The following is a 54,150-nucleotide window of genomic DNA, read 5'->3' as shown; positions in this document are numbered from 1 at the left end:
GGTGCCCGTGTAGTCGTGCCAGCGCTGGTTGTACCAGGCTATGGTGCCGTCGAAACTGGCGATCCAGGCCAGTTGCGGGATGGAATTGGCCAGCGCGCGCAAGTCTTCCTCGCTGTGGCGCAAGCCTTCCTCGGCCGCCTTGCGCTGGCTGATGTCCTGGATATACGTGGTCAAGCCTTCGCTGGACGGGAAGATGCGCACTTCCAGCCAGCGCCCCAGTGGCCGATACAGCAGCTCGAAACTGCAGCTGTGCTGCTGCGCCATGGCGCGCCGGTACTGTACTTCCAGTTCCGTGCCCTGCAACTCGGGGCAGGCTTGCCACAGGCTGTTGCCTGTCAGCTGGCTGCCGGGCGGACGCTGCGGCGCGAGCATGTCGGCGCCGCGCGTATTGATGTAGCGGATGGTCCAGTCATGGTCGAGCAGGCAGAAGCCGTCGGTAATGCTCTCCAGCAAGTTGGCCAGGCGCTCGCCTGACAGGCTCAGCGGCGCTGATGGGGGTAGCAGATCTTGCTTGCGGTCATGCTTAGCCATCGGAAATCCTGCAACGGTGAGTTTGCCGCACAGGCTGCTGCCCCGCCGGGCCGCCATCGCTAAGCTCAGTGAGTGGGGCATGATGGAGCTGCCTGCCGTCATGCATGAGAGGAGGCACAAGCACCCCTGTCTGGCCGGTATTGTAGCCCCAAGCGGCGCACCGCCACCGCACGCTTGCGTGCCGCCTGCAGATAGGACTGGACAGGCGGGAAGGCAGTCCCTATAATCCCGCTTCTTTCGAGACAGCAACTTCTCGATGCGCTGGATGCCACTGTGCAAGCACGTGTGTCCATCGATGAAAGGCGTAGGCTTTTCGGCAGTGAAAAGAGGCTTGATGGTGCGGGGCGGTATTCTGCAAAATCAGCTAAGCGATTGAAAAATCGAACTTTTCAAAGCGAAATGAATACGCTATAATGTTTGCCTGCGCGGCTGTAGCTCAGCTGGATAGAGTACTTGGCTACGAACCAAGGGGTCGTGGGTTCAATTCCTGCCAGCCGCACCAGAATACTGAAAATCAGGTTTTGCCTGGTTTTGTTGTAAGAAGTTTGACCTCCATGTTGTTGATGGATTGTTGTAGAAGTTTTGCGGCTGTAGCTCAGCTGGATAGAGTACTTGGCTACGAACCAAGGGGTCGTGGGTTCAATTCCTGCCAGCCGCACCAGTATTGCCATAACGGAGTTCGCTGCGTTTTGATAAAAGTTTCAAGCTTCGCGCCGTCCGGCGAAGTGTGTCAGAGTTTGCGGCTGTAGCTCAGCTGGATAGAGTACTTGGCTACGAACCAAGGGGTCGTGGGTTCAATTCCTGCCAGCCGCACCAGTATAAGCAGTAAAGAAAAAACCCGGAAAGGTAACTTTCCGGGTTTTTTTTCGTGCATCCAAACGGTCGCTTGAAACACGCCGCCAGCAGCGCGGCGCGCTTCAATGCGCTAACGGGGCATCAATTCGGATAAGGCTGGCCCGAGGACGCCTGGTTGCCCAGGACGATGGTGGTCACCCACAGTCCGCCACTCGTCACCGGGCCGGTGAACTTGAACAGCGAGACGCCCGACTGCGCCGGGTCTGTCACATTCGACGCCAGGGTATTCAAGCCCGAGGTCGTGAAGGTGCACGAGGTTTCTTGCCCAACGGCATTTTGCTCCGCGTTCAGCACCGGCGTGGTGCCATTGAACAAATACAGGCCGCAGTTATCCATTTTCGAACCGTAGGTGGCAGACTGCGTGTAATGAAAGGTCACCGTGCCGTCCAGCAGGGTCGCGGCCGGGATGGACGACAGTTTCGCCGGCGTGATGCCGGTGATCGTGGCGAACAGGCTGGCCTGGTTGGCCCTGGCAAAGGCTTTCGACAGCGGCACGGCATTGATCTGGAACGGGAAGGCGCTGACGGGGCCGTTCGGCGTTTTCAGGGTCCACACATACACCTTGCCAGGCGCCACTTTCGTCTCGTCGATGCACGCCGTGCCGGCGCCCAGGCCCGGCGTGTTGGCGGGCAGGCTGGCCAGGTCCTGGCAGCTTTGGATCGCTTCGGCGTTAGTGTAGAAAGCGCTGGCGGCGCCATTGCTGTCGGCAATCCGCATCTGGGTGTAGCCCGTGGCTGGCAAGATCAGCTGCAATTTGCTGCCGGTCGTGCCGGGCGTCTGGAAGTCGCCGAACGTCGTCAGGCCCGGTCCCCGTACATCGATCTTGTTGATGGCCGGATTTTCCTGCAGCACGGTGTCAAGCTCGACGTGCGCAGCCCATTCGCGCGCAAAGCTGGCCGTGCCCGCGCCATCGAGGCTGCGCTGGATGCGTGCATTCATGTGCATGTCCAGATGGCCGCTGCCGGCCAGTTTCCAGCCGCCGGCACAGGCACTGGTGTCGCTGGTCTTGACCAGTTTCCAGTTGAGCATGCCCGCGTCGCCTCCTATGCGCAACTGCACCCATGCGCTGCTTGGCTTGCCTGCGGTGAAGGTGATGGCCGTCGCCCCGGCGCCAAGGCGATTGGCGATGAAGTCCGCGACGCGCGTCGTCGAGGTGCTGCTCGAGGAAGTCAGCGTGGCAATTTCATCCGTGCTCAAGGGCTGCATGCTGACACTGGCCAGACCCAGTGCTTCGATCGTCAGGCCGGCATGGGCGGCCTGGTCCTGACTGGTCAGGGCGGACAGGATTTCCGCCTTGCCCACCGCTGCCCCCATGCTGAACGTGCTGTCGATAAACGGCGACACTGCCGCCGTCGACGGTATGACGAAACCGGTCTTCGGATACAGCGCGCTGAGCGAGGCCATGCAGGCCCGGATTTCCGGCAAGACACTGGCTGCGGCGTTCGCCTTGGTCAGGTCGGCATCCGATGGCGGCGTCGCTGCGGGTATCGTCGCAGCGCCGCCGGCGGCGGCAGGCAAGGTCACGCTTCCCAGGGTACTGTTGGTGGCAATCAGCGTGACCGTCGCCATGGCGCCTTGCGCTTCCGCAGGCGCGACGAGGATCTGGTCCAGCACCGCGTCCATGCCCGTGCCGTTGGCAATAAAAGCGCCTGTCAGCGGATTGGTATTGCTGGTATTGATGGGTTTGATCATGGCGACGACGGCGGCAACGGCCGCATCGAGCCGTTGCTGGGTCGCCGCATTGGCCAGCGCCGCCGTGCAGGCGGCCGGGACTGCATTGGCAACGGGCGCGCAGACGGTGGCAAGGGCCGCGCCGCCGGGCTGGCCCGACGCCGTAGAGACGATCAGGTCGGTCAGCGGCGTGATATTGACGGTTTGTCCCGCTGCGGTGGCGATGGAATTCATGGTCACTTGCTTGCCGCCGGCCGTGCCGGTGATGCTGAGGAAAAATGGCGCCGTCATGCCGGCCACGTCGACCGTGAATGCCCCGCCGGCGCCGGTGCTGACCGCCACGGACACTTTGCCCTTGCTATCGATGGCAATCACGCTGCCCGAGACGGGCGCGCCGACGGCGGCGGTGCCGCTGAGCGTCGTTGCTGGCGCCGGCACGACGGGCACAACGGGCACGACGGGAGGAACGGGTGGCGCCGGGTCGGCGGGGCTGCTGCTGCTGCTGCTGCTGCTGCCGCCACCACAGGCGGCAAGCATGAAACTGGCTGCGCAGGCGGCAGCCAGTGGCAATAATTTGTGCAAATTCTTTTTCATGACATCCCCTTAGTATTTTTTTTAAAATTACCGCCAGTAAACATTCTCAAAGTTTTCCATGAATAGCAATTTATTTTTCATAGATGCATTGATAATGGCCAAGAAGCAATAAACGTGTCGGTTTTGCGCCGCAGTCAGAAAATAAATGTGATGATAAATGCAAGTTTTAGGGTGTGGCGGCCGGTGGAAAGCAGGGGCGGCCGTCAATTGTGAAATAGTGCCGCCACGCCCTTTGCCATTCTGCAAAGCCCTGCTATAATCTTGTCTTAGGCGGCTGTAGCTCAGCTGGATAGAGTACTTGGCTACGAACCAAGGGGTCGTGGGTTCAATTCCTGCCAGCCGCACCAGAATATCGGGGATCAGATTGTAAAATCTGATCCCCTTTTTCGTTGGTGCGCCCAGCATGGGCGCACTCTTGCGATTCTGCTTTATCCAATGCGCTTGCCCGCGAACCGGTACTGCAGGCGAAACGTGCGCGGCGTGACTTGCTTGGCGGCGCGGAACTGGCGGTTGAAATGGGCCAGGTTGCGGTAACCCGCCTCTTGCGCTATGACGGCGATGCGCAATTCGCTCTCGATCAATTGTTGGCAGGCGCGGCCGATGCGCAGCCGCGCCAGGTACTCGCCCGGCGTGCAATGCGCGTGGCGTTTGAAACAGCGGTGAAAGGCGCCCAGCGACAGGGCCGCCCGCTGCGCCAGGGTTTCCAGTGCGATATCTTCCCGAAAATGCGCGTGCATGAAATCAAACACGCCTGCCATGCGCTTTTGCTGGCCATCGGGCATCGGCGCCTGCGCTGTTGAGGCCAGCGGCCGCGCGCCCCCATCGCCCGCCAGTTCCAGCAGCACGCCGAGCAGCAGCGGCAGGCGCTGCGGCACGGGCAGGGCATGCAATTGCAGCAGTTTGGCCGCGCTGCGCGCGCTCGTTGCCGGCGAAAAGTGCAGGGCGGGCCCGGCGCGGACCGCCAGTTGCCGCAAGCTGTGCAATTCGGGAAAACAGGCCGCCAGCTGCTCCAGCCACTCCAGCGAAAACCAGACGACGACGGCCAGCATGGGCTGCGCGCTGTCGATGCGCTCGCTGGCTGACCACGTGTGCGGCAAATTTGGTCCCAGCAGCACCAGGTCGCCGGGTTCGAAATCGCCCAGGTGGTCGCCGATGTAGCGTTGCCCCCGGGCATTCACCGTCAGGGTCAGCTCGAACTGCGGGTGGTAGTGCCAGATGAAGGGAATGGTGTCGAGTTCGCGCCACAGCAAGCCCCAGGAGTGGCCGGCGGGTATCGTGACTTGTTCGAATAGAGGCGTCATTGTGACGTTTTGTGGGAGTGAGTAGTCAGGATAGTATCAGTATTGGCCGCTCGGCGCGCATTTCAGCTGGCCCTGCCGGCGCACAATCTGTCTCACACCAACACAGGAGACAGCGATGCAAGAAGATCGATATCAATACGGCGAAGACCGTCCCGGCAACCCGTCCGTGGCCTACACGGAGCAGACCCAATTACGCGACATCCAGAAACAGCTGCCCCTGCGCGTGCTGTCCGCCAGCGACTTCTTGCACTGGCAAACCTATGGCTACGTGATCGTCAAGGATGCGGTGTCGCCCGAGCAGGTGCGCCGCACGACAGATTTCCTGTGGCAATTCCAGGGACTCGACCAGAACGACCCCGCCACCTGGAACCGGGACCAACTGCGCGACCACGCGATGAAAGAGCTCAACGGTTCCGGCATGGTCGAGGCGTATCACAACCAGACCCTGTGGGATAACCGCCAGACGCGGCGCGTGGTCGACGCTTTTGTCGATATCTGGGACCGTGAGGACCTGTGGGTGACCATCGACCGCGCCAACCTGAACACACCGAACAATGGCAAGCGCAAGTTTGGCGGTTTCATCCACTGGGATGCCGATACCACGCTCGACCCGCTGCCCGTCAACGTGCAGGGCGTGCTGGCCCTGTCCGATACCTCGCCCGAGAGCGGCGGTTTTCAGTGCTATCCAGAACTGTTCAACAACTTGCTGGCATGGCGCGCACAAGCGCCCAAGGACCGCAACCCATGGCAGCCGGACCTGGCGACGGTGCCGTATCCGATGGAATTCATCGCCATGAAGAAAGGCGAATTGTTGATCTTTAACAGCTTGCTGGCGCACGGCATCCGTCCGAACACCTCGACCGACCAGGTGCGCCTGGCGCAATACATCTCCTTCACGCCAGCCCAGGAAGACAAGCTAGCCTTGCGCGACTGGCGCGTGCAAAGCTGGCGCGAGCGTAGCGCGCCGCAAGGCTATGCGTTTCCCGGTGACCCCGAGGAAAAGGAAAAGCTGCGCTACCCGCAAGCGCGTTTGACTGAGCTGGGCGAGAAGATCCTCGGCGCGCGCAACTGGTAAGTGTGGCGCTAGGTCCGGTGGCATTGCCTGCCGGATAGACAATTGCGGGTAAATGCCCGATCATGGTCCGACTTGCCATCGACCGAGGAAACGCATGAGTATCATCACCTGCATCGAAGACTTGCGCGTGCTGGCCCAGAAACGGGTGCCGCGCATGTTTTACGACTACGCCGATTCCGGTTCCTGGACGGAATCGACGTACCGCGCCAACAACAGCGATTTTGCCAAAATCAAATTCCGCCAGCGCGTAGCCGTCAACCTGGAAAATCGCAGCCTGGCCTCGACCATGGTGGGTCAGCACGCATCGATGCCGGTGGCACTGGCGCCCACGGGTTTGACGGGCATGCAGCATGCGGATGGCGAAATTCTCGCGGCCCAGGCGGCCGAGCGCTTCGGCGTGCCGTTCACCCTGTCGACCATGAGCATTTGCTCGATCGAGGACGTGGCGGCGAACACGACCAAACCGTTCTGGTTCCAGCTGTATGTGATGAAGGATCGCGAATTCATCAACCGCCTGATTGACCGCGCCAAGGCGGCCAAATGCGGCGCGCTGGTGCTGACCCTGGACTTGCAGGTGCTGGGCCAGCGCCACAAGGATTTGCGCAACGGCCTGTCGGCGCCGCCGAAATTGACGATTCCCAACATCATCAACATGGCCACCAAGCCGCGCTGGGTAGCGGGCATGCTGAGCACGAAGCGGCGGGGATTCGGCAACATCGTCGGCCACGCCACGTCCGTTTCCGACATGTCGTCTTTGTCGGCCTGGACGCAGCAGCAGTTCGACCTGAGCCTGTCGTGGGCGGACGTGGAATGGATCAAGCAGCGCTGGGGCGGCAAGCTGATCATCAAGGGCATCATGGACCCGGAAGACGCGCGCCTGGCCGTCAACAGCGGCGCCGATGCGCTGATCGTTTCCAACCATGGCGGGCGCCAGCTCGATGGCGCGCAATCGTCGATCGAAGCCTTGCCCGCCATCGTCGACGCCGTCGGCAGCCAGATCGAAGTGCACATGGATGGCGGCATCCGCTCGGGCCAGGACGTGCTCAAGGCCGTGGCCCTGGGCGCAAAAGGCGTGTACATCGGCCGCCCATTTTTATACGGCCTGGGCGCCATGGGCGGCCCGGGCGTCACCAAATGCCTGGACATCATCCGCAACGAACTCGACTTGACGATGGCCTTTTGCGGCTTGCGCGACCTGCAGCACGTGGACAAGAAAATCCTGCTGCCGGGAACGTTTTAAGCTTCTATCCGCACAATATCAAAGCTTTCCGACGCGTCGGGCGGCACGAAGTGGCGCGTGATGTCATCAAATTGCGCATCGCTGGTGGAGAACGGGTGCAATCCGCTGGCATTGCGCTGGCGCAAGCGCGCCTTGCATTCGTCGTCCGGCACGTCGAGGTAATGCAGCACGTGCGGCGTGCCCGCCTGCTGGAACAGTGTGCGCATCCAGGCGCGGCTGGCCGGCGTATTCGCGGGGAAATCGAGCACGACGGACACGCCCGCCTGCAGCAGCTGCAGGGCCAAAGGGGCGATGGCCGCGCGCAGCCGCGCCGCGCAGGCCACGTAGTCGGCCAGACTGGCGATCTGGCCCGGATACAGCTGCGCCAGCAAGCTGTCTTCGCTGATGAGCACGGTCTGCGGCGCGCTGGCCAGCCGGGCCGTCAGGGTGGATTTGCCCGAAGCAATCTTGCCGCACACGAGGTGCAGGGTGGGGGAAGCGTTGGTGCTGGAAGTAGGGGACATGGTCGCTCGCTAAAAAGAAATAAAACCTGCGAGACGTCTTGATCAGTTGCTGCAAATCAAAGCCGCCTCCCGGGCGGCTTTGGCAATCACTGTCCTGCTAAGCCACCATCGTTGGAATGGCGGCAATAATCGATGGCAGGGGAGGAAATGGTGATTGCATGGGATAAGGATGCCATGCGACGGATGGCGTTGTCAATTGCCCTTCGGAATGGAAAATCTTGGTGCAATATTATAGTTGCAGTTGCGACATGGCGGCGCGCTGGCTGGGGCGCAGCAGGTAGACGCCATACAGGCACAAGGGCAGCACGGCCAGCAGGGCGACATATGGCAGGATCGACGCGCCGTCTTCGGCCGGGTTCGGCAAGGTGGCCGTTACCAGCGCGTAGTCCCACAGGCCGTGCACGAGTACCATGGGCCATACCGAGCGGGTGCGCAGGCGGATGGCTGCATAGCCGACGCCCTGCAAGGTGGCGGCGACGGCTTGCCACAGGGCGCCGCTGACGTCGCCCGTGGCCAGGCCGTTAGCCGTGTGGGCCAGGCCGAACAGCGCCGATGACATCAACACGGCGGGCCAGACGGCATACCGGTCCAGCATGCCCTGCAGCAAGATGGCGCGGAACATCAGTTCTTCCGAAATGGCCACCAGCGCCGCATTGCAGGCCACGATCAGCAGTACGCGCGGCTGCGGCCAGCCGCCCGCCCAGGCCAGCAACAGCATCAGCAAGGCATACAGCAACGGTGGCCAGACCAGCCATGTGGTTTTCCATGGTTGTGGCGCGCACAGGCCGGTCGCGCGGCGCCGGTCGGACGCCAGCAGCAGCGCCAGCGCGAACAGTGCGGCCAGCGCCCACGACAGGCCGATACGGCCGGTGACGGCTGCGCCCGGCAAGGCGTAGCCGGCCGACTCCAGCCAGCGGCCGCCCATTGTCAAGGCCAGCCAGACGGCCAGTGCGACGATGGCGAGCGGCATGGTGAGGTGGATTCTAGGGATGGACATGGTCGGCTTCGGTGTGTGCTGCGTTCTTTACTGCGTGCATAAGCGGATCATGAAGTTGCATCAATGATATGGTCAAAACATTGCCATAGTACATTAAAAGCACGGCCACAAAATTGCCACATCGTTATAGTTGCATGGAATAATAAGCATTCGTCCGTTTGCCGTCAGACTGGAGCGCCATGACCTATAGCAAGACCATCACCACTGAACGATTGATCCTGCGCAAGCCGCAGCCATCCGATGACGCGGCGCAATTCGCCATGCATGCGGACCCCGAAGTGATGCGCTATTTCAGCGAACCGCCGTGGACTGATGCCGGCCGCGCGGCGCGCCAGATTGCCGAAGACATTGCCGCTTTCGAGAAAGAAGAATTCTTCCGCTTCGCCGTCGAGCTGAAGGCGACGGGCGAATACCTGGGCAGCTGCAGCCTGTTTTCCGAGCACCGCCAGAACCGCCGCGCCGAAATCGGCTATGCGCTGGGCCGTCCATATTGGGGCAAGGGCTATATGCACGAAGCCTTGTCCGCGCTGCTGGAATTCGCCTTCGTCGAGCGCGACTTGAACCGCCTGGAAGCCGATATCGACCCGCTCAATGCCGGTTCGGCCAGCGCCCTCGAGCGCCAGGGTTTTAACAAGGAAGGCTTTTTGCCCGAACGCTGGATCGTGGGCGGCCAGGTCAGCGATTCGGCCCTGTACGGTTTGCTGCGGCGCACGTGGGAAGTGCGGCGCAAGGGCGCCGCGTGAATCATTGCAGGAGCGAATGATGAAACCGGCTGGCTTGCCCTGTCCCACCCATCCACTGGTGACTTTGCGCCACCTGGAGCGTAGCGATGCGCCCGCCTGGTACGCGTATCTGGCCGACCCTGTTGTCGTGGAGCACACGAGCTGGGACTTGCGTTGCGTTGACGATCTGCAGGCCAATTTCGATGACTACGCATCGGCAGAGCCGTCTTCGCCGATACGGCTGGCTGTGGTGCTGCGCGAGGGCGGCCAGCTGGTCGGTACGATCGGCTTGAATGCCATTTCCCCGCAGCACCGCACGGCGGAGATCGCCTACGATCTGGCGCCTGCCGTGTGGGGCCAGGGTGTGGCCACCTCCGTCGTGAACGCTGTCGTGGACTGGGGCTTCCAGCACATGGGCCTCCTGCGCATCCAGGCGACCGTGCTGGAGGGCAATGAACGTTCGATCCGCGTGCTGGAACGCTGCGCTTTCGAGCGGGAAGGTTATCTGCGCTGCTACCGACAGGTTCGCGGAAAATCCGGCAACTTCTGGCTGTATGCGCGCATCGCCGGGGTTCCATGCATCGCTTGTGCTTGAGCATTCTGCTGGTGGAAGACCACCTGGCCATCGCGCGCCAGGTGCTCGACTTTCTCGACGGCTTGGGCTGGCAGACGGACCATGCTGGCACGGGTGCGCTGGGCGTCGAGTTGGCCACGCGCAACAGCTATGACGTGGTGCTGCTGGACCTGAACCTGCCCGACATCGATGGCTTGCAAGTGTGCCGCGCCATCAAGGCGGGGGCGCCCAGCAATGTGCCGATTCTGATGCTGACGGCACGCGATGCCTATGAAGACAAGGCGCGGGGTTTTCGCGATGGCGCCGACGATTATTTGACCAAGCCCTTCGACTTGCGCGAACTGGTCTTGCGCTGCGAAGCGTTGGCGCGCCGCCACCAGCTGCACGTGCACCAGGAAATGCGCGTAGGGCCATTCACCTTGCAGACGCGCGCAGGGCGCGCCCTGGTCGGTGACGCTCCCCTGCCGCTGACGCAGACGGGTTTCAAGATCTTGCTGCTGCTGTGCCGCGAACATCCGCACGCCGTATCGCGCTCGGCCTTGCTGCAACAGTTGTGGGGCAGCCAGCCGCCCGACAGCGACGTCCTGAAATCGCACATCTACGCGCTGCGCAAGCAACTGGAACTGGCTGGCGCGGCGGGCGTGCTGGTGACCATCCCGCAGCTGGGCTACCGGCTTGCCTTTGACTCTGCGGCCCCATGAGCAAGTCGATTAGCCGCCGCCTGTTCGCCGCCCTGGCCGGCTTCACCGTCCTGCTATGCCTGTGTTACACGGGCCTGGCGCTGGTGATCGCCTACGTGACGGAAGACATGCTGGTGCAGCGCCTGCTCGAACGCGAAGCGGTGGCCGTCAGCATGCGCTGGCAGCAGCACGGCAAGCTTACGCCGTCTGGTAGCGACCTCATCACGGTTTATGGCAGCTACCTTGACTTGCCTCAAGGGGTGCGAGACCAGGTGCCGCCTTCGGCCCCGCGCGCCGAAGTGTTTACCACGACGGGCCAGCATTATCACGTGCTGGCGCTGGACCTCGTTGCTGCGGGCCAACCGCAGCGAGCGTATTTGCTGGCCGACGTGGCGCCCGTGCTGGTGGTGTCGCGCCTGGTGCCGGAAGTCGGCAGTGTCGTGGCGGGCGTGGCGCTGGCGCTGATCGGCCTGGCTCTGCTGCTGGCCTACTGGCTGGCACGGCGTCTCGTGCAGCCCTTGCAGCGCCTGGCGCAGGAGGCGCGCCAGCTGGCGCCCGGCAGCGCCATGCATTTCAGCGAGCGCGACCGTCCAGACGAGATCGGTTTCCTGGCGCGCCGCCTGGAAACCACCTTTGCCGACCTGCAAACGGCCCTGCAGCGCGAACACGCTTTCGCGCGCGACGTCAGCCACGAACTGCGCACGCCGCTGACCTTGATGCACAACACCCTGGCGCTGGCCGATGCGCAGCCCTTGACGGTAGAAGGGCAAGCGCAGCTGCAGCAATCCACGGACGAGATGCGCGCCACCATCGACGTGCTGTTCGCGCTGGCGCGGGCCGAGCAGCTGCCCGGCGAGCCAGTGGAGTTACGCGGCTGCATAGAGCATTGCCTGCTGCGCCTGCTTGAAGATTTTTCATGGGATGCCGGCTTGCTGACCCTGGAGCTGCCCGAGCGGCTGGACGTGGCCGGCAACGGGCAGCTGGTGATGTTGCTCATCAATAATTGCCTGGCCAATGCCCTGTTCCATGGCGGCCGCGATTGCCGCATCAGCATGACGTTTGCGCAAGGCCGCCTGAGCATCGTCAATACGCTGCAGGCGGGGCAGCCGCGGCGCATCCAAGGCTTCGCGCATGGACAGAACCTGCTGCTGCGCCTGGCCCAGGCCATGCGCTGGGAAATTGCTTTCCACCCCGGCGCGACGCAGTACCGTGTCGTCATGGTGCCGGCCCAGGTGCAATAGAGGGGCGGATTTCACCGCGATTTCACCTGGCTCTGCTTATGCTGGCGGCTCTTTTACATGAAGGGAAGCCCATGAAAATCGCCATCAGCCTGTTGATCCTGTGCAGCCTGTCCACGCCCGTGCTGGCCCAGGTGCAATCGCTGCAGCACAAGGAGGAAAAACGCCGCTATATCGTCTACACGCCCGCCGCCTACGACAAGGCGCCGCAGCAAGCGTTTCCCGTCGTCTTCAATTTTCATGGAGGCGGCATGAGCATGGCGGAACAAATGCTGTACACGCAGATGAACAAGACGGCCGAGCGGCACCAGTTCATCGTTGTGTATCCGCAAGGCATCAAGCAGGACTGGAACGTGGGCTTCGGCATGGATTACCTGGCGGGCACGGACGATATCGGTTTCACGCAATCCATGTTGAGTAAACTCAAGCAGGATTACCGCGTCGATGAGAAACGCGTGTATGCGACGGGCTTGTCGCGCGGCGGTTTCTTTGCCCTGCGCCTGGCGGCCGAGCTGCCACAGCAGTTCGCTGCCGTCGCCTCAGTGGGCGCACCCATGCCGGAACCGGTGCTCCAGCATCACCAGAAGAAGGACAAGGTTGGCATGCTGCTGATACACGGCACGGCCGACAAGGTGGTGCAGTTTGAGGGCAAGGCTGCCAGCTACTTGTCGGCTGAAGACACCCTTGGCTACTGGCGCAGGCACAACGGCATCGACGGCGCCACGCCGCAGCAGCGCCTGATCGCTGGCGCGGCTGGCGACGCCACGCAGGTCAGTTGGCTGGAGCAGGGCAGTGGTGCAGGCGGCGCCAGCGTGGCCTTGATCAGCGTCAAGGAAGGCGGCCACACGTGGCCCGGCGCCGATGCCTTCAATATCGGCCTGCCCATCGGCAAGACCACGCGCGCCATCGATGCGAATGACGTCATTTGGGAGTTTTTCAGCCGCCATCGGCGTTGACGCCATGCTAGGATGGCGGCCATCGCTGTAGTGCTATGCGGCAAATGAGGAGAGCATGGTGGCAATCTCAGAAGCAGGTATCGCGGCCATGGCCGAGGCAATCTTCGCCAAGCCCGGCGCGGCCGTGGCGCAAGTCTATTCGGAGGCGGAACAGGAAACGCTGCATTTTCATTCGCCTGCCGAGCTGTGCGCGTATGCGGCCAGGCTGGAGGCCGAAGGCGCCAGCGAGGTGCTCCTGGCCGTCCATTACCCGGACATGGGCGGGCACTTTGCCCCGCGCCGTATCGCCCTTGACCCGGCCAAGTGCGGCGGCCTCACTTACCGCTACGTATGCGAAGGCTGGGGCGTCATCCGCGTGTATCTGCGCCTGTCCAGCGGCAAGGGCCTGGCGTCGAACGTGGGCGCCAATTCGCAGAAGCGTGCGGAAAAATGGCAGCGCCATTACCCGGCATTCGGCCCGACCGATGCCTGGCACTGGGATGCCGTGGGCCGCCATGAACGCCGGCTGATCCGCGTGCTGAAGAAGATTGCCGCGCAGGAGGGCGTGGCATGAAGGACGCGATGTCCATCCACCCCGCAGCCATCTTTTGCCGCTCGCTGACGCAGCTTTCCTCCATGCTCGACAAGACGGGCACGGCGACGCAGCTGCTGGCGGCGCGTTTGCAACCGGACATGCTGCCCTTCGCCCAGCAAGTGCGCGCGGCCGTGAGCTTTTCCCTGCGCGGCTGCTGCCCGCTGGCAGGGCTGGCAGTGGCCGATTTCAGCGCCGCCGCCAGCCTGCAGGAACAGATTGCGCAGACCATGCGCTACCTCAAGGCCATCCCCATGGAGCGCTTTGACGGGCCGCCCGGGCGCATCTGCCGCGACCGCGCCGGTTTCGCCGACATCGCGCTGCCGGCCGATGCCTATTTGAATTTGTATATTTTGCCGAATTTCTACTTTCACTTCAGCATGGCGTATGCGATCGCGCGCAGCGGCGGCGCGGCCATCGGCAAGGGCGATTTCGACGGTTATCACTCTTACGCGCCGGGTTTCAGCTTTGAGCATCCCGCCGCGCCATAGTTCCTACAAGCCCGCTTCTTTCCATGAGGACAAACCGAGCCGCTTCAGCAGCCGGCCCGACAGCCCGCAGCTCCAGCAACTGATCTGGATTTGCCGCTGCCGCTCTTGGTGCGCATGCCAAGCTTGCTCGGCGTAATCGAGCAGGGCATCGCTGAGCGGAGAGTTGTCGGCCACGGGCGGCAGGCGCGACATCAGTTCGAACACGCCGTGGGTGGTCTCCTTGATCTGCAGCAAACCGGTCAGCAGGGCGCGCAGCACGGCGCCGTCGATGTTGCTGCTCGCTTGCGTGTAGCGCTGCTGCCAAGATAGATCGCGCGCCTGCCACAGAGCCAGCAGCGGGGCCACGTCGGCCGTCCGCAGTTGCCCGATCAGCTCAGCCGCTTCGAGGAACAGGTCGAGGCGCTCGTATTCATCGTCGGCCAGTCCCAGCAGTTCATCCAGTTCGTGCAATACGTTCATGCCACCACGTTCGTGGGCGCACCCCGCTCAAACGCTTCCACGTTGTCGATCAAGATGTCGGCCAGTTTCTGCATGGCCTCGCCGCTGGCCCAGGCCGTGTGCGGCGTGAGGATGAAGTTGGGCAGGCGCAAATTCAACAGCGGGTTGTCGGGCAGCGGCGGCTCCTTGGATAACACGTCGAAACCGGCGCCGGCGATCACGCCGTTTTTCAAGGCATCGGCCAAGGCCGCTTCATCGACGAGGCCGCCCCGCGCCGTGTTAATCAGCAGGGACGTGGGCTGCATGCGCGCCAGTTCCTTGGCGCCTATGATATTGCGCGTCTTGTCCGTCAGCGGCAGGTGCAGGCTCAGCACGTCGGAAGTGGCCAGCAATTCGTCGAACGTCACTTGCGTCACGCCTGCTTCATCGATGGGCGAGCGGTTGTGGACTTGCACCTGCATGCCGAAGGCGCGCCCCAGCTGCGCCACGGACTTGCCCAGCGTGCCGTAACCGAGCAAACCCAGACGGCTGCCGGCCAGGTCGCGGATCGGGTGGCCGAACAGGCAGAAGCGCTCCGATGCCTGCCACAGGCCCGCTTCCACGTCCGCGCGGTAGGCGACCAGCTGGCGTCGCAGGGCCAGCATCAGGGCCAGCGTATGTTCGGGCACGGTGGCGCGCGCATAGTCGCGGATATTCGCGACGACAATGCCCCGTTCGCGGCAGGCGGCCAGGTCGAGGATATCCGTGCCGGTGGCGGCCACGGCGATCATTTTCAAGTCCGGCAGCTGGGCTAGCTCGGCCGCGCGCAGCGGCACTTTATTCGTGATGGCGATGCTGGCACCTTGCAGTCGGGAAACTATCTGTTCGCTGCCCTTGCTGTGCGGATACTCTTTCCAGCTGTGCGCGAAGGCGGGCGGACGCACAGTGGCGATCAGGCTGTCGCGGTCGAGAAAGACGATGCGCTGCGGCGATATGCTTGTTGCGGTCATGGCTGGGCCTCGGTCTGGGGGGCGCGCGCACTGGGAAGACTGCTCTTGCCCTTCAGCTGCGTGGCCGGGTGGTTGATAAACATGTCGGCGACCCATTCGACAAATACGCGCACCTTGGCGGACAGATGGCGGTTGGGCGGATAGATCACGTGGATGGGCAGCGGGTCGGATTCCCATTCATCGAGCAATTCCACCATTTTGCCCTGTTCTATCAGCGGCGCAAGCATGAAATGCGTCATTTGCACGATGCCCAGGCCCGCCAGGCCGGCGGCCGCGTAGGCGTTCGAGTCGTTCAGGGCGATATGGCTGGGCATGGACATCTGGATGCGTTCGCCGGCGCGCGTGAAATCCCATTCAAATGTTTTACCTGTCTTGGCAGAGAAAAAATTCACGCCCCGGTGCTGCGCCAGGTCGTTCGGGTGCAGCGGCGTGCCATAGCGCGCCAGGTAGCCGGGCGCGGCGCAGGTGATGAAATGCAGCACGCCGACCCGGCGCGCGATCAGGTTCAGGTCGCCCAGCTCGCCGCCGCGCACGGCGCAGTCGACGCCTTCCTCGATCAGGTCGACGGGACGGTCGCTGCAACCGAGTTCCAGTGAGATGTCGGGGTAGCGGGCGAAAAAATCGGGCAGGGCGGGGATGATCAGTTCGCTGGCCAGGGCCGTGGGCGCATCCACGCGCAGCCGTCCGCTGGGGCTCAATCGCGTGCGTGACAGCGATTCCTCCGCCTCGCGCACGTCCGACAGGATGCGCACGCAGCGTTCGTAATAGGCGGCGCCGTCGGAGGTGATGCTGACGTGGCGCGTGGTGCGGTTGAGCAACTTAACCGACAGGCTCGCTTCCAGCGACTGGATCAGGGTCGACACGGTGGCCTTCGGCAGCTGCATGTTTTCCGCCGCGCGCGTAAAGCCGCCCGCATCGACGACTTGGATGAAAACTTCCATGGCTTGCAGCTTGTTCACTTGATTCCTTATCACTTTATCCGTGATTGTTCGTAATCCTGAACAATCAATTCGTCATTGCACTCTTTATCAGATTGTAGATCAAGTCTATAGTTGTTGTACTGCAGCATAAATTGATTGCCGCAGGAAGTTCACAGGAGAAAAATCATGGGTCATCGGAATGGAATCTTTGCAGTGCTTGCTCTCGCTATGAGCTCGCTCGCTCTGGCCGCGATGGTATCGACGGACGTATACTCGTTGGCGGCGCAAAGCGAAGCCAGTGCTTATAGCGCCCTGACCCATGAGATGGGCGGCGTCGCCCTGTTGTGCCTGAACGACACGGTACTCGATGTTGCGGTGCATCCGGTGGTAGCGCAATGAGCTTTGCCGAGACTGCAGCCGAGCTGGCACCTGGCCAGGCGCTGAAGATACGCGACATCCAGGTGCAGGGCGCGCAGGATGCGCTTGCCGCGCGCGTCTACACGGCCGGCGTGCCGGGCGCCAAGCAGTCCAGCCTGATCGTCTTCTTCCATGGCGGCGGCTTTGTCGACGGCGATCTGGACGATGCGGACGACTTCCTGCGCTGCCTCGTGCTGAGCAACCCGGACCACGTGGTGCTGGCCGCGAACTACACGCTGGCGAAGGTGCGGCCATTCCCCGCCGCCGTGGAAGACGCGCATGCCGTGCTGCTGTGGGCGAAAAAGAACAAGTCCAAGCTGGGCTGGACGGGCAAGCAGATGGTGGTGTCGGGCATCGAAGCGGGCGCCAACCTGGCCGCCGTGTGCGCCATGATGTCGCGCGACCGGGGCGGACCGCCCCTCGCGGGCCAGGTGCTGATCATGCCCATGCTCGACCCAGGCCTGTCGACCTGCTCGATGCGTAGTTTGCCCAGTTGTCCTGACCTGGCGGAAGTGGCCGACCAGTGCGCCGCCGCCTATCGCGGCTACCTGCCGAATGCCGCTGACCGTACCCATCCGTACGCGTCGCCATTGCAGTCGAGCCGCCTGAAGAACCTGCCGCCGGCGCTCATCCTGTCCAGCGAAGATGACCCATTGCGAGACGAGGCTGAACAATACGGCAGCAAACTGATCGCCTGCGGCATCAAGACCACCGTGCGGCGCATGGCCGCCGCGCCGCTGCAAGACGCGACCGCCCGCAATGAATGTGCCTGCAAGGTGCAGGTATTGGGTGAAATCGCCAGCTTTGTCGCTGGACTGGGGCAAGAGCCCGAGTCATAAAGCCGCCATCTGCGGTACTGAAAAAACCTACACTAATCAGTTTACTTTTTGAGTTTCGGTTGCTACACTATGCAGTGTAGTTCCCATCTTGCCTGAGTTGTGCGCTCGCACAGCCAGCTTTGTCGTCCCCGTCCGCTTTTAAGCAGCTGGCGGCCTGTTTACCTTTGATCGAGCGCCGTCGGGCGCCATGGCACCACCATACGCTGCAGTTTCCATTTTTAGCTGGGTTGCTTCCTGCCGCCCATACCATTAGAAATTTTCATAAAACAGGGAAATAAAATGAAAAACGTTCAACAATTTTCCACTCTGCTGAAGCCCCTGGCTGCCTCGCTCGCGCTGGCAGGACTGGTGGCCGTGAGCCTGGCCGGTTGCGATTCTGCCAACAGCAAAGTGCCCGACGCGCCAGCGGCCGGCGGCCCGCCCATCTCGGCCGCCGCCGTGGTGGAAAAACAGATCACGGAAACGCAGGAATTCTCGGGCCGCCTGGAAGCGATCGAGCGCGTGGAAATCCGCTCCCGCGTCGGCGGCTTCATCACGGCCGTCAACTTCAAGCCGGGCAGCGAAGTGAAAAAGGGCGAGGTGCTGTTCGTCATCGATCCACGTCCATTCCAGGCCGAAGTGTCGCGCGCCGAAGGCACGGCAGCTTCCGCCCGCGCCAAGGCGGAACTGGCCAAGCTGGAACTGTCGCGCGCTGAAAAGCTGCTGGCTGAAAAAGCCATCGCGCAGCGCGAATTCGATGAAAAGGCGTCGGGCTTGAAAGAGCTGGACGCGAACGCCCGCTCGGCGCAAGCCGCGTATGAAGCGGCCAAGCTGAACCTGTCGTACACGCAGGTGCAGGCACCGATCAGCGGCCGTGTCAGCAAGGCTGAAATCACCGTCGGCAACCTGATCGACGCTTCCGCCATCCTGACGTCGGTGGTCTCGACGGACCGCATCTACGCCAGCTTCGATGGCGATGAAGATACGTATCTGCGCGTGGCCGGCACAGCGCAAAAGGGCACGCCCGTCACCGTCAAGGTGGGCCTGGCCAACGAAACGGGCTTCCCGCATGAAGGCAAGCTGGAATTCGTCGACAACCAACTCGACCCGGCCACGGGCAGCGTGCGCATGCGCGCCACCTTTGCCAATGCCGAGCGCCAGCTGGTGCCGGGCCTGTTCGCGCGCATCCAGCTCGACGGCGGCAATGGCCCTAAGGCGCAAAGCACGGCGCTGTTGATCAGCGACCGCGCCGTGGGCACGGATCAAAGCCGCAAGTACGTCTACGTGGTGGGCGCCGACAACAAGGCCGAATACCGCGCCGTCAAGCTGGGCCCGAACTCGGACGGCTTGCGCGTGGTGCGCGAAGGCTTGAAAGCGGGCGAAAAGATCGTCGTCAACGGTTTGCAGCGCGTGCGCCCCGGCGCGCCGGTGACGCCGCAGATGGTGGCCATGGATTTCGACCCGACCGCGCCGGTCGCCCCCGCGAAACCTGAAGTAAAAGACGCCAAGATCGCCGCCAAAGCGGCATCGACTTCCAAGGAATAAACATGAATTTTTCCCGCTTTTTCATCGACAAGCCGATTTTCGCGGCGGTGCTGTCGATAGTCATATTCGTGGCCGGGCTGCTGTCGATATTCGGCCTGCCCATCTCCGAATATCCCGACGTCGTGCCGCCATCCGTGGTGGTGCGCGCGCAGTATCCGGGCGCCAACCCGAAAGTGATCGCCGAAACCGTCGCCGCACCGCTCGAAGAGCAGATCAACGGCGTCGAGAACATGCTCTACATGTCCTCGCAAAACACGTCCGATGGTTCGATGATGCTGACCGTGACCTTCAAGATCGGCACCAACGTCGAGCAGGCCGAGACGCAGGTGCAGAACCGCGTGCAGCGCGCCTTGCCGCGCCTGCCCGAAGAAGTGCGCCAGATCGGCGTGACGACCGTGAAATCATCGCCTAACCTGACCATGGTGGTGCATCTGGTCTCGCCGAACAAGCGCTATGACGACATGTATCTGCGTAACTACGCGGTGCTGAACGTCAAGGACCAGCTGGCCCGTTTGCCCGGCATGGGCGACATCCAGATCTTCGGTGCCGGCGACTACGCCATGCGCATCTGGCTCGACCCGCAAAAGGTAGCGGCGCGCGGCATGACGGCCAATGACATCGTCGACGCCATCCGTGAGCAGAACGTGCAGGTGGCAGCCGGCGTGATCGGCGCCTCGCCAGCGAAGAACTCGGACTTCCAGTTGACCGTCAATACCCAGGGCCGTCTGCAAACGCCCGAGGAATTCGGCGCCATCATCGTGCGCACGAATGCCGACGGCGCCGTGACGCTCCTGAAGGATGTGGCGCGCGTGGAAATGGGCGCCAACAGCTACTCGCTGCGTTCGCTGCTGAATAATAATCCGGCCGTCGGCATGGGTATTTTCGAAGCGCCGAATGCCAACGCGCTGCAATTGTCTTCCGACGTGCGCGCCAAGATGGAGGAGCTGAAAAAAGACTTCCCGCAAGGCGTGGAATACCGCATCGAATACGACCCCACGCAGTTCGTGCGTTCGTCCATCGAAGCGGTGATCCATACCCTGCTCGAAGCCATCGCCCTGGTGGTGCTGGTGGTGATCATCTTCCTGCAAACCTGGCGCGCCTCCATCATTCCGCTGCTGGCCGTCCCCGTCTCCATCGTCGGTACCTTTGCCGTGATGCTGGGCTTTGGCTTCTCGATCAACACGCTGTCGCTGTTCGGCCTCGTTCTGGCCATCGGTATCGTCGTCGATGATGCCATCGTGGTGGTGGAAAACGTCGAGCGCAACATCGAGGAAGGCTTGTCGCCGCGCGACGCCACCATCCAGGCTATGAAAGAAGTCAGCGGTCCTATCGTCGCCATCGCCCTGGTGCTGTGCGCCGTATTCGTGCCGATCGCCTTCGTGCCTGGCCTGTCGGGCGAGTTCTATCGTCAGTTCGCGCTGACCATCGCCATTTCGACCGTGATCTCCGCTTTCAGCTCACTGACCCTGGCGCCAGCCCTGTCGGCCGCGCTGCTGAAACCGCACGATGCGCCGAAAGACGCGCTGACGCGCGGCATGGACATGGTCTTCGGCCGCTTCTTCGCCTGGTTCAACCGCTTCTTCGGCCGCGCTTCGCACCGCTATGAAGCAGGCGTGAAAGGTGTATTGGGCCGCAAGAGCGCCTCGCTGGGCGTGTATGCGCTGCTGGTCGTTGCCGCCATCTTCACCTTCAAGTCCGTGCCGGCCGGCTTCGTGCCAGCACAGGACAAGCAATACCTGGTGGGCTTTGCGCAATTGCCCGACGCTGCTTCGCTGGACCGCACGGAAGATGTCGTGCGCCGCATGTCCGATGTCATCAAGTCGGTGCCTGGCGTCGAATCGACCATCGCCTTCCCCGGCCTGTCGATCAACGACTTTACCAATGCGCCGAACGCCGGTATCGTGTTCGCCACCCTGAAGCCGTTCGACGAACGCACCACCAAGGAGCTGTCCGGCGGCGCCATCGCGGCCGAGATCAACAAGCGCCTGGGCGGCATCCAGGACGCCTTCATCATGGTCTTCCCGCCGCCACCGGTCAACGGCCTCGGTACCATCGGCGGCTTCAAGATGATGATCGAAGACCGCGGCAACCTCGGTTACGACGCGCTGTACAACGCTACCCAGGCACTGGCCGCCAAGGCGTACCAGACGCCGGAACTGGCGGGCGTGTTCTCGGGCTACCAGATCAACGTGCCGCAGCTGTTTGCCGACGTCGACCGCGTGAAAGCCAAGCAGATGGGCGTGCAGCTGCAAACGATTTACCAGACCTTGCAGATCAATCTGGGTTCGCTGTACGTGAACGACTTCAACCAGTTTGGCCGCACCTACCAGGTGCGCGTGCAAGCCGATGCCGCGTTCCGTTCGCATGCGCAGGATATCGCGCAGCTGAAAGTCCGTAATAACAAGGGTGAAATGATCCCGCTGTCGTCGTTGATGCGCGTCAAGGATAGCTATGGTCCTGACCGCGTGCAGCGCTACAACGCCTACGCCGCAGCCGATTTCAACGGCGGCGCCGCGCCTGGCGTGTCGAGTGGTCAGGCGCAAGTCGCGCTGGAACGCATCGCCAAGGAAGTGCTGCCGCAAGGGATTTCGTATGAATGGACGGAGCTGACCTACCAGGACATCTTGTCCGGCAATACGATGATCTATGTCTTCCCGCTGTGCGTGCTGCTGGTGTTCCTGGTGCTCGCTGCCCAGTACGAAAGCTGGACCTTGCCGCTGGCCGTGATCCTGATCGTGCCGATGTCGATCCTTTGCGCCTTGTTGGGCGTCAAATTGACCGGTGGCGACAACAACGTGTTTACCCAGATCGCGCTGTTCGTGCTGGTGGGGCTGGCGTCGAAGAATGCGATTCTGATCGTGGAATTTGCCCGCGAACTGGAAGAGCATGGCCGCAGTGTCGTGCAAGCGGCGCTGGAAGCGTGCCGTCTGCGTTTGCGTCCGATCCTGATGACGTCGATCGCCTTCATCATGGGCGTGGTGCCCCTGGTGTTCTCGCACGGCGCCGGTTCGGAAATGCGCCATGCCATGGGCGTGGCGGTGTTTGCCGGCATGCTGGGCGTGACCTTCTTCGGCCTGTTCCTGACGCCCGTGTTCTACGTACTGCTGCGCACCCTGGCGCAGCGTTTTGAGAAAAAACCAGCCGCCGCTGCCGCCAAGCCTGTCGCCGCGCCAGCGCTGGACCTGGAAGGAGATATATATTGAAAACCAAGGAAATCATCTGGCGTGTCAAGCCCGTGTTGACCGCCATGGCCGCCGCCGTGCTGCTGGCCGCCTGCGCGGCGCCGGAGTTCAAGCAGCCGCAGATCGAGACGCCGACGGCGTTCAAGGAAGCGCAAACCTTGCCGGCCGTGCAGACGGCGGCCGACGGCACGCGCTGGAAGCAGGGCGTGCCAGCCGAGCGCCAGGCGCGCGGCGAATGGTGGCTGGCCTTCAATGATCCGGCTTTGACTAGCCTGATCAACGAAGCCACGCAAGCGAATGCCAACCTGGCTGTCGCCGCCGCCCGCGTCAAGCAGGCGAGGGCGATTGCCGGCATCGCCGAAGCGGACCGCATCCCGCAAGTGGGCGTGAACGTGGGCGGCCAGCGCAACCGCGCCTCCGCCGTGTCGCTCGGCTTGCCGAACGGCGCGCCGGTGGCGGCCACGAATGTCTACCAGGCCAACCTGACGGCCAGCTACGAAGTCGACCTGTTCGGCCGCGTGGCCTCGAACGTCAACGCCTCGCGCAGCGACGCGCTGGCCGTGGAGGCGACTTACCGCTCGGTGCTGCTGTCCTTGCAGGCCGACGTGGCGCAGACCTACTTCCAGCTGCGCGCCACGGACGCCGAACTGGCGACACTGGAGCAGACGGTGCGCCTGCGCGAGGAAAGCGTGCATGTGAACCAGCGCCGCTATGACCTGGGCGATATTGGCGAATTCGATTTGTCGCGTGCCCGCACGGAGCTGTCGACGGTGCGCGCCGAAGCCATCGGCCTGCAGCGCCAGCGCGCCACCGGCGAACATGCGCTGGCCGTGCTGCTGGGCAAGCCGGCCGCCAGCTTCACGGCGACCGTCAACCCGCTGCAGGACAGCGGCTTCCTGCCCGTGATCCCGGCCGGCATGCCGTCGTCCCTGCTGGAGCGCCGTCCCGACATCGCGTCGGCGCAGCGCACCATGGAAGCGTCGAATGCGCGCATCGGCGTGGCCAAATCGGCCATGTTCCCCGCCTTGAGCCTGAACGCCTCCGGCGGCGGCGCATCCGATACCTTCGCGGATATCTTCAAGTGGAGCAGCCGTTCCTGGCTGCTGGGCGCCCTGATGTCGATGCCCATCATCGACGGCGGCCGTAACAAGGCAGCCGTGAGCCGTAGCGAAGCGCAGCTGGAAGAATCGGTGGCGACGTATCGCCAGAGCGTGCTGGTGGCGTTCGCCGAGGTGGAAGACAATCTGGCCGGCTTGCGCATCCTGTCGGGCCAGACGCAGCAGATCGACGAAGCCGTTGTTTCGGCGCGCCGTTCGGCCGACCTGGCGCAAAAGCTGTACGACGCGGGCCGTTCCAGCTACCTGGACTTGCTCGACGCGCAGCGCAACCTGGCGTCCATCGAGCGCAACGCCGTGCAACTGCGCGGCAACCGCGCCGTTACCACGGTGGCGCTGATCCGCGCCCTGGGCGGCGGCTGGGGAGATGTCGAGCCGCAGGTGGCTGCCAACTAGTTTCCCGGTACCGCGGGCTGGCATTCCCGGCCCGCGGCAAGGAAAGCATCGTGAAAACGGCGTCGTGCAAAGCACGGCGCCGTTTTTTTGTTTTCTGCAAGTTGAATCCGTTTGCGGAAAGGCCGCGTAAGTACTCCTGCAATCATGCAAACGCAGTCATCCAGGAGATATCATCATGCGCACCTTCCTTCCCGCAGCATTACTCGTCACCTCCATCACTTCCATGCTGGCCGCCAGCGCCCCGTTTGCCGCCGACATGAGCACCATGGTGGGTGGCCAGAGCATGTATCCGTCCAAGGACATCGTCGATAACGCCGTCAATTCGGCCGACCACACGACCCTGGTGGCTGCCGTCAAGGCTGCAGGCCTGGTCGATACCTTGAAAGGCAAGGGGCCATTTACCGTGTTCGCGCCGACGAATGCGGCGTTTGGCAAGCTGCCGGCCGGCACCGTCGAGACCCTGGTCCAACCGGAAAACAAGGCGACGCTGACGAAAATCCTCACCTATCACGTGGTGCCCGGCAAATATGACTTCAAGGCGCTGGCCAGGGAAATCAAGATGCACGACGGTAAAGCGATTCTGCCCACGGCCAGCGGGGGAAAGCTGATGTTCGCCATGAACGGCATGCACAACATCGTGGTGATGGACGAGGGCGGCAACAGCGCCAACATCAGTACCTATGATGTGTATCAATCGAATGGCGTGATCAATGTTATTGACACGGTGCTGATGCCGAAATAAGTAGAGGAAAAAGCGGACGAAAAAACGGACGAAAAAAAAGACAGGGAAACCCCTGTCTTTTTGGCTGCTGCGGTCGCGATTACTTGGCTGGCGCTGCTGCCGGTGCGGAAGCTGCCGCTGCGGCCGGAGCTGGCGTTGCCGATGCTGCTTTCTTCGCCTTGTGATGCTTGGCTTTCTTGTGCGTCGCAGGCTTGACGGCGGCTGCCGGTGCTTCTGCCTTGGCGACAGGGGCGACGACAGGAATCGGTGCTACTGGAGCGACTGGCGCGACGGCTGGCGTCTGGGCGAAAGCGGCGGTGGCGAACAGGCTGGCTATCAGGGTGGCGATGACTTTTTTCATGATGAGATCCTTGGTGTATTTTCGGGTGAATGCAGTGAGAATGAATTACTTCGCTGGAGCCGCTTCAGCGGTGGCCGAGGCCAGTTTTGCATCTGCCTTGGCCTTGGTTTTTTTCGCAGTGTGGTGCGCCTTGGCTTTCGTGGTGGCGGCTTCTGCTTTGGCGCTGGCGACTTCCGTTTTGGCGGCGACAACTGCTTTTGCTTCTTTCGCATCGGCTTTTACGGTCGTTTGCGCTTCCTTGGCGTCCGCTTTCACGACGGCCTTGGTGTGGGCCGCTTCCACTTTGGCGGGTACCGAGGCTGCGGGGGCTGCTGGCGTTTGAGCAAAGGCAGCAGTAGCGAACAGGCCGGCGATCAGGGTGGCGATTACGTTTTTCATGGTGCAGTCCTCAGTGGTGGTTTGTCTGGTATGTCTGTTGGTGCCGGGATGATTCCCGTGTCACTGAGCATAAAACGCGCCCCCGGATGCTTGCGTTGACGGTCATTACAAACGCTTACATCTGCGTTGCATCCGCCTTCAGGATGGCCTGCAGGATGTCTTCAGAACGGCGCTGTCCATAGCCCTTGCCGTAGGCGCTCGAGGCGATGCTGACCACCATGCGGCGCGCGGGAATCACATAGATCTTGTTGCCGCCATTGCCCGAGGCGAAATGCACGGCGATCTTTTGGCCCCCGATGTCCTGCGTCTTCGCGTACCAGAAATAGCCATAGCTGTCCGCGTAGCGGTCCACGGCGCCGATGGCCACGTGTGGCGCCAGCGCGGCTTGCAGCCAGGCGGCGTCGATCACCCTCTTGCCGTCAAATACGCCGTCGTCGAGCACCATCTGGCCAATTTTTGCCGTGTCGCGCGCGCGCAGCGACAGATTGCCCTGGCCTTTCGGGTGCTTGGCCACGTCGCGGCCCCAGCTCCAGCGGGTGATGCCCAATGGCGCGAACAACACCCTGGCGGCATAGTCTTCCAGGTCGGCGCCGCTGGCGTTCTCCACCACGCGCCCCGCGATGTAGGAACCCAGCGAGTTGTAGCGGTAGGTGCTGCCCGGCGCCGTGGCTGCCGGCACGCCGCGCACGAAGGCGGCGGGGTCGGACGCCTCATCGAGCTTGTCTTCATTGCCCGGCGAGTATTCGTCTTCGTCAAAGGCTGCCAGGCCCGACCGCATGGTCAGCAAGTCGTCGAGCACCACCTTGCCGGCGGGGCTGTTCGCCGCTTCGGGCCAGTAGTCGCCCACCGTTTTGCTGGTGGCCAGCTGTCCCCGCGCCACGGCCATGCCCACCAGCAGCGCAGTGATGCTCTTGCCGGCCGAACGGATGTCGTGCAGGGTATCGGCCGTCTCGCCGTTGTAATAGCGTTCGGCGACGATAGCGCCCTCGCGCAGCACGACGACGGCGCGCAAGTCGCCATGGCTGTCGCGGTCCTGGGCTTGCAGGACTTGCTCCAGGGTGGCAGGGGTGTCTTGCGCGTTGGCGCTCCAAGGCAGGCACAGGGCGGCAATCAGGAGCAAGGGCAGGTGGCGCATGGGATGGGCTTCGTGGCAATGGTCGGAGTGACAGTGTCCCTCATGTGCGCCGTTTTGTCGCGCACAAGCTGGCCTGTTCGATAAAGGTTGCATGAAGGTGCGGCGCAGCATGCGCCATTTTGCGTCGCGCCATGCAAAAAGGACAGCCGAAGCTGTCCCTGGTATTGCAGGCGAAGTGATCACGCTAGCGCAGACCCGGCGGATGCGCTCCCGTGACGACGTTCAGGCTTACTTTGCCGGCGTGGCAGCAACTGCTGCATCTGCTTTGGCTGCGTCCGCTTTTACCTTGGCCTTGTTTGCCTTGTGATGGGCCTTGGCCTTGGTGGCTTTGGCATCGGCTTTGGCGCTGGCGACATCGGCTTTCGCGTCGGCGGATGCAGCAGCCACTTTGGCATCGGCTTTCACGACAGCCTTGGTTTCCTTGGCTTCTGCCTTGACCACGGCTTTCGTGTGGGCCGCTTCCGCCTTGGCCGGAGCCGAGGCTGCCGGGGCGGCAGGGGTTTGGGCGAAGGCTGCGGTAGCGAACAGGCTGGCGACGAGGGTGGCGATAACTTTTTTCATTTTATTTTCCTGGCGAGTGGTGAGCGATGGGGTGTCGATGATTACTTGGCTGCTGCTGGTGCTGCTTCAGCGGTGGCCGAAGCCAGTTTTGCATCGGCCTTGGCCTTGGTGTGCTTGGCCTTGTGATGCGCCTTGGCTTTGGTGGTCGTTGCTTCCGTTTTCGCGTCGACGACGGCTTTCGCTTCTTTTGCATCCGCTTTCACGACGGCTTGCGCTTCCTTGGCATCTGCTTTTACGACAGCCTTGGTGTGGGCCGCTTCCACTTTTGCGGGAACCGAGGCTGCTGGCGCTGCGGGCGTTTGAGCAAAGGCAGCGGTAGCGAACAGGCCGGCGATCAGGGTAGCGCTCAGGTTGAAAATGCGTTTTTTCATGGTGCAGTCCTCAGTGGTGGTTTGTCTGGTACGTCTGTTGGTGCCGGGATGATTCCCATGTCACTGAGCATAAAACGCGTCCCGGAAGGTTACCGTTGACCTTGTTTACACTTTCTTACAATCAGGTGTTTTATCGGCTGTTGCTGCGTGATGTAGACATGAAAACGCAAAAAGACAGCCGAAGCTGTCTTTTTGCGTGGCGCAGAAAACGCGCGGAACTGATTATTTGGCTGCTGCTGCGGTCGCTTCAGTTTTGGCTTCGTCAGCTTTGGCCTTGGCTTTTTTCGCTTTGTGATGGGCTTTGGCCTTGGTGGCGCTGGCGTCAGCCTTGGCGCTGGCCACATCGGCTTTCGCATCGGCTGCAACGGCGGCTTCTTTTGCATCGGCTTTCACGACGGCCTTGGTTTCTTTCGCTTCTGCTTTGGCCACTTCCTTGGTGTGCTTGGCTTCGGCCTTGGCAGGCGCGGCTGGCGTTTGAGCAAAGGCTGCGGTAGCGAACAAGCCGGCGATCAGAGTAGCGATTACTTTTTTCATGGTGCAGTTCCTCGAGAAGTGGGTTGTAGTTCAGGAGATGCATTTCCCCTGTCACTGAGCCAAAAACGCGCCGTGTGGCAATACCGTTGACAGGTAATTACAAATACTTACACTTGCCGCGTAAGCGCCTTGCCGGACGGCCGCGCGCGTCGAGGCACTCTGTTAGCTGGCGTACCGCGCCCAAGCCCCTGGCGGCCTAGACTCGATACCATCGTCAACGCATGGGTTCGCCATGAAAGCCGCCCTGAAAACCTATCAAGCCAAGCGCAATTTCGCCGTCACGCCCGAGCCTGCAGGTGGCGGCGAGGACGCCAGCGACGTGCTCACCTTCGTGATCCAGAAGCACTGGGCCAGCCGTTTGCACTATGATTTTCGCCTGGAACTCGATGGCACGCTGAAAAGCTGGGCCGTGCCAAAAGGGCCCAGCTACGACCCGCGCGACAAGCGCATGGCCGTGCAGGTGGAAGACCATCCTCTGGCCTACGCCAGCTTTGAAGGCACGATCCCCGAAAAACAGTATGGCGCTGGCAAGGTCATCATCTGGGACCAGGGGACATGGCAGGCGCAGGCGGCCACGCCGGACGCGTGCGCGGCCCTGGCGGCCGGCGAGCTGAAATTCACCCTGTACGGCCACAAGATGCAGGGTAACTGGGTGCTGGTGCGCATGAAAGGCAAGGGAGATAAGCGCAGCGAAAAGCAGCCAGCCTGGCTGCTGATCAAGGAAAAAGACGAATATGCCCGGCCGGCACTGGAATTTTCTGTCGTGGACGAGCAACCCGACAGCGTCAAGAACAAGGCCATGCCCAGGCGCAAGAAGAGCACGGACCAGGCGGCAGCGCCAGCCGCCAGGCTGCCCGCCAGCCTGTCGCCGCAGCTGGCCACCCTGGTCGATACGCCGCCGTCAGACGCGCAAGACTGGATTTTCGAGGTGAAATTCGACGGTTACCGCTTGCTCGCGCGTTGCGATGGCGAACAGGTCAGCTTGATGACGCGCAATGGCAATGACTGGACGGCCAAACTGCCGAAGCTGCGGCAGGCGCTGGAAAAGCTGGGCTTGCCGCCAGGCTGGTATGACGGTGAAATCGTCGTCAACGACGCCAGCGGCCAGCCGGATTTCGGCGCCTTGCAGCGCGCGTTCGATGCGGAAAACACTAGCGAGATCGTGTATTACCTGTTCGACGTGGCGTATTTCGATGGCCACGACCTACGGGGACAGCCGGTCGAGGCGCGCAGGGCACTGCTGCAGGGGCTGTTGGAACAATTGCCCGCCTCGCCGCTGCTGCGCTTCAGCGCTGCGCTCGATGCTGCGCCGCAGCAGCTGCTGGACCACGCTTGCCGCCTGGGACTGGAAGGGGTGATCGGCAAGCGGCGCGGTTCACCCTACGTCACGCGGCGCTCCGGCGACTGGATCAAGCTCAAATGCGGCTTGCGCCAGGAATTCGTCGTCGGCGGCTATACGGCGCCGCAGGGCGCGCGCGAAGGGCTCGGTTCGCTGTTGCTGGGCGTGCATGATGAGCAGGGCAAGCTGTGCTACGCGGGCAATGTGGGCAGCGGCTTTGACGATGCCACCTTGCGCGACTTGCGGCGCCGCCTCGACGCGCTGGCCATCGGGACAAGCCCGTTTGCGGGCAGGGCGGGCGGCGTGCGCCAGCCCATCTGGGTCAAGCCGCAGCTGGTGGCCGAAGTGAGTTTTGCGCAATGGACCAGTGGCGGTGCCGTTCGTCATGCCGTGTTTCATGGCTTGCGCCAGGACAAAAAACCGGCCGCCATCGTGCGCGAGCAGGCGCAGCAGATCGACAAGGAGACGACGATGCAACATAAAGCCATGCCGGACAGCGTCTTGCCGGCCAGTTTCAAGGTCAGCCATGCGGACAGGGTGATCGACAAGGACAGCGGCGCCAGGAAGATCGACCTGGTGCGCTACTACGCGCTGGTGGGTAAGCTGATGCTCGTGCATTTACGGGGCCGGCCCGTGTCGCTGGTGCGCGCGCCGGCCGGCGTGGGCGGCGAGCTGTTTTTCCAGAAACATGCCGATACCTCGACCATGCCCGGTGTCAAACAGCTCGATCCCGGCCTCGATCCCGAGCATGCCGCCATGCTGGAAGTGGCCAGCGTACAGGGCTTGTTGTCGGCCGCGCAATGGAATGTGGTGGAATTTCACACGCAAAACGCGCTGGCCAGCGCCTACTATACACCGAACCGCCTGGTGTTCGACCTGGACCCGGGCAAGGGAGTGGCCTGGGCCGCGATCCGCGAAGCGGCCGTGCTGCTGCGCGCCTTCCTGACGGAACTGGGCTTGCCCGCCTGGCTGAAAACCAGCGGCGGCAAGGGCTTGCATGTGGTCGTGCCGATCCGCCCGAAATACGACTGGGATACGGTGAAAGCGTTTTCGCAAGCCATCGTAGCGCACATGGCGCAGCACATACCGGGGCGTTTTGTCGTCAAGAGCGGTCCCGCCAACCGCGTCGGCAAGATCTTCATCGATTATTTGCGCAACGGACGGGGCGCCACCACCGTGTGCGCGTGGTCGGCCCGCACGCGCTCGGGGCTGGGCATTTCCGTGCCGCTGGCCTGGGATGAGCTCGACAAGCTGAAGGCGGGTGATCAATGGACCGTGAGCAACGTCCACAGCCGCCTCGACGTGGGCAATGCACCGTGGGATGGCTATGCGCGCAGCGCGAAAGGCCTCGATGCGGCGATGAAAAAGCTGGCCTTTACTCCTCCCGCTTGAACGGCAGGACTGCGCGCGCCAGTTGGGTTGTTCATGCCGCCTTGCGCCTGGCCGGCGGTGGCTTGCGAGTTGCGGACGAGGCCGCGCGCTTGCGGACTGGCGCGGCGGGCATTTTCTTGCCCAGGCTTTGCTGCAGCAAGGCGACCAGGTCGATCACATTGCTGCCGTGTTCTTCTTCCGCCTCGGGCGCGGGCGGCGTGATGGTCTTGGTCTGCCTGGCCTTGATTTTCTTCTTGACCAGCGCCAGCACGTCTTCGCGGTAGCTGTCGTGGTATTGCGCCGGTTCCCACGTTTCGCTCATGCCCTCCACCAGCGACAGGGCCATCTTGAGTTCCTTGTCGGTAATGCCCGCCGCCTTCAGGGTACTGCCGGGCAAGTCCAGGTCCTCCGTGGGGCGGATTTCATCAGCGTAGCGCAGGGTGTTGAGCACGATGGCCTTGTCGACGCAGACCAGCGCGCATAAATGCTGCTTGGTGCGCATGACCACGCTGGCGATACCCACTTTATTGGCCTTGCGCAAGGTTTCGCGCAGCAGCGCATAGACTTTCTCGCCGCCCTTGGCGGGCAGCAAATAATACGGATGCTCGTAAAAGGTCAGCGCTACCTCGGCCGCATCGACAAAGGTGAGGATATCGATGGTTTGCGTGGCCTTCACATTCGCCTGTTTCAAGTCTTCTTCGGACAGCACCACGTACGCATCCGTCTTGTATTCATAGCCCTTGATGATGTCGTCCCATTCGACTTCCTTGCCCGTCTTCTTGTTGTAGCGCTTGTAGCCGATGGGCGCGAAGTCGCGGCGGTCCAGCATGGATAAATCCAGTTCATGGTCGAGACTGGCTGAAATCAGCTCGACGGGGATATGCACTAGGCCGAAGCTGATGGCGCCTTTCCACAATGCACGCGCCATGGCCTAGTTCCCCACGCTGCCGGTGACGGGCAGGATGATGCCCGTGATGTAGCTGGAACAGGCGGGCGAGGCCAAAAAGACGTAGGCGGGCGACAATTCTTCGGGCTGAGCCGGGCGGCGCATGTCGGTGTCCGCGCCGAATTTCTGGATTTCCTCGGGCGTCTTGTCGGCCGGGTTGAGGGGCGTCCAGACGGGACCGGGCGCAATGGCGTTGACGCGGATACCCTTGTCGAGCAGGTTGCCGGCCAGCGCCATGGTGAAGGCATGGATGGCGCCCTTGGTGGTGGAATAATCGAGCAAGTGCTTGGACCCTTGCAATCCCGTCACGGACCCCGTGTTGATGATGGAGGCGCCCCGCTGCAAATGGGGCAGCACGGCCTTGGCCATGTGAAAGTAGCCGTAGACATTGGTTTTCATGGTGAGGTCGAAGCGTTCCTCGCTCAGGTCCAGCAAGGACTCCGCGTGCTCCTGGAAGGCGGCGTTATTGACCAGTATGTCGATATGCGTGAACTTGTCCAGCACCTGGCTGACGGCTTGCTGGCAAAAACCCTGCTCGCGCACGTCGCCGGGAATCAGGAGGCAGCTTTGGCCCTCCGCTTCCACGTAGCGGCGGGTTTCGTTGGCGTCGGCGTGCTCGTTCAAATAAATGATGGCGACATCGGCCCCTTCGCGCGCGTACAGCACGGCCACGGCGCGGCCGATGCCCGAATCGCCGCCCGTGATGATGGCCACCATGCCGGCCAGCTTGCCGCTGCCGCAATAATCAGGGGCCAGGAAACGCGGCTTGAGCTCCATCTGCGCTTCGATGCCCGGTTTGGCCAGGTGCTGGGAGGGCAGGGGCGCCCCTGGCTGGCTGCGGCTGCTCGTCTGCACGGGCTGCCTGTCCTGCTGTTTTCCCGTCTTGCCGGCATCGCGCTGGTCCTGTTCCTGCTGGATGCTGCGCTGCAAGTTACCGGCGGACTGGTCCTTGTTCTCGTTCATGCTGGCCTCCGTGGAAACGAAGATCCAGTATCGGCGCGGCACCAGCGTCCAACGGTGCGCTTGCTAACAGAGTGGCGAAAACAGGCGTAAAGTTATATGATGATTGACATAATTACGGGAGGGCAGCATGAAAGTGAGCAGGGAACAGGCGGCGCTGAACCGCGAGCGCATCGTCGACGTGGCGGCCAGATTGTTCCGCGAAAAGGGCTACGACGGCATCGGCGTGGCCGACCTGATGAAAAATGCAGGCCTCACGCATGGCGGCTTCTATGGCCATTTCGCTTCCAAGGAAGATTTGATGATCGAGGCCTGCCAGCATGCCTTGAATCAGTCGCTGGAAGGGTGGCGGGCGAAGATCGCCAGCGACCCGCAGCATGCGTTGCCGGCCATCATCGACAACTATCTGACCGCCAGGCACCGCGACCAACCCGGCAGCGGCTGCCCGGCGGCGGCCATGGGCGTCGATGCGGCGCGCATGTCGCCCGGCGCGCGTCCCGCGTTTACGCAAGCCACGCAGCAGCAGTTCGCGCTGCTGCAGGATTTGCTGCCCGACGGCGCGCCGGAGCGGCGGCGCCAGCAGGCGATCGCCACGTTTGCCGCCATGGTGGGCGCCATGGTGCTGGCCCGTTCCGTCGATGACGAGGTCCTGTCGGCGGAAATCCTCGATGCCGTGAAGGCGCAATTGTTGCCAGACTGAGCACGGCAGCCAAGTACCCCCTGTCAGCCGGCCTCGTCGCATGATAGGCTTCGGTTTTCAGATTTTGGGATTTCATCATGCTGCTCTGGCTCAGGCAATACCGGCGTCCTCTGTTGGCCGGGGACATCACTGCCGGTATCGTTGTCGCCATGATGATGGTGCCGCAAGGCATGGCCTACGCGCTGGTGGCCGGCTTGCCGCCCGTGGTGGGCATCTATGCCAGCATCTTGCCGCCCGTGCTGTACGCCTTGTTCGGCAGCAGCATGACCCAATCGGTGGGCCCCATGGCCATCGTCTCGCTGATGACGGCCGCCGCGCTGGCGCCGCTGGCCGACCCCGGTTCCTCTTTATATATCGTCCTGGCCGCCCAGCTGGCTTTCATCAGCGGCCTGGTCCTGCTGCTGTGCGGCGTGTTGCGCCTGGGCTTCATGGCCAGTTTCCTGTCGCGCCCCGTGATTAGCGGGTTCAGCAATGGCGCCGCGATCCTGATTATCTGGGGGCAGATCACGCCCTTGCTCGGAGCCAGCATTCCCCACTGGCATGCGCCCAGCCTGGTCCTCGGGCTGTCCGGCTTGCTGTTCCTGTGGCTGGCCAAGCGCTACGCGTCGCGCCTGCTGCAGCGCTGCGGCTTGAACCCGGTGGCGGCCGATGTGGGCGCGCGCCTGGCGCCGATGGCGCTGGTGCTGGCCGGCATCGCGCTCGTCGCCTATGGCGGCCTGGAAGCGATGGGCGTGCAGACGACGGGCCACGTGCCCAGCGGCTTGCCCGGCCTGAACCTGGCCACCTCCGGCGCCCATTGGCGCACCCTGCTGTCGCCGGCGCTGCTGATCGCCTTCATCATCTTTTTAATGAGCATGTCCGCCGCCCAGACCCTGGCGCAAAAACGCGGTGAAAAACTGCACACGAACCGTGAACTGCTGGGCCTGGGCGCGGCCAACGTGGCCAGCGCGCTGTCGGGCGGCTTTCCCGTCACCGGTTCCATCTCGCGCTCGGCCGTCAATTTCCAGGCGGGCGCCAACACGCCGTTGGCCAGCATCATCACGGCGGGCTTGCTGGCGCTGGCGCTGGTGGCGCCCACGGGCTGGCTGGCCCTGCTGCCGCTGCCCGTGCTGGCCGCCACCATCATCTTTGCCGTCAGCAGCCTGCTGGACTGGGATACCTTGAAACTGTCGTGGCGCTACGACCGCAGCGATGCGCTGGCCCTGCTGGCGACCACGGCCGGCGTGCTGGTGCTGGGCGTGGAAGCGGGCGTGGTGATCGGCGTGCTGCTGTCGATGGGCACCCTGATCTGGCGCGCCAGCCGCCCGCACATCGCCGTGCTGGGGCGTATCCCGAATAGCGAGCACTTCCGCAACGTGGAGCGCTACGAGGCGCAAACCTTGCCCGACGTCTTGCTGCTGCGCATCGATGCGGGCCTGTTCTTCGGCAATGTGGAAGCCGTCACCGAGCGCGTGGAAGACGAATTGCGCGGCCATCCGACGGCGCGCCACCTGGTGCTGGTGCTGTCGGCCGTCAACCAGATCGACAGTACGGCCTTGCTGGGCTTGATCGAGCTCAACAGCGCGCTGATCAAGCGCGGCATCAGCCTGAACCTGGCCGAAGTGAAGGGGCCCGTGATGGACCGCTTGCGCCAGAGCAGCCTGTTGCAAGACCTGAGCGGCAAGCTGTACCTGAGCACGGCGCTGGCGACAGCCGACTTGAGTGGAGGAAACACATGAGCATGGAACTGCATCTGCACGGCGAGCCGCGTGTGATCGATAGCATCCTTGCGCTGGAACAAGCGCTGCAGGAAGCGCGTGCGCTGGCGCAATGCGAATTGTGGCTGACCAGGGCGACGGAAGCGGAACAGGGCCCGGCCCTGTGCATGCTGCGCAATGGCGGTAATGCCTGGCTGATGTATCTGTCGGGGCAGGATGACTTGAGTTTTCATACACTGGGCGACGAAGAGGCAGACGGCGCCTGCAGCTATCTGCTGGCCAATGGCCAGGTGGACGAGTATCCCGAAGCATGGTGCGTGGAGGTGGAACACTGCCAGCGTGCCTTTGTCGCGTTTTTCAGGACGGGCGGCGCGCAGCCGGCCGCTATCGCGTGGGAGGCGGATTGAGATGCTGCAAACCACGCAAACCATCATCGCCGACATCGACCGGGACTTGCTGGCCGCGCTGGACGCCAGGGCAGGTTTGCTCACGCTGCGTGCCATCTTGCTGCGCTACCAGGCCAGCGGCGTGACGGCGGCGCAGGTGGCCGGCTTGCTGCACGAACTGCGTCCCGCCACGCAGGAAGGCCCGCTGGAAGACGTGATACTGGATGCCCTCGACATGGTGACGGGCTGGTGCACGCCGCAGCTGCGGGTATGGGACGGGGTAGGGGAAAACCGTGCATCCTGAAAAGTTCAAGCAGGTGGCAGAGCTGCCGACCGCCGACCGCCATGCCTATTTTGTGCGCAAGGTGGCTGATACGCAAGAAGTGTGGGGCTTGTACCATGCAGGCTGGGCCACGGCGCAAGTTGACGGCAAGGTGGCTATTTCCCTCTGGCCGGACGCGGCCTTTGCGCAAGCATGTGCCAGCGGCGACTGGATGGATTTCCAGCCGCGCGCCATCGCGCTCGACGATGTTCTGACCAAGTGGCTGCCCGGCATGGCGGGCAATGATCAACTGGCTTTCGTGTTTGCCGTGCCGCAAGGCAGCGCCAGCGTCGTGGCGCCGGCTGATCTGCTTGCAGACCTGCGAGAGGAAGCCAGACAATATGAATAATCAAGCAGAACGCCTGGACGCCTGGTACGACGGCTCGGCCATCTGCCTGATCGCCGTCGGCCCGCAGGGTGACCCGCTGGACCTGGGCGACGATGAAGTGCGTGCCCTGATCGCGAAGCTGCAGCAATGCCTGGCGCAGTCCGAAGCTGCAGCTACGCAAGACTGAAGCCTCAGGCGGCCGCCAGCGCCTTTTCCATCGCCACGCTGGCCAGGCTGATGCCGCTGGGGTGCGCATACACTTCCTCGCGCAAGGCAACAAAACCGGCGGCCCGGTAAAACGGCTCGGCGTTCAGCGACGCGGACAGGTGCAGGTGCGCAATGCCGCGCTGGCGCGCCAATTGCTCCAGCGCCGCCAGCAGTCGCTTGCCGATGCCCAGGCCCGCGCAGGCCGGATCGACAAACACGGCATCGACTTCCTGCTTGTCCAGGTCCAGCATGGCGTAGCCGGCAATGGACTCGCCCTGCATCGCCACGATACCGCCACCTGCGGCCAGCATGGCGGCATAGCCATCCGGCACGGGCGAAGCCGTCCACGCGGCGATCTGTTCCGGCGCATAGTGCGTGGCACAACTGACGCGCACGGCCACCGTGCGCAAGGCCCACAGAGCGGAGATATCGGCGGGCAGGGCGGGGCGCAGGGTGATGGGCATGGACGCTTCCAGGCAAAAGGATCATGCTAGCGCAATGGCTTGCATCGCGCCAGCATGAGCTGCTGCCACATTATCCAGCCATCACTGCGCTGGCTTGTCCGGATCGATATAGTACGAACCCGGCGGCGCCCCCGGCACTTTCACCCGGAACTTCAGGCCGGACAGCAACTTGTCCCACAAGGCAATGGCCTCCTCGTCGGTCAGCGACGCGGCTTCGGCGGCGCCGACCATGTTGTGGGCGACCTTGGTGTACATGGATGCTTCCAATACCGCTGGATAGGCGATATCGCGCGGCGTACCCACCAGCGTCCATTCAAAATCATGCACGCCATCGGTACGCCGTATCAACGATTCCTCGCCATGCCAGTGCTGCACGTCACGCTTGCCCTCGCGTAGCAGAGTACGAGGAGGGTAGTTCTTGCCTTGCTGGTCTTTTGCTTCCTGGATACGAGCAAGTAATGATAATTTCCCACGTACTTTTGCATCATATTCTGCAGGAGGATAATCGCCGTAGGCGTCTTTGTTAGAACTGATCGAAAAAGTTACATCGGGAAGACTTGGCAGGTAAATACCTGTCCTCTTATTAGTTGTGCGTCGATGGGGACTTCCAATGCATAGCGCCCAAAACAAACCAGTTTTGTTTTCTGGAACAAGACTTCCAGGCGTTTGCTCAGTTTGATGGATTTATCCTTGCCAGGATCTTTTTCGGCGCAAGCCGACGACAGTGCCAGCACGAACATGGCCATGCAAAAAAGTAGCGTTTTACGGGCTAGACAGAACATATCCGGACTCCCCTGTGCATTGCGCGCCGCTGACATGGGATTTCCCGTTTCCTTCATGCCAGTTTTCGCGGAAGTCCCAGTATTAAAGCTTTTCCTTCACAAAAAATTGCGTTTGCGCAAAAAGATGACTTGCGGCGCTTGGGCAACACAGAAACGGCATGGCAATCACCGAAAGATTGCCCTAGGGAATAGACTTGCCCCTGCAGTTGACGTTATCATGTTTTTGTAAGTGTCGGTGGCTGAGCAGTCAGCGCATAGTTGAAACATGGTGACAGGCGGGAGTGAGCATGGGCATGGCGAATGATGCGTGATGTGCCGGGCGGCTTGCGGCCTGGCGGTGCGATGGGCAGGGCAGCGGTGCGCCGCTGCTGCCGCGCATGGCTGCTGGCGTTCTGTGTCGCCGCGGCCCCTGCCGCCTTGCCGGCATCGGCGCCCGCGGCTGCGCCGCCGCACCAGGGCCAGCGCGTATTGTTCCTTAACGCCTACGACTATGGCCGCGCCGGCGTGGAATCGTACACGCGCACCTATGTGGCCGCCATGATCGCTGCGGGCCTGGCCAGCGAAGACATCATGGTCGAGCACCTGAACATGAATACCCAGGGCGACCCGGCGCTGCGCAACGAAATGCGTGATTTGTTGCTTTTAAGATACACACAGATGATGGGGCGCAAGGCCGACCTGATCATCGCCATGCAGCAGCCGGCGCTCGATTTCCTGTTGTCGGACCTGGCGCCGCTGGCGCGCGGCGTGCCCGTGCTGGCGATTAACACCTCGGGCATGGCCTTGCCGGCCGGCAGCCCGGCTGCCATCTGGCAGCAAAAGGCAAATGTCGATTTTCCCGGTACCCTGGCGCAAGCCATGGCGCTGTTTCCGGAGACCAAAACCATCGTCCTGGCCGTCGGCGTCAGCGAGGCCGATCAGGTCTTGAAGCGCAGCATGCAGCAGGCGGCGCTGGCGTGGCAGGGCAAGGTGGCCATGCGCTACCTCGATAAGCTGACCCTGGACCAGATGCGCTCTGCGGTGGCGCACTTGCCCCCTGATAGCGTGCTGGTGGCGGGCAATGTCAACCGTGACGTGGATGGCGCCATCGCCACGCCCGTGCAGTTTTCCGTGCAGCTGGCGCGGCTGGCCAATGTGCCCACATTTGGCATGTACAACGCGACGGTCGGCAAGGGCATCCTGGGCGGCTCCATGCTGCACATCGAACAGGCCGCGCAGCAGGTGGCGCAGATGTCGCTGACCGTGCTGGCGGGCAAGGCGCCTGCCGCGCCGGGCGCCTTGCTGCCGCCGGCCCGCCCGCTGCCCATGTATGACTGGGAACAACTGCAGCGCTGGGATGCGGACATCAGCCGCCTGCCGCCGCACACGCTGTTCTTCAACCGGCCGCCGCAACTGTGGCATGAACACCGCGTCGCCGTGCTGTTGGTGGGCGGCGTCTTCATCGTGATGGCCGGCTTGCTGAGCGCCTTGCTGCTGCAGCGGCGGCGCCTGCGGCGCGCCGAGAGCGAGGCGCGCGAGAGCGAGCAGCGCTTCCGCATCCTGGTCGAGCATGCGCCGGAAGCCATTCTGGTGTACGACCTGGACCTGGACCGCTTCGTCGACGCCAACAGCAGCGCGCAGCGCATGCTGGGCCTGTCGCGCGAGGCGCTGCTGGCCTGCGGGCCGTTCGACCTGTATAGCGGCAAGCAGCCCGATGGCCTGCCGCTGGGGCTGATGATGGAAGAGCATCTGCGCCGCGCCATGCAGGGCGAGCCTGTGCTGGTGGAACGCAATGTGCGACGTGCCGACGGCAGCATTTTTCCCTGCGAAGTACGGCTGGTCAGATTGCCCATGGAAGGGCGGCGCCTGGTGCGTAGCGGCATCGTCGACATTTCCGAGCGCAAGCACAGCGAGCAGGAATTGCTCGGCTACCGCGACCACCTGGAGGAACTGGTGCAGCAGCGCACGGCCGCCCTGTCGGTGGCTGTCACCGAGGCCGAATCGGCGAATCGCGCGAAAAGCGTCTTCCTGGCCAACATGAGCCACGAATTGCGCACGCCCTTGAATTCCGTGATCGGTTTTTCGCAGATGATGGCCGATTCGAGCAGCATGTTCGAGGAAGAAAAGCATAACCTGGCCATCATCAACCGCGCCGGTCACCACTTGTTGACCTTGATCAACGACATCCTCGAATTGTCGAAAATCGAGGCGGGCCGCATGCAGTTGCAAACGGGCCCCGTCGACTTGAATGGCTTGCTCGACGAGGTGCTCGAGATGGTGCGCATGCGATTGAGCGACCAGGGCATCGCGCTGCAGCTCGAACGTTCCGGCGTGCCGCCGCTGGTGCGCCTCGATGGCGCCAAGCTGCGCCAGGTGCTCCTGAATCTGCTGTCGAACGCGCTCAAGTTCATCGAGCAGGGCAGCGTGACCTTGTCGCTCGCGTGCCAGGCGGCAGAAGATGGGCAAATGGCGCTGGCGTTTGCCGTGCGCGATACGGGCAGCGGCATCGCGCAAGCGGACCTGGAGCGCATCTTTGAGCCGTTCGTGCAGGCCGACAGCGCGGTGGCGCAGGCCGGCACGGGACTGGGGCTGACCATTTCGCGCGAATTCGTGCGCCTGATGGGCGGCGAGCTGCGCGTCGATTCCACGCTGGGAGCCGGCTCCGTATTCCGTTTCGACCTGCGCGCGCCGGTGCAGCAGCAGCCGGCCATCGCGGCGCCGGCGCCGGGCCGCGTGGCACGCCTGCCGCCGGGCCAGCGCGGGCGCATGGTGCTGCTGGTCGATGATGATGATAACTGCCGCAAGCTGCTGGCCGGCTTGCTGGCGCCGCTGGGTTTCCAGCTGCAGGAAGCGGCGGGCGGCGCGCAGGCGCAAGCCATGCTGGCGGCGCAGCGCTACGACATGGTGCTGAGCGATTGGCGCATGCCGGGCATGGATGGCCTGGCGCTGACGCGCTGGCTGCGCGCGCAAACGACGCTGGTGCAGCCGCGACTGGTGATCATGACCGCCTCCGCCTTCGAGGAAGAAAAACAGGAGGCGCTGGCGGCCGGCGCCGACGGCTTCCTGCGCAAACCGATCGAGCAGGAACACCTGTTCGCCATGCTGGAGCAGCAACTGGGTGTGCGCTTCCAGCGCAGCGCCGCCGCGTTGCCGCGCGTGCCGGCGGCGGCCTTTGACTTGCAGCAGGCGCTGGGCCAGCTGGGCGCAGCCGAACGGCAGGCGCTGCTCGAATCCGTGCAAGCCCTCGATTTGCGGCGCAGCGCCATCGTGCTGGCCGGCGTCTCCACCAGCCTGCCGCAGCTGTCCGCGCACATCGCCGCCATGCTGGAACAGCACCAGTACCAGACGCTGTGCGCCTTGCTGGCGCAGCTGGCCAGCGAGCCGCAGGGCGAAGACGCATGACTTTTCACGCACCCAAAGGCGCCCGTCTGGGCAGCGTATCCATCGTGCTGGCCGTCAGCGTGGCGCTGACCTGTGTCGTCACTGCGCTGCTGCTGGTGTTTGCCGTGCTGTTTTACCAGTCCGAACGCGAACAGCGCTGGCAGCAACTGCATCGCAGCCTGGCCGTCAGCGCGGACCAGCTGGCCGTGGCCATCGAATTGCCATTGTGGAACCTCGATGAAAAGCAGATGCAGGCCATCATGCGCAGCATGCTGGGCAAGCGCGATCTGGTGGCCAGCTCCCTCACGCCGGGCATCGGCAAGGAGGCGCTGGTCCTGCGCCGCAATGCGGACGGCGCCATCGACAGCCTCTCCACGCTGTCGGCCGAACCGGGCTGGCTGGTGCAGCGGCGTCCCGTGACGATGGGTGGACAAGTCATCGGCAGCGTTGCTGTGTATGCGACGCCGGCCCTGCTGCACGCGCAGCTGCGGCAGCGCGCGCTGGGCATCGGCGCCATGATCGTGGCCCTCGACGTGATCCTGGTGGCCAGCATATGGCTGCTCATGTGGTGTCTGATGCTCAAGCCCCTGAAGGCGATCGGTCAGTACGCTGCAGGCGTCAAGGCGGGGCAGGGCGAAGCGTTCGGCACGCCGCCGAAAGCGTGGTTCCTGGGCGAGCTGCGCACCCTGTACCGTTCCATCCGCGACATGGTGGCGCTGCTCGACAGCCGCTACCGCGCCCTGCAACGCAGCGAGGAGCGCGTGCAGATGGCGACCGGTGCGGCCAGCATCGGCATCTGGGACTGGAACGTCAGCAGCGACGCATTGCAGTGGGATGAACAGATGTACGCGCAGTTCAAGGCCGATGCGGCCAGCACCATGTCGCCGGCGGCCATCTGGCGCGCAGCGCTGGTGCCGGACGACGTGCCGGCCGCCAAGGAGGCCCTGCGCGCCGCACTGGACGCCGGCCAGGCGTTCACGCACGAGTACCGCATCCTGTGGCCCGATGGCGCCATCCGCTACATCAAGGCCGATGCCGTGATCTTCCGCGATGGGCGGGGCCAGCCCATGCGCCTGGTGGGTTCCAACTACGACATCACGGCGCACCGCGAGGCCGAACTGGAACTGCTGCGCCACCGCCATCACCTGGAAGAACTGGTGGCCGAGCGCACGAGCGCCCTGTCGGTGGCCGTCAGCCAGGCGCAGGCGGCGAACCGCGCCAAGAGCACCTTCCTGGCGAACATGAGCCATGAACTGCGCACGCCCTTGAATTCCGTGATCGGCTTTTCGCGCCTGATGGCCGCCTCGCCCAATATGCAGGACGATGAAAAGCGCAACCTGGCCATCATCCACCGCTCCGGCAACCATTTGCTCACCCTGATCAATGAAATCCTCGAACTGTCGAAGGGCGAGGCGGGACGCTTGCAGGCGCAGACGGCCGTAGTGGCGCTGGCGCCCCTGTTGCAAGAGGTGATGGACATGCTGGGCATGCGCGCCGAGCAGCAGGGACTGGCCTTGCGCCTCGATTGCGTTGACTTGCCGGCGGCCGTGCTGCTCGACGCGACGCGCTTGCGCCAGGTGCTGCTGAACCTGATGTCGAACGCCGTCAAGTTTGCCGGCAGCGGCGAGATCACCTTGCGCGTGCGCGGCGAGCGGCGCGACGAGGCCACGTGGCGCCTGTCGTTCGCCGTCAGCGACACGGGCATCGGCATCGCCCCGGAGGACCAGCAGCGCATCTTCGAACCCTTCGTGCAGGCCGACAGCGCGGGACCGAAGGATGGCACGGGCCTGGGGCTGGCCATCTCGCGCGAATTCGTGCAGTTGATGAAAGGCGAACTGACGCTGGAGTCGCTGCCGGGGCAGGGTGCCACCTTCCGTTTCAGCATACCCGCGCAGGCGGCGCAGGCGCCAGTGCTGGCTCCCGTGCCGCCGGCCATGCCGGCGCAGGCGGCAGTGCCGCCGCCACTGCAGGCGCAAGACTTGTTGTTGCTGGCCGGTGAAGAGCGCGCCGCCTTGCTGGTGGCGCTGCGCGAATTGAATCTGGCCAGGGTGGCGCAGCTGCTGGCAACCCTGCCGACAGCGGCGGCACCGTTGCTGGCGCCGCTGCAGGCCATGCTCGACCAGCACCAGTACCGTCAGCTGTGTGTCTTGCTGGACAGCGAGGGCGCGCTGGTGCATACCTGAAAGTGTGGGCTGACAACATCGAATTCGATGAAAAGACGGACTAAGTGCCGCGCATGGATGGTGCTAAATTGCAATAAAGATTATGATGATAGTACGTAGTTCATCGCAAAGAAATGTCTTGTCCAGCGTGGCAATCGACCGCCGCGCCTCATCCAAAGCTGAGAGAACTGCTACATGCACCGCGATTTTTCGGAAGTAAATTCGAAGGGCGAAGTACTGATCGTTGAAGATACGCCGGCTTCGCTGAAGTTGTTGAGCGATTTGCTGGGTGGCGCTGGCTATGCGGTGCGCCAGGCGCCGAACGGTGAACTGGCCCTGTGGACGGCCCAGGCGCGCCCGCCGGAGCTGATCCTGCTCGACGTGCGCATGCCGGGCCTCGACGGCTTTGAAGTCTGCCGCCGCCTGAAGGAGATACCGTCCCTGCGCCAGGTGCCGGTGATCTTCCTGTCGGCCCAGTACGATACGGACGACAAGGTGCGCGGCTTTGCGCTCGGCGCCGTCGATTTCATCGCCAAACCCTTCCAGGCCGAGGAAATCCTGGCCCGCACCGATGCGCACGTGCGCCTGGCGCGGGCGCAAGTGCAGTTGGCGCAGGAGCGCGCCAACCTGGAACGGCGCGTGGCCGAACGCACGGCCGAACTGGAGCAGGTGGCCAGCACCCTGGCGCGCGAAGTACAGATCCGCCGCGCCAATGAAGAGTTGCTGCGCCTGTCGGGCCAGGTCTTCGAAGCCACGCAGGACGCCATCCTGATCACGGATCCGGCCGGCGTCATCGTCACCGCCAATCCCGCTTTCACACGCATCACCGGCTATGCGGCGCAGGAAGTGGTGGGCACGGACATCATGCGCCTGCATGCCGAGCACACGGGCGAAGCGGTGCTGCTGGCCATGCGCCAGGGCTTGCGCAGCAGCGGCTGCTGGTCGGGCGAAGTGCAGACGCGGCGCAAGAGCGGCGACACCTATCCCTGTTTGCTCAGCGTGTCGACCGTGCATGGCCCGGACGGCGGCGTCGTCAACTACGTGGGCGTCTTCCTCGATATCAGCGAGCGCAAGGCCGAACAGCATCTGATCGACTTCCTCTCCTATCACGATGCGCTGACCGGCTTGCCGAACCGCGTGCTGCTGCGCGAGCGCTTCGAACAGGCGCGCGCAAACGCCCTGCGCGACAGCCAGCAGGTGGTGCTGATGTGCCTGGACCTGGACCGCTTCAAGAATATCAACGATTCGCACGGCCAGGCCGTGGGCGACAAGGCGCTGCAAGTGGTGGCGCGTTTCCTGTCCGGCTGCGTGCGCGAGGGCGACACCGTGGTGCGCCAGGGCGGCGACGAATTCCAGATCCTGCTGCAGGACGATGCCCTGCTGGGGCGCACGCTTGCGCTGGCGCAGACCATCCTGGCCGGCTTGCGCGAAGAACTCAGTGTCGATGGCGAGCGCCTGGCGCTGACCACCAGCATCGGCATCGCCATGTGCCCGGCCGACGGCGATAGCCTCGACGACGTGCTGCGTCACGCCGACACGGCCCTGGTGCGCGCCAAGGAAATGGGGCGCGACCATTACGCCTTCTTCACGGAGCGCATGGGCAGCGATATCCGCGCGCGCCTGGCCATGCAGCAGCAGCTGCGCGGCGCCATCGGCCGCGATGAATTCACAGTGCATTACCAGCCGCAAATGTGTTTGCACACAGGTGCCATGCTGGGCGCGGAAGCCCTGCTGCGCTGGGATAACCCGGTGCTGGGCAAGGTGCCGCCCGGCCTGTTCATCGCCCTGGCCGAGGAATACGGCTTGATCACGGCCATCGGCGAATGGGTGCTCGAAAGCGTCTGCGCGCAGATCCGCGCGTGGCACGACGCGGGCCTGGGCAGCATCAAGGTGGCCGTCAACCTGTCCGGCAAGCAGTTCGCGCAGGACCGCACGGTGCCGTTCGTCGAGGCGGTATTGCGCAAATACGGCATCGCGCCCGCCTGCCTGGGCATCGAGATCACGGAAAGCACGGTGATGGGCGACCCGGACAAGGCGGTGGCGGCCCTGACGCGCCTGAAGGATATCGGCGTGGGCATTTCGCTCGACGACTTCGGCACCGGTTATTCCAGCCTGGGCTACCTGAAGCGCTTTCCCATCGACGTGCTGAAAATCGACAAATCCTTCGTCGACGACGTCACCACCAGCAGCAGCGACGCGGCCATCGCCCGTTCCGTCATCTCGCTGGCACACAACCTCGACATGCGCGTCATCGCCGAAGGCGTGGAAACGCGCGAGCAGGTGGCCTTCCTGACGGAGCACGGCTGCGACGAAATGCAGGGTTATTATTTCAGCCGACCCCTGGCCGCCGCACCATTCACAGCCTTGCTGCGCGAACGGCGCACCCTGGCCGTGGCCTAAGCGCCACGGTGCGGCCGATGCACCATGCCGGTGCGTTCGCTGCAGCGTGGTGCGCAATACTCACCTTTCCTTCCCCTGACGCTGGCACATATCCTGCTTAGGTAGTCGCTTATTTACGCGATTGCCCCGCATGCCAGACAGCACCCGTCCAGCCACATCGAATGACGCCAGCGCGCACAGCGCCTGGCAGGCGCATTTGCGCCTGGGTTTTGCGCTGCACGATGGCGTCAGCCGCCTCGTCGAGCGCACGCATAGCGGCCCCTTGCGCGTGCAAAAGCCCCTGTATCCGGAAGGCGATGCCGTCTGCCACGCCATCATCATCCATCCGCCCGGCGGCGTGGTGGGCGGCGACCAGCTGGCCGTCGACGCCGCGGTGGGCGATGGCGCGCACGCCTTGCTTACCTCGCCAGGCGCCGCCAAGTGGTACCGCGCGAATGGCCACGTCTCGGGCCAGCACATCGTGCTGCGCGCGGGTAGCGGCGCTTCCATCGAGTGGCTGCCGCAGGAAAGCATCTTTTTCAATCAGGCTTGCGTGCGCCTGCGTCACGAGGTGGAACTGGCGCTGGACGCCAGCTATATCGGCTGCGACATCGTCTGCCTGGGCCGCAGCGCCTCGGGTGAAACGTTCAATGAGGGCAGCATCAGCCAGCAGGTACAGATCCGCCGCAGCGGCAAACTGCTGTGGTGGGAGCAGGGCGTGCTGGCCGGCGGCGGTGCGCTGATGGCCAGTCCCCTGGGTCTGGCTGGCCACACGGTATGCGCCACCCTGATCGCCGTCGGCACGCCCGTTTCCCCCGCCGTGCTGGCCGCCTTGCGCGAGATCGCCGTGCCTGTCGGCGCCGTATTTGGCGCCACGCAGATGAAATCGCTGGTGGTGGTGCGCCTGCTGTGCGGCGACAGCGAGGCGGCGCGCCGAATCATGCTGGCCGCATGGCAGCTGCTGCGCCCCGCCATGCTGGGACGCGACGCCGTCGTGCCCCGCATCTGGAACACTTAATCAGGAAAGAAGCGCAAGGAAAACCATGGACCTGACTCCCCGCGAAAAAGACAAGCTGCTCATTTTTACGGCCGCGCTGCTGGCCGAACGGCGCCTGGCGCGCGGCTTGAAATTGAATTATCCGGAAGCGGTGGCCCTGATCAGCGCCGCCATCATGGAAGGCGCGCGCGATGGAAAATCGGTGGCGCAGCTGATGTCGGACGGTACGAAAATACTCGCGCGCGCCGACGTCATGGATGGCATCGCCGAGATGATCCCCGATATCCAGGTGGAGGCGACCTTCCCCGATGGCAGCAAGCTGGTGACCGTGCACCACCCGATACCGTAGTTTTTTGAGCGGCCAGGGCGCCACCCGCGCCATGGCTGTTTTTTGCGCCGGCGACCCGCCGGCAAGCGTAACGTGATCTTTGAAGGAGCCCCTCATGACCCCAGGCGAATACAAATTGGAAGAAGGCGAAATCAGCTTGAATGCGGGCCGCGCCACGGCCACCGTGGTGGTGGCCAACCGGGGCGACCGGCCGATCCAGGTCGGCTCGCACTTCCACTTTTTCGAGGTCAATCCGGCGCTGGCTTTCGAGCGCTGGCGCGCCTACGGCATGCGTTTGAACATCACGGCCGGCACGGCCGTGCGCTTCGAACCGGGCCAGCAGCGCACGGTAGAGCTGGTGGCGCTGGCCGGTGAGCGCAAGGTCTACGGCTTCAATGGCGAAGTGATGGGTGCACTGCAAGACACGCCACCGGGAAAGGATTGAGATGGCCAGCATTCCCCGCCGCGCGTATGCCGAAATGTTCGGCCCCACCAAGGGCGACCGCATCCGCCTGGCCGACACGGAACTGTTCATCGAGATCGAGCATGACTATGCGATCTACGGCGAAGAAGTGAAGTTCGGCGGTGGCAAGGTGATCCGCGACGGCATGGGCCAGTCGCAGCGCTGCGCGGCCGAGGTGATGGATACCGTCATCACGAATGCCGTCATCCTCGACCACTGGGGCATCGTGAAAGCCGATATCGGCCTGAAAGATGGCCTGATCTTCGGCATCGGCAAGGCGGGCAACCCGGACATCCAGCCTGGCGTGACCTTGCCCATCGGCGGCGCCACGGAAGTCATCGCCGGCGAGGGCATGATCGTCACGGCAGGCGGCGTCGACACGCATATCCATTTCATCTGCCCGCAGCAGATCGAGGAAGCGCTGATGAGCGGCGTGACCACCATGCTGGGCGGCGGCACGGGACCGGCTACGGGCACGGCCGCCACCACCTGCACGCCGGGACCATGGCATTTGCACGCCATGCTGGCGGCCGCCGACGCCTTCCCGATGAACCTGGGCTTCATGGGCAAGGGCAATGTGAGTTTGCCGCTGCCGCTCGAAGAGCAAGTGCGCGCGGGCGCCATCGGCCTCAAATTGCATGAAGACTGGGGCAGCACGCCGGCCGCCATCGACAATTGCCTTTCTGTTGCCGACCGCATGGATATCCAGGTGGCGCTGCACAGCGATACCCTCAACGAGGGCGGGTTTCTGGAGCACACCCTGGCCGCCTTCAAGGACCGCACCATCCACACGTTCCATACGGAAGGGGCGGGCGGCGGCCATGCCCCCGACATCATCGCCGCCGTGGGACAGTCCAATGTGCTGCCGTCGTCAACCAATCCGACGCGCCCGTTTACCGTCAACACGCTTGACGAGCACCTGGACATGCTGATGGTTTGCCACCACCTGGACCCCGCCATTGCCGAAGACGTGGCGTTTGCCGAGTCGCGCATCCGCCGCGAAACCATCGCCGCCGAAGATATTTTGCACGATATCGGCGCCATCTCGATGATGTCGTCCGATTCGCAAGCCATGGGGCGTGTCGGCGAAGTGATCATGCGCACCTGGCAGACGGCGCACAAGATGAAGGTGCAGCGGGGGCCGCTGGCGCCCGACACGGCGCGCAGCGACAATTTCCGCGCCAAGCGCTATATCGCCAAGTACACGATCAACCCGGCCATCACGCATGGGATTTCGCACGTGGTCGGTTCCATCGAGGCGGGCAAGATCGCCGACATCGTACTGTGGAAGCCGGCCTTCTTCGGCGTCAAGCCGTCGATGATTTTAAAGGGGGGCATGATCGCGGCCGCGCAGATGGGCGACCCGAACGCGTCGATACCCACGCCGCAGCCCGTGCATTACCGCATGATGTTCGGCGCCTTCGGCGGCGGCCTGAAAAAGTCGTTCACCTTTGTCTCGCAGGCGGCCTACGACCTCGATATTGGCCACCAGTTGAAACTGAATAAATCCCTCATCGCCGTGAAGAACATGCGCGGCTTGCGCAAGCGCGACATGATACACAACAGTGCAACGCCGCATATGGAAGTGGATCCGGAAACCTATGCCGTGCGCGCCGACGGCCAGTTGCTGGTGTGCGAGGCGGCGTCCGTGCTGCCGATGGCGCAGCGCTATTTTCTATTTTAAGCAGGAGACAAGCATGCTTACTTTGCATACCAAACTGGCGGCTGACGACAATCGCGCCGCTGTTGCCCAACTTGTGTTGCCCTACGACCAGCGCGAAAAATGCCGGCTGCGCGCCGTGCTGTCGAATGGCGACGAGGTGGCCGTGTTCACCGTGCGCGGCACGGTGCTGCGCGACGGCGAGCGCATGACAGGGCCGGAAGGGCAGGTGGTACAGATCGTCGCCGCGCGCGAACCGACTTACCTGGTGCGCTGCCTTGATGCGCATACCCTGCTGCGCTGCGCTTTTCATCTGGGGAATCGCCACACGCAGGCGCAGGTGGGCGACGGCTTTCTGCGCATCCGCAAGGACGTGGTGTTGAAGGAGATGCTGGAAGGCTTGCAGGCGACTGTGACGGAGGAAAGCGCGCCGTTCGAGCCGGAGGCGGGCGCGTATGGTGGCGGCCATGGCCACCATGACGGCCACGGCCAGCATTTGCTGGCCCCCGTGCCGCTGCGGCAGAAAATCCACCGCCCCGGTGATGCACCTGGCACAGCATGATGCAGGCGTCGGCCCTGCTGCATTTGCTGCAGTTCGCCAGCCCGGCCTTGCCGATCGGCGCCTACAGCTATTCGCAGGGACTGGAAGCGGCGCTGGAATCCGGCCTGGTGAACGACGCGTCCACGGCGCGCGACTGGATCGCGCAGCATCTGGCGCAGGTGGTGGCGCGCTGGGAAGGCCCGCTGTGCTGGCGTTTGATGCAGGCGTTCGAAGCGCAGGACTTGTGCGCCGTGCAGCGCTGGAGCGAACGTTTTATCGCCTCGCGCGACACGGCGGAATTTCGCGCCGAAACCATCCAGATGGGCTATTCCTTGACCAAGCTGCTGGCCGAACTGGGCGTGGCCGACGGCGTCTTGATCGACATGCTGCAGGGCCAGTCGGAAGTGGCCCTGCCCACGGCCTATGCCTGCGCCGTGGCTGCACTGGCGATTCCGCGTGAAGAGGCGCTGCTGGCCATGCTGTTCGCCTGGGCGGAAAACCAGGTGCTCGTCTGCGTGAAATCCGTGCCGCTGGGGCAGGTGGCGGGACAGCGGCTATTGCTGTCGCTGCGGCCGGACCTGGAAGCGGCGGCCCTCACGGCGCAAACCTTACAAGACGACGAGATGGGCAACTGGGCGCCCGGCCTGTCGCTGCTGTCGATGCGGCACGAAGTGCAGTACAGCCGCCTGTACCGTTCCTGAATCATTTTATGAGAGAGCAAAAATGACATCGATCACCTCCAATCCGCTGCGCGTGGGCATCGGCGGGCCCGTCGGCTCGGGCAAGACGGCCCTGTGCGAAATGCTGTGCAAGGGCATGCGCGAGCGCTATGACATGGCCGTCATCACGAATGACATTTACACCAAGGAAGACATGGAAATCCTGCTGCGCGCGGACGCCTTGCCGGCCGAGCGCCTGATGGGCGTGGAGACGGGCGGCTGCCCGCACACGGCCATCCGCGAAGACGCGTCCATCAACCTGGAAGCCATCGCGCGCATGCAGGCAGATTTTCCCAAGCTGGACTTGATCCTGGTCGAATCGGGCGGAGACAATTTGGCCGCCACCTTCAGCCCGGAACTGTCGGACCTGACGATTTACGTGATCGACGTGGCCGGCGGCGAAAAAATCCCGCGCAAGGGCGGGCCCGGCATCACTCGCTCCGATTTGCTGATTATTAACAAGACGGACCTGGCACCGTATGTGGGCGCCAACTTGGACGTGATGGCGCAGGATGCCAAATGCATGCGCGGCGAGCGCCCCTTCGTGTTTACCAACCTGCGCAGCGGCGACGGCGTGCAGGTCGTCATCGATTTTATCCGCGAGCAAGGTTTGCTCGACCAACCAGGCAAGGAGCCGCAATGAGCACAAGACTGATGAAGAAAACAGCCGCCGTGGCGGCGCTGTGCCTGCTGGCTTTACCGGCCATGGCCCACCCCGGTCATGGCGAGAGCGCCGGTTTCCTGGCCGGTTTCGCCCATCCGTTCACGGGCATCGACCATTTGCTGGCCATGCTGGGCGTGGGCATCTGGGGTGGCCAGCAGCGCCGCGGCCTGGCCCAGCCCGCCACTTTCCTGGGCATGATGCTGCTCGGTGCGCTGGCCGGCATGGCGGGCTTGACGCTGCCCGGCCTGGAAACGGGCATCGCCGCCACGGTGGCCCTGGTGGGACTGGCCATCGCGCTGGCGCTGGCCTTGCCGAACTGGCTGGGCATGGGTCTGGTGGGTATGTTTGCGCTGGCGCATGGCAATGCGCATGGCCAGGAGTTGCCAGCTGCCTCGGCTGCGTGCGGCTTCCTGCTGGCTTCTGCCATGCTGCTGTGTGCGGGACGTTGCGCCGGCAAGGTGCTGGCCGGGCGCGTGCTGCGCGTGGCCGGCGTGGCCTTGACGGCCGCCGGCGTGGTGCTGCTAGGGATGAATTAAGCGCCGGGGCGGCGTTCCGACAACACGATGGGCGCCGCCTTCTCCGGGTGCAAACCCTGGTGGCCCGCGTACACGGCGGCGATGGCGGCCATGTCGGCTTCCTTGTCGCCCGTCAAGTCGATATGGTCGACGACGCCCAGCACCTTGTTCGGGTAGTCGATATACACCAGCAACAGCGGCACCTTGGCGGCCAGGGCCAGGTGATAAAAGCCGCTCTTCCAGTTCGGACGGTAGCTGCGCGTCGCTTCCGGCGTGATGGCCAGCCAGTACCAGTCGGCGGCCAGCATGCGCTCGGCCTGGCGTTGAATCGTGCCGCTGGTGGTGCTGCGGTCGACGGGTTCGCCGCCCAGGTAGCGCAGCACCTTGCCCATCGGGCCGCGGAACAAGGAATCCTTGGCCAGCCAGCGGAACGGCAGCGACAGCGCCCATTTGCCGAACAGGCCCACCATGAAATCCCAGTTCGACGTGTGCGGGTAGACGACGACGATGCCGCGCGGCCCCGGCAGGGGACGGAAGCGCATGCGCCAGCCAAACAGATGCAGCACGCGCAGCGCGCAGCGCTGGTGCCAGGTCGGCAAGTCGCCCGCTTGTACAAATAAATCGTCCATTGATACCCTTCAGTGACACTGTTCTTAATGGGATGGCGCTGGTGGCCATTTTCCTTGAAGCAAAAATTCTGCGCAGGCATTCTATACGGGGCTGGCGGTGGCGACAAGCAGCCGAGGCCGCTATTCATGCGGCATCGGGGCCGTTGTTGCTGCTATTTTAACGATGCTTTGCCACTGTGGCGGGCACTAAATGCGCACAATGTAGTCAAAACTTGATGCAGCGTTGATCCACCCGACAGGGAGCCATGGCATGAAAAACAGTATCGATGATGTAGTTGGGGAGCATGAGCGAACGGACAAAGTGATGGCCGAGCTCGTCGAGCGTGGCGTGGCCTTCCATCACACCCTGGGCCGGACGGTGGCGACAGCCTATTTGCGTGAGCACGCGGTGCCGGCCGAGGTGATACGCCGTGTGTTCAGCAGCGTGCAGGCGCGCCGCCCGGCCCGGCCGGCACGGCGCCGATGGCGCTGAAGGGCAGGCGACAGCGACGAAGTGCCGCTGCTGTCGTCCGGAGTGCTGTTTAAGCCTGTGCCGCGAGTGCCGGGTAATCCGTGTAGCCAGCCGCATCGGGTGCGTACAGGGTGTCCGGGTTCAGGGGATTCAATGGCGCGTCGCTGTGCAGGCGGGTGGGCAGGTCGGGATTGGCGATGAACCACAGGCCGAAGGCCACGGCATCGGCTTCGCCCTTGGCCAGCAAGGCTTCGGCCGCCGCCTTGTCCATTTTCTCGTTGGCAATGTACACGCCGCCAAATTCCTGTTTCAGGTACGGGCCCAGGCGGTCTTCACCGAGCGCTTCGCGCGCGCAGATGAAGGCGATGCCGCGCTTGCCCAGCTCGCGTGCCACGTAGCCGAAGGTGGCGCGCGGGTTCGAGTCGCCCATGTCGTGCGCGTCGCGGCGCGGCGCCAGGTGCATGCCGACCTTGTCCGCACCCCATACGGCTATGCACGCATCCGTCACTTCCAGCATCAGGCGGGCGCGGTTTTCAATCGAGCCGCCATAGTTGTCGGTGCGCAAGTTAGTGCTGTCTTGCAGGAACTGGTCGAGCAAATAACCATTCGCGCCGTGGATTTCCACGCCGTCGAAACCGGCTTTTTTCGCATTCTCGGCGCCCAGGCGGTAGGCCGCCACGATGCCGGGAATCTCTTCCGAATCGAGCGCGCGCGGCGTGACGAATTCCTGTTTCGGGCGCAGCAGGCTGACATGGCCGGCCGGCTTGACGGCGCTGGGTGCCACGGGCAAGTCGCCATCGAGGAAGACCGGCGCGGAAATGCGGCCCACATGCCACAGTTGCAGCACGATCAGGCCGCCTGCGTCATGCACGGCCTTGGTGATGTGTTTCCAGCCTTCTACCTGCTCCTCGGACCAGATGCCCGGCGTGTCGGCATAGCCCACGCCCTGCGGCGTGACGGCCGTCGCTTCCGAGATGATCATGCCGGCCGAAGCGCGCTGCGTGTAGTACTCGGCCATCAGGGCGTTGGGCACGCGGCCCGGATTGCCGGCGCGCGAACGCGTCAGTGGCGCCATGATGATGCGGTTTTTCAGTTGCAGACTGCCAATGGTGATGGGGTCGAATAAAGTTGCCATGATTGTCATTTCCTTGTGGTTGCCGGTCAGGCGGCGTTGAGACGGGGATGCTTACAAACCTTGTTGCATGTGTTCGAGGAAGGCTTGGATCGTGTCTTCATTGCGGCTGAAGAAACTCCATTGCCCCACTTTTGTTGCTGAAATCAGGCCTGCCTTCTGCAAGCTGGTCAGGTGCGCCGAGACCGTCGATTGCGACAGGTTCAGGCGGCGGTCGATCAGGCCGGCGCACACGCCCAGGTGCAGCGGGTGCTCCTGCTCCTGGAAATACTGCTGCGGCTCCTTGAGCCATTGCAAAATCTGTCGGCGCACCGGATTTGCCAGAGCCTTGTGGATGGCGTCGATATCCATGTTGTTTCTCCTGAACATACAATTCGCCTTTCAGCGATGTATATATCGTGTTTTTCAAATTCTAATATCGTCATCTTACGATGCAAATGAAAAACGTGCCGGAGGCGCCCATTTTTGAAGGCTCAGGCGGGCAGGGGATTGCGCTGCAGCACGGCAGGGCCCGTCAGCACGATGCGCACCAGGTCTACCTGGCGCTGGGCGCCGGCCTTGGCGGTGGCGCTCTTGATCTGGGTGCGCGCCGTGTGGATGGAAATGCGCTGGCGCTCGGCATATTCCTGCAAGGAGTAGCCGTTGACGAGCGCTTCCGTCAGGCGTGCCTCGGCCACCGTCATGCCATAGAAATTGCGCAGGGTGGCCGCCAGGGAGGTGATCAGCTCGCTGCTGTCACTGAGGAAAACGGCGATGGCGCTGGCCGAG

General features: G+C 63.3%; 57 protein-coding genes and 4 tRNA genes (2 of these 61 only partly in view). 38 read left to right on the top strand and 23 right to left on the bottom strand.

Going from position 1 to position 54,150, the window contains the following annotated elements:
* On the bottom strand, positions 1 to 531 hold the 5' portion of the coding sequence (locus tag ACQ4W0_RS24775) for a hybrid sensor histidine kinase/response regulator (protein WP_436579166.1). The gene continues 1,959 nt to the left of window position 1, outside the view; only the first 531 of its 2,490 coding nucleotides appear in the window; its start codon is at positions 529 to 531; the stop codon falls past the left edge of the window.
* Positions 532 to 956: 425 nt separating this feature from the next.
* Between ACQ4W0_RS24775 and ACQ4W0_RS24770 the strand changes: the two genes are divergently transcribed.
* From ACQ4W0_RS24770 to ACQ4W0_RS24760, 3 genes are all read left to right on the top strand, one after another.
* Positions 957 to 1,033: transfer RNA gene (locus ACQ4W0_RS24770), tRNA-Arg, on the top strand.
* Between the two features lie 82 nt (positions 1,034 to 1,115).
* A tRNA-Arg gene (locus tag ACQ4W0_RS24765) sits at positions 1,116 to 1,192 on the top strand.
* A 78-nt stretch (positions 1,193 to 1,270) separates the two neighbouring features.
* Positions 1,271 to 1,347, top strand: a tRNA-Arg gene (locus ACQ4W0_RS24760).
* Positions 1,348 to 1,467: 120 nt separating this feature from the next.
* Here the strand turns inward: ACQ4W0_RS24760 and ACQ4W0_RS24755 are convergent.
* Positions 1,468 to 3,651 carry a hypothetical protein gene (locus tag ACQ4W0_RS24755; RefSeq protein WP_436579165.1) on the bottom strand — a complete coding sequence of 728 codons (2,184 nt, stop codon included), beginning with the start codon at positions 3,649 to 3,651 and terminating at the stop codon, positions 1,468 to 1,470.
* A 270-nt stretch (positions 3,652 to 3,921) separates the two neighbouring features.
* Between ACQ4W0_RS24755 and ACQ4W0_RS24750 the strand changes: the two genes are divergently transcribed.
* A tRNA-Arg gene (locus tag ACQ4W0_RS24750) sits at positions 3,922 to 3,998 on the top strand.
* Positions 3,999 to 4,079: 81 nt separating this feature from the next.
* Here the strand turns inward: ACQ4W0_RS24750 and ACQ4W0_RS24745 are convergent.
* Positions 4,080 to 4,952 (bottom strand): helix-turn-helix domain-containing protein, encoded by an 873-nt coding sequence (locus tag ACQ4W0_RS24745; protein ID WP_436579164.1) that lies wholly within the window; start codon positions 4,950 to 4,952, stop codon positions 4,080 to 4,082.
* Between the two features lie 115 nt (positions 4,953 to 5,067).
* Between ACQ4W0_RS24745 and ACQ4W0_RS24740 the strand changes: the two genes are divergently transcribed.
* Together ACQ4W0_RS24740 and ACQ4W0_RS24735 are read left to right on the top strand one after the other, a co-directional pair.
* Positions 5,068 to 6,027: a phytanoyl-CoA dioxygenase family protein gene (locus tag ACQ4W0_RS24740; protein ID WP_436579163.1), complete on the top strand. Its 960-nt coding sequence runs from the start codon at positions 5,068 to 5,070 to the stop codon at positions 6,025 to 6,027.
* A 94-nt stretch (positions 6,028 to 6,121) separates the two neighbouring features.
* On the top strand, positions 6,122 to 7,267 hold the full coding sequence (locus ACQ4W0_RS24735; protein WP_436579162.1) for an alpha-hydroxy acid oxidase: 1,146 nt from the start codon (positions 6,122 to 6,124) through the stop codon (positions 7,265 to 7,267).
* Here the strand turns inward: ACQ4W0_RS24735 and ACQ4W0_RS24730 are convergent.
* The gene (locus tag ACQ4W0_RS24730) at positions 7,264 to 7,770 is read right to left on the bottom strand and encodes a P-loop nucleotide/nucleoside kinase family protein (protein WP_436579161.1); all 507 of its coding nucleotides are present in this window, start codon (positions 7,768 to 7,770) and stop codon (positions 7,264 to 7,266) included. The genes ACQ4W0_RS24735 and ACQ4W0_RS24730 overlap by 4 nt on opposite strands.
* 229 nt (positions 7,771 to 7,999) lie before the next feature.
* Positions 8,000 to 8,767 carry a CPBP family intramembrane glutamic endopeptidase gene (locus ACQ4W0_RS24725; protein WP_436579160.1) on the bottom strand — a complete coding sequence of 256 codons (768 nt, stop codon included), beginning with the start codon at positions 8,765 to 8,767 and terminating at the stop codon, positions 8,000 to 8,002.
* A gap of 179 nt (positions 8,768 to 8,946) precedes the next feature.
* On the opposite strand from ACQ4W0_RS24725, the gene ACQ4W0_RS24720 reads away from it, so the two are divergent.
* From ACQ4W0_RS24720 to ACQ4W0_RS24690, 7 genes are all read left to right on the top strand, one after another.
* Positions 8,947 to 9,510 (top strand): GNAT family N-acetyltransferase, encoded by a 564-nt coding sequence (locus tag ACQ4W0_RS24720; RefSeq protein WP_436579159.1) that lies wholly within the window; start codon positions 8,947 to 8,949, stop codon positions 9,508 to 9,510.
* Between the two features lie 19 nt (positions 9,511 to 9,529).
* Entirely contained in the window at positions 9,530 to 10,084 is a 555-nt protein-coding gene (locus ACQ4W0_RS24715) for a GNAT family N-acetyltransferase (RefSeq protein WP_436579181.1), read from the top strand.
* Positions 10,081 to 10,764, top strand: coding sequence for a response regulator transcription factor (locus ACQ4W0_RS24710; protein WP_436579158.1), 684 nt, complete (start codon positions 10,081 to 10,083; stop codon positions 10,762 to 10,764). The genes ACQ4W0_RS24715 and ACQ4W0_RS24710 overlap by 4 nt, the downstream gene beginning before the upstream one ends.
* A complete protein-coding gene (locus ACQ4W0_RS24705) occupies positions 10,761 to 11,984 on the top strand; it encodes a sensor histidine kinase (protein ID WP_436579157.1) in 1,224 nt (407 codons plus the stop codon). Before ACQ4W0_RS24710 ends, ACQ4W0_RS24705 begins: the two co-directional genes overlap by 4 nt.
* A gap of 71 nt (positions 11,985 to 12,055) precedes the next feature.
* Entirely contained in the window at positions 12,056 to 12,937 is an 882-nt protein-coding gene (locus ACQ4W0_RS24700; RefSeq protein WP_436579156.1) for an extracellular catalytic domain type 1 short-chain-length polyhydroxyalkanoate depolymerase, read from the top strand.
* 55 nt (positions 12,938 to 12,992) lie between these two features.
* Positions 12,993 to 13,490, top strand: a complete 498-nt coding sequence (locus tag ACQ4W0_RS24695; protein ID WP_436579155.1) for a hypothetical protein — start codon at positions 12,993 to 12,995, stop codon at positions 13,488 to 13,490.
* Positions 13,487 to 13,999, top strand: a complete 513-nt coding sequence (locus ACQ4W0_RS24690; protein ID WP_436579154.1) for a DUF1993 family protein — start codon at positions 13,487 to 13,489, stop codon at positions 13,997 to 13,999. Before ACQ4W0_RS24695 ends, ACQ4W0_RS24690 begins: the two co-directional genes overlap by 4 nt.
* Before the next feature lie 3 nt (positions 14,000 to 14,002).
* Here the strand turns inward: ACQ4W0_RS24690 and ACQ4W0_RS24685 are convergent, their stop codons facing one another.
* From ACQ4W0_RS24685 to ACQ4W0_RS24675, 3 genes are read right to left on the bottom strand one after another with little or no spacing between them, the layout of a single operon-like run.
* Positions 14,003 to 14,458: a hypothetical protein gene (locus ACQ4W0_RS24685; RefSeq protein ID WP_436579153.1), complete on the bottom strand. Its 456-nt coding sequence runs from the start codon at positions 14,456 to 14,458 to the stop codon at positions 14,003 to 14,005.
* Complete coding sequence (locus tag ACQ4W0_RS24680) at positions 14,455 to 15,426, bottom strand: D-2-hydroxyacid dehydrogenase (RefSeq protein WP_436579152.1); 972 nt, start codon at positions 15,424 to 15,426, stop codon at positions 14,455 to 14,457. The genes ACQ4W0_RS24685 and ACQ4W0_RS24680 overlap by 4 nt, the downstream gene beginning before the upstream one ends.
* Complete coding sequence (locus ACQ4W0_RS24675) at positions 15,423 to 16,385, bottom strand: LysR family transcriptional regulator (RefSeq protein ID WP_436579151.1); 963 nt, start codon at positions 16,383 to 16,385, stop codon at positions 15,423 to 15,425. The genes ACQ4W0_RS24680 and ACQ4W0_RS24675 overlap by 4 nt, the downstream gene beginning before the upstream one ends.
* 189 nt (positions 16,386 to 16,574) lie before the next feature.
* On the opposite strand from ACQ4W0_RS24675, the gene ACQ4W0_RS24670 reads away from it, so the two are divergent.
* From ACQ4W0_RS24670 to ACQ4W0_RS24645, 6 genes are all read left to right on the top strand, one after another.
* On the top strand, positions 16,575 to 16,745 hold the full coding sequence (locus tag ACQ4W0_RS24670) for a hypothetical protein (RefSeq protein WP_436579150.1): 171 nt from the start codon (positions 16,575 to 16,577) through the stop codon (positions 16,743 to 16,745).
* On the top strand, positions 16,742 to 17,602 hold the full coding sequence (locus tag ACQ4W0_RS24665; RefSeq protein ID WP_436579149.1) for an alpha/beta hydrolase: 861 nt from the start codon (positions 16,742 to 16,744) through the stop codon (positions 17,600 to 17,602). The genes ACQ4W0_RS24670 and ACQ4W0_RS24665 overlap by 4 nt, the downstream gene beginning before the upstream one ends.
* Before the next feature lie 279 nt (positions 17,603 to 17,881).
* Entirely contained in the window at positions 17,882 to 19,126 is a 1,245-nt protein-coding gene (locus ACQ4W0_RS24660) for an efflux RND transporter periplasmic adaptor subunit (protein ID WP_436579148.1), read from the top strand.
* Between the two features lie 2 nt (positions 19,127 to 19,128).
* Positions 19,129 to 22,329, top strand: a complete 3,201-nt coding sequence (locus ACQ4W0_RS24655) for an efflux RND transporter permease subunit (protein WP_436579147.1) — start codon at positions 19,129 to 19,131, stop codon at positions 22,327 to 22,329.
* Positions 22,330 to 22,373: 44 nt separating this feature from the next.
* Positions 22,374 to 23,819 (top strand): efflux transporter outer membrane subunit, encoded by a 1,446-nt coding sequence (locus ACQ4W0_RS24650; protein WP_436579180.1) that lies wholly within the window; start codon positions 22,374 to 22,376, stop codon positions 23,817 to 23,819.
* A 175-nt stretch (positions 23,820 to 23,994) separates the two neighbouring features.
* Positions 23,995 to 24,561 (top strand): fasciclin domain-containing protein, encoded by a 567-nt coding sequence (locus ACQ4W0_RS24645; RefSeq protein WP_436579146.1) that lies wholly within the window; start codon positions 23,995 to 23,997, stop codon positions 24,559 to 24,561.
* Positions 24,562 to 24,640: 79 nt separating this feature from the next.
* Here the strand turns inward: ACQ4W0_RS24645 and ACQ4W0_RS24640 are convergent, their stop codons facing one another.
* The 6 genes from ACQ4W0_RS24640 to ACQ4W0_RS24615 all read right to left on the bottom strand — a co-directional run bounded on the left by ACQ4W0_RS24640 (position 24,641) and on the right by ACQ4W0_RS24615 (position 27,880).
* On the bottom strand, positions 24,641 to 24,901 hold the full coding sequence (locus ACQ4W0_RS24640) for a hypothetical protein (RefSeq protein ID WP_436579145.1): 261 nt from the start codon (positions 24,899 to 24,901) through the stop codon (positions 24,641 to 24,643).
* A 45-nt stretch (positions 24,902 to 24,946) separates the two neighbouring features.
* Complete coding sequence (locus ACQ4W0_RS24635) at positions 24,947 to 25,279, bottom strand: hypothetical protein (protein WP_436579144.1); 333 nt, start codon at positions 25,277 to 25,279, stop codon at positions 24,947 to 24,949.
* 115 nt (positions 25,280 to 25,394) lie between these two features.
* Positions 25,395 to 26,414, bottom strand: a complete 1,020-nt coding sequence (locus ACQ4W0_RS24630; protein WP_436579143.1) for a serine hydrolase domain-containing protein — start codon at positions 26,412 to 26,414, stop codon at positions 25,395 to 25,397.
* Between the two features lie 228 nt (positions 26,415 to 26,642).
* Positions 26,643 to 26,975: a hypothetical protein gene (locus ACQ4W0_RS24625; RefSeq protein ID WP_436579142.1), complete on the bottom strand. Its 333-nt coding sequence runs from the start codon at positions 26,973 to 26,975 to the stop codon at positions 26,643 to 26,645.
* Positions 26,976 to 27,016: 41 nt separating this feature from the next.
* Positions 27,017 to 27,346 (bottom strand): hypothetical protein, encoded by a 330-nt coding sequence (locus ACQ4W0_RS24620; RefSeq protein ID WP_436579141.1) that lies wholly within the window; start codon positions 27,344 to 27,346, stop codon positions 27,017 to 27,019.
* Between the two features lie 222 nt (positions 27,347 to 27,568).
* Positions 27,569 to 27,880, bottom strand: a complete 312-nt coding sequence (locus tag ACQ4W0_RS24615; protein ID WP_436579140.1) for a hypothetical protein — start codon at positions 27,878 to 27,880, stop codon at positions 27,569 to 27,571.
* Positions 27,881 to 28,112: 232 nt separating this feature from the next.
* On the opposite strand from ACQ4W0_RS24615, the gene ligD reads away from it, so the two are divergent.
* Entirely contained in the window at positions 28,113 to 30,611 is a 2,499-nt protein-coding gene (ligD, locus tag ACQ4W0_RS24610) for a DNA ligase D (RefSeq protein WP_436579139.1), read from the top strand.
* Positions 30,612 to 30,642: 31 nt separating this feature from the next.
* On the opposite strand, the gene ku is transcribed toward ligD, so the two are convergent.
* The gene (ku, locus tag ACQ4W0_RS24605; RefSeq protein ID WP_436579138.1) at positions 30,643 to 31,518 is read right to left on the bottom strand and encodes a non-homologous end joining protein Ku; all 876 of its coding nucleotides are present in this window, start codon (positions 31,516 to 31,518) and stop codon (positions 30,643 to 30,645) included.
* Positions 31,519 to 31,521: 3 nt separating this feature from the next.
* Complete coding sequence (locus tag ACQ4W0_RS24600; RefSeq protein ID WP_436579137.1) at positions 31,522 to 32,499, bottom strand: SDR family oxidoreductase; 978 nt, start codon at positions 32,497 to 32,499, stop codon at positions 31,522 to 31,524.
* A gap of 127 nt (positions 32,500 to 32,626) precedes the next feature.
* On the opposite strand from ACQ4W0_RS24600, the gene ACQ4W0_RS24595 reads away from it, so the two are divergent.
* From ACQ4W0_RS24595 to ACQ4W0_RS24570, 6 genes are all read left to right on the top strand, one after another.
* Positions 32,627 to 33,196, top strand: coding sequence for a TetR/AcrR family transcriptional regulator (locus ACQ4W0_RS24595; protein WP_436579136.1), 570 nt, complete (start codon positions 32,627 to 32,629; stop codon positions 33,194 to 33,196).
* A gap of 77 nt (positions 33,197 to 33,273) precedes the next feature.
* Positions 33,274 to 34,914, top strand: a complete 1,641-nt coding sequence (locus ACQ4W0_RS24590; RefSeq protein ID WP_436579135.1) for a SulP family inorganic anion transporter — start codon at positions 33,274 to 33,276, stop codon at positions 34,912 to 34,914.
* Positions 34,911 to 35,300, top strand: a complete 390-nt coding sequence (locus ACQ4W0_RS24585) for an Imm1 family immunity protein (RefSeq protein WP_436579134.1) — start codon at positions 34,911 to 34,913, stop codon at positions 35,298 to 35,300. Before ACQ4W0_RS24590 ends, ACQ4W0_RS24585 begins: the two co-directional genes overlap by 4 nt.
* A 1-nt stretch (position 35,301) precedes the next feature.
* Positions 35,302 to 35,583 carry a hypothetical protein gene (locus tag ACQ4W0_RS24580; protein WP_436579133.1) on the top strand — a complete coding sequence of 94 codons (282 nt, stop codon included), beginning with the start codon at positions 35,302 to 35,304 and terminating at the stop codon, positions 35,581 to 35,583.
* Positions 35,573 to 35,950, top strand: a complete 378-nt coding sequence (locus ACQ4W0_RS24575) for a DUF2750 domain-containing protein (protein ID WP_436579132.1) — start codon at positions 35,573 to 35,575, stop codon at positions 35,948 to 35,950. The genes ACQ4W0_RS24580 and ACQ4W0_RS24575 overlap by 11 nt, the downstream gene beginning before the upstream one ends.
* Positions 35,943 to 36,116 carry a hypothetical protein gene (locus tag ACQ4W0_RS24570; RefSeq protein WP_436579131.1) on the top strand — a complete coding sequence of 58 codons (174 nt, stop codon included), beginning with the start codon at positions 35,943 to 35,945 and terminating at the stop codon, positions 36,114 to 36,116. The genes ACQ4W0_RS24575 and ACQ4W0_RS24570 overlap by 8 nt, the downstream gene beginning before the upstream one ends.
* A gap of 4 nt (positions 36,117 to 36,120) precedes the next feature.
* Here ACQ4W0_RS24570 and ACQ4W0_RS24565 read toward each other — a convergent pair whose 3' ends face one another.
* The 3 genes from ACQ4W0_RS24565 to ACQ4W0_RS24555 all read right to left on the bottom strand — a co-directional run bounded on the left by ACQ4W0_RS24565 (position 36,121) and on the right by ACQ4W0_RS24555 (position 37,418).
* Entirely contained in the window at positions 36,121 to 36,600 is a 480-nt protein-coding gene (locus ACQ4W0_RS24565; RefSeq protein ID WP_436579130.1) for a GNAT family N-acetyltransferase, read from the bottom strand.
* 81 nt (positions 36,601 to 36,681) lie between these two features.
* Complete coding sequence (locus ACQ4W0_RS24560; protein WP_436579129.1) at positions 36,682 to 37,230, bottom strand: T6SS immunity protein Tli4 family protein; 549 nt, start codon at positions 37,228 to 37,230, stop codon at positions 36,682 to 36,684.
* On the bottom strand, positions 37,143 to 37,418 hold the full coding sequence (locus ACQ4W0_RS24555) for a hypothetical protein (protein ID WP_436579182.1): 276 nt from the start codon (positions 37,416 to 37,418) through the stop codon (positions 37,143 to 37,145). The genes ACQ4W0_RS24560 and ACQ4W0_RS24555 overlap by 88 nt, the downstream gene beginning before the upstream one ends.
* 264 nt (positions 37,419 to 37,682) lie before the next feature.
* Here ACQ4W0_RS24555 and ACQ4W0_RS24550 point away from each other — a divergent pair, with 264 nt between their 5' ends.
* The 11 genes from ACQ4W0_RS24550 (at position 37,683) to ACQ4W0_RS24500 (ending at position 51,191) form a co-directional block, all read left to right on the top strand.
* Positions 37,683 to 40,763 carry a response regulator gene (locus ACQ4W0_RS24550; protein WP_436579128.1) on the top strand — a complete coding sequence of 1,027 codons (3,081 nt, stop codon included), beginning with the start codon at positions 37,683 to 37,685 and terminating at the stop codon, positions 40,761 to 40,763.
* The gene (locus tag ACQ4W0_RS24545; RefSeq protein WP_436579127.1) at positions 40,760 to 42,925 is read left to right on the top strand and encodes a sensor histidine kinase; all 2,166 of its coding nucleotides are present in this window, start codon (positions 40,760 to 40,762) and stop codon (positions 42,923 to 42,925) included. Before ACQ4W0_RS24550 ends, ACQ4W0_RS24545 begins: the two co-directional genes overlap by 4 nt.
* A 174-nt stretch (positions 42,926 to 43,099) precedes the next feature.
* The gene (locus ACQ4W0_RS24540) at positions 43,100 to 45,304 is read left to right on the top strand and encodes an EAL domain-containing response regulator (RefSeq protein ID WP_436579126.1); all 2,205 of its coding nucleotides are present in this window, start codon (positions 43,100 to 43,102) and stop codon (positions 45,302 to 45,304) included.
* Between the two features lie 130 nt (positions 45,305 to 45,434).
* A complete protein-coding gene (locus tag ACQ4W0_RS24535) occupies positions 45,435 to 46,301 on the top strand; it encodes an urease accessory protein UreD (RefSeq protein ID WP_436579125.1) in 867 nt (288 codons plus the stop codon).
* Between the two features lie 25 nt (positions 46,302 to 46,326).
* On the top strand, positions 46,327 to 46,629 hold the full coding sequence (locus ACQ4W0_RS24530; RefSeq protein WP_436473543.1) for an urease subunit gamma: 303 nt from the start codon (positions 46,327 to 46,329) through the stop codon (positions 46,627 to 46,629).
* A gap of 94 nt (positions 46,630 to 46,723) precedes the next feature.
* Positions 46,724 to 47,053: an urease subunit beta gene (locus ACQ4W0_RS24525; protein WP_436507898.1), complete on the top strand. Its 330-nt coding sequence runs from the start codon at positions 46,724 to 46,726 to the stop codon at positions 47,051 to 47,053.
* A 1-nt stretch (position 47,054) separates the two neighbouring features.
* On the top strand, positions 47,055 to 48,755 hold the full coding sequence (gene ureC, locus ACQ4W0_RS24520) for an urease subunit alpha (protein WP_436579124.1): 1,701 nt from the start codon (positions 47,055 to 47,057) through the stop codon (positions 48,753 to 48,755).
* Positions 48,756 to 48,768: 13 nt separating this feature from the next.
* Positions 48,769 to 49,293, top strand: a complete 525-nt coding sequence (gene ureE / locus ACQ4W0_RS24515; protein ID WP_436579123.1) for an urease accessory protein UreE — start codon at positions 48,769 to 48,771, stop codon at positions 49,291 to 49,293.
* Positions 49,293 to 49,973 (top strand): urease accessory protein UreF, encoded by a 681-nt coding sequence (locus ACQ4W0_RS24510; RefSeq protein ID WP_436579179.1) that lies wholly within the window; start codon positions 49,293 to 49,295, stop codon positions 49,971 to 49,973. The genes ureE and ACQ4W0_RS24510 overlap by 1 nt, the downstream gene beginning before the upstream one ends.
* Positions 49,974 to 49,995: 22 nt before the next feature.
* Positions 49,996 to 50,634 (top strand): urease accessory protein UreG, encoded by a 639-nt coding sequence (gene ureG, locus ACQ4W0_RS24505; RefSeq protein WP_436579122.1) that lies wholly within the window; start codon positions 49,996 to 49,998, stop codon positions 50,632 to 50,634.
* Positions 50,631 to 51,191, top strand: coding sequence for a HupE/UreJ family protein (locus ACQ4W0_RS24500; protein WP_436579121.1), 561 nt, complete (start codon positions 50,631 to 50,633; stop codon positions 51,189 to 51,191). Before ureG ends, ACQ4W0_RS24500 begins: the two co-directional genes overlap by 4 nt.
* Here ACQ4W0_RS24500 and ACQ4W0_RS24495 read toward each other — a convergent pair.
* On the bottom strand, positions 51,188 to 51,799 hold the full coding sequence (locus ACQ4W0_RS24495; RefSeq protein WP_436579120.1) for a 1-acyl-sn-glycerol-3-phosphate acyltransferase: 612 nt from the start codon (positions 51,797 to 51,799) through the stop codon (positions 51,188 to 51,190). The two genes, ACQ4W0_RS24500 and ACQ4W0_RS24495, sit on opposite strands and share 4 nt — an antisense overlap.
* 250 nt (positions 51,800 to 52,049) lie before the next feature.
* Here ACQ4W0_RS24495 and ACQ4W0_RS24490 point away from each other — a divergent pair, with 250 nt between their 5' ends.
* Positions 52,050 to 52,271, top strand: coding sequence for a hypothetical protein (locus tag ACQ4W0_RS24490; protein ID WP_436579119.1), 222 nt, complete (start codon positions 52,050 to 52,052; stop codon positions 52,269 to 52,271).
* A 49-nt stretch (positions 52,272 to 52,320) separates the two neighbouring features.
* On the opposite strand, the gene ACQ4W0_RS24485 is transcribed toward ACQ4W0_RS24490, so the two are convergent.
* The 3 genes from ACQ4W0_RS24485 to ACQ4W0_RS24475 form a co-directional block, all read right to left on the bottom strand.
* Entirely contained in the window at positions 52,321 to 53,385 is a 1,065-nt protein-coding gene (locus ACQ4W0_RS24485; protein WP_436579118.1) for an alkene reductase, read from the bottom strand.
* Between the two features lie 51 nt (positions 53,386 to 53,436).
* Positions 53,437 to 53,733: an ArsR/SmtB family transcription factor gene (locus ACQ4W0_RS24480; protein WP_436579117.1), complete on the bottom strand. Its 297-nt coding sequence runs from the start codon at positions 53,731 to 53,733 to the stop codon at positions 53,437 to 53,439.
* A gap of 122 nt (positions 53,734 to 53,855) precedes the next feature.
* Positions 53,856 to 54,150, bottom strand: the 3' portion of a protein-coding gene (locus ACQ4W0_RS24475; RefSeq protein ID WP_436579116.1) for a helix-turn-helix transcriptional regulator. The gene runs 878 nt beyond the window's last position; only the last 295 of its 1,173 coding nucleotides appear in the window; its start codon lies beyond the right edge, outside the window; it ends in the stop codon at positions 53,856 to 53,858.

Source organism: Janthinobacterium breve, from assembly GCF_051380895.1.
In the GTDB taxonomy this organism is placed as follows: Bacteria; Pseudomonadota; Gammaproteobacteria; order Burkholderiales; family Burkholderiaceae_D; genus Janthinobacterium.
This window is presented reverse-complemented; position numbering and strand designations above follow the sequence as displayed.

Coding starts and splice junctions, on each gene's coding strand:
- ACQ4W0_RS24670 (WP_436579150.1), top strand. CDS start 16,575: ATGAGCTCGCTCGCTCTGGCCGCGATGGTATCGACGGACGTATACTCG.
- ureG (WP_436579122.1), top strand. CDS start 49,996: ATGACATCGATCACCTCCAATCCGCTGCGCGTGGGCATCGGCGGGCCC.
- ACQ4W0_RS24580 (WP_436579133.1), top strand. CDS start 35,302: ATGCTGCAAACCACGCAAACCATCATCGCCGACATCGACCGGGACTTG.
- ACQ4W0_RS24705 (WP_436579157.1), top strand. CDS start 10,761: ATGAGCAAGTCGATTAGCCGCCGCCTGTTCGCCGCCCTGGCCGGCTTC.
- ACQ4W0_RS24480 (WP_436579117.1), bottom strand. CDS start 53,733: ATGGATATCGACGCCATCCACAAGGCTCTGGCAAATCCGGTGCGCCGA.
- ACQ4W0_RS24690 (WP_436579154.1), top strand. CDS start 13,487: ATGAAGGACGCGATGTCCATCCACCCCGCAGCCATCTTTTGCCGCTCG.
- ACQ4W0_RS24695 (WP_436579155.1), top strand. CDS start 12,993: ATGGTGGCAATCTCAGAAGCAGGTATCGCGGCCATGGCCGAGGCAATC.
- ACQ4W0_RS24585 (WP_436579134.1), top strand. CDS start 34,911: ATGAGCATGGAACTGCATCTGCACGGCGAGCCGCGTGTGATCGATAGC.
- ACQ4W0_RS24570 (WP_436579131.1), top strand. CDS start 35,943: ATGAATAATCAAGCAGAACGCCTGGACGCCTGGTACGACGGCTCGGCC.
- ACQ4W0_RS24740 (WP_436579163.1), top strand. CDS start 5,068: ATGCAAGAAGATCGATATCAATACGGCGAAGACCGTCCCGGCAACCCG.
- ACQ4W0_RS24510 (WP_436579179.1), top strand. CDS start 49,293: ATGCAGGCGTCGGCCCTGCTGCATTTGCTGCAGTTCGCCAGCCCGGCC.
- ACQ4W0_RS24530 (WP_436473543.1), top strand. CDS start 46,327: ATGGACCTGACTCCCCGCGAAAAAGACAAGCTGCTCATTTTTACGGCC.
- ACQ4W0_RS24535 (WP_436579125.1), top strand. CDS start 45,435: ATGCCAGACAGCACCCGTCCAGCCACATCGAATGACGCCAGCGCGCAC.
- ACQ4W0_RS24720 (WP_436579159.1), top strand. CDS start 8,947: ATGACCTATAGCAAGACCATCACCACTGAACGATTGATCCTGCGCAAG.
- ACQ4W0_RS24630 (WP_436579143.1), bottom strand. CDS start 26,414: ATGCGCCACCTGCCCTTGCTCCTGATTGCCGCCCTGTGCCTGCCTTGG.
- ACQ4W0_RS24565 (WP_436579130.1), bottom strand. CDS start 36,600: ATGCCCATCACCCTGCGCCCCGCCCTGCCCGCCGATATCTCCGCTCTG.
- ACQ4W0_RS24615 (WP_436579140.1), bottom strand. CDS start 27,880: ATGAAAAAAGTAATCGCTACTCTGATCGCCGGCTTGTTCGCTACCGCA.
- ACQ4W0_RS24590 (WP_436579135.1), top strand. CDS start 33,274: ATGCTGCTCTGGCTCAGGCAATACCGGCGTCCTCTGTTGGCCGGGGAC.
- ACQ4W0_RS24500 (WP_436579121.1), top strand. CDS start 50,631: ATGAGCACAAGACTGATGAAGAAAACAGCCGCCGTGGCGGCGCTGTGC.
- ureC (WP_436579124.1), top strand. CDS start 47,055: ATGGCCAGCATTCCCCGCCGCGCGTATGCCGAAATGTTCGGCCCCACC.
- ACQ4W0_RS24660 (WP_436579148.1), top strand. CDS start 17,882: ATGAAAAACGTTCAACAATTTTCCACTCTGCTGAAGCCCCTGGCTGCC.
- ACQ4W0_RS24755 (WP_436579165.1), bottom strand. CDS start 3,651: ATGAAAAAGAATTTGCACAAATTATTGCCACTGGCTGCCGCCTGCGCA.
- ACQ4W0_RS24730 (WP_436579161.1), bottom strand. CDS start 7,770: ATGTCCCCTACTTCCAGCACCAACGCTTCCCCCACCCTGCACCTCGTG.
- ACQ4W0_RS24745 (WP_436579164.1), bottom strand. CDS start 4,952: ATGACGCCTCTATTCGAACAAGTCACGATACCCGCCGGCCACTCCTGG.
- ligD (WP_436579139.1), top strand. CDS start 28,113: ATGAAAGCCGCCCTGAAAACCTATCAAGCCAAGCGCAATTTCGCCGTC.
- ACQ4W0_RS24645 (WP_436579146.1), top strand. CDS start 23,995: ATGCGCACCTTCCTTCCCGCAGCATTACTCGTCACCTCCATCACTTCC.
- ACQ4W0_RS24640 (WP_436579145.1), bottom strand. CDS start 24,901: ATGAAAAAAGTCATCGCCACCCTGATAGCCAGCCTGTTCGCCACCGCC.
- ACQ4W0_RS24600 (WP_436579137.1), bottom strand. CDS start 32,499: ATGAACGAGAACAAGGACCAGTCCGCCGGTAACTTGCAGCGCAGCATC.
- ACQ4W0_RS24550 (WP_436579128.1), top strand. CDS start 37,683: ATGATGCGTGATGTGCCGGGCGGCTTGCGGCCTGGCGGTGCGATGGGC.
- ACQ4W0_RS24595 (WP_436579136.1), top strand. CDS start 32,627: ATGAAAGTGAGCAGGGAACAGGCGGCGCTGAACCGCGAGCGCATCGTC.
- ACQ4W0_RS24540 (WP_436579126.1), top strand. CDS start 43,100: ATGCACCGCGATTTTTCGGAAGTAAATTCGAAGGGCGAAGTACTGATC.
- ACQ4W0_RS24685 (WP_436579153.1), bottom strand. CDS start 14,458: ATGAACGTATTGCACGAACTGGATGAACTGCTGGGACTGGCCGACGAT.
- ACQ4W0_RS24725 (WP_436579160.1), bottom strand. CDS start 8,767: ATGTCCATCCCTAGAATCCACCTCACCATGCCGCTCGCCATCGTCGCA.
- ACQ4W0_RS24665 (WP_436579149.1), top strand. CDS start 16,742: ATGAGCTTTGCCGAGACTGCAGCCGAGCTGGCACCTGGCCAGGCGCTG.
- ACQ4W0_RS24485 (WP_436579118.1), bottom strand. CDS start 53,385: ATGGCAACTTTATTCGACCCCATCACCATTGGCAGTCTGCAACTGAAA.
- ACQ4W0_RS24735 (WP_436579162.1), top strand. CDS start 6,122: ATGAGTATCATCACCTGCATCGAAGACTTGCGCGTGCTGGCCCAGAAA.
- ACQ4W0_RS24625 (WP_436579142.1), bottom strand. CDS start 26,975: ATGAAAAAAGTTATCGCCACCCTCGTCGCCAGCCTGTTCGCTACCGCA.
- ACQ4W0_RS24555 (WP_436579182.1), bottom strand. CDS start 37,418: ATGTCAGCGGCGCGCAATGCACAGGGGAGTCCGGATATGTTCTGTCTA.
- ACQ4W0_RS24635 (WP_436579144.1), bottom strand. CDS start 25,279: ATGAAAAACGTAATCGCCACCCTGATCGCCGGCCTGTTCGCTACTGCT.
- ku (WP_436579138.1), bottom strand. CDS start 31,518: ATGGCGCGTGCATTGTGGAAAGGCGCCATCAGCTTCGGCCTAGTGCAT.
- ACQ4W0_RS24545 (WP_436579127.1), top strand. CDS start 40,760: ATGACTTTTCACGCACCCAAAGGCGCCCGTCTGGGCAGCGTATCCATC.
- ACQ4W0_RS24650 (WP_436579180.1), top strand. CDS start 22,374: ATGGCCGCCGCCGTGCTGCTGGCCGCCTGCGCGGCGCCGGAGTTCAAG.
- ACQ4W0_RS24490 (WP_436579119.1), top strand. CDS start 52,050: ATGAAAAACAGTATCGATGATGTAGTTGGGGAGCATGAGCGAACGGAC.
- ACQ4W0_RS24655 (WP_436579147.1), top strand. CDS start 19,129: ATGAATTTTTCCCGCTTTTTCATCGACAAGCCGATTTTCGCGGCGGTG.
- ACQ4W0_RS24715 (WP_436579181.1), top strand. CDS start 9,530: ATGAAACCGGCTGGCTTGCCCTGTCCCACCCATCCACTGGTGACTTTG.
- ACQ4W0_RS24495 (WP_436579120.1), bottom strand. CDS start 51,799: ATGGACGATTTATTTGTACAAGCGGGCGACTTGCCGACCTGGCACCAG.
- ACQ4W0_RS24620 (WP_436579141.1), bottom strand. CDS start 27,346: ATGAAAAAACGCATTTTCAACCTGAGCGCTACCCTGATCGCCGGCCTG.
- ACQ4W0_RS24680 (WP_436579152.1), bottom strand. CDS start 15,426: ATGACCGCAACAAGCATATCGCCGCAGCGCATCGTCTTTCTCGACCGC.
- ureE (WP_436579123.1), top strand. CDS start 48,769: ATGCTTACTTTGCATACCAAACTGGCGGCTGACGACAATCGCGCCGCT.
- ACQ4W0_RS24525 (WP_436507898.1), top strand. CDS start 46,724: ATGACCCCAGGCGAATACAAATTGGAAGAAGGCGAAATCAGCTTGAAT.
- ACQ4W0_RS24700 (WP_436579156.1), top strand. CDS start 12,056: ATGAAAATCGCCATCAGCCTGTTGATCCTGTGCAGCCTGTCCACGCCC.